Origin of the sequence: Pseudomonas khavaziana (assembly GCF_019145205.1) — a bacterium.
GTDB classification, from domain to species: domain Bacteria; phylum Pseudomonadota; class Gammaproteobacteria; order Pseudomonadales; family Pseudomonadaceae; genus Aquipseudomonas; species Aquipseudomonas khavaziana.
Map to the genome: position 1 here is coordinate 56,769 of NZ_JAHSTT010000004.1, position 52,988 is coordinate 109,756.

At 56.9% G+C, this 52,988-nt stretch carries 60 protein-coding genes, 1 tRNA gene and 2 pseudogenes (2 of these 63 cut by a window edge); 9 read left to right on the forward strand and 54 right to left on the reverse strand.

The annotated features are described in order from the left end of the window. Positions 1-624, forward strand: the 3' portion of a protein-coding gene (locus KVH01_RS11140; RefSeq protein WP_217881477.1) for an amino acid permease. 807 nt of this gene lie to the left of the window's left edge; the window shows 624 of its 1,431 coding nt (coding positions 808-1,431); its start codon lies off the left edge, out of view; the stop codon is at positions 622-624. Between the two features lie 67 nt (positions 625-691). On the opposite strand, the gene KVH01_RS11145 is transcribed toward KVH01_RS11140, so the two are convergent. The 4 genes from KVH01_RS11145 to KVH01_RS11160 all read right to left on the reverse strand — a co-directional run bounded on the left by KVH01_RS11145 (position 692) and on the right by KVH01_RS11160 (position 3,838). Further along, the gene (locus tag KVH01_RS11145; protein WP_217881478.1) at positions 692-1,018 is read right to left on the reverse strand and encodes a DUF2388 domain-containing protein; all 327 of its coding nucleotides are present in this window, start codon (positions 1,016-1,018) and stop codon (positions 692-694) included. Positions 1,019-1,514: 496 nt separating this feature from the next. Further along, positions 1,515-1,778 carry a hypothetical protein gene (locus KVH01_RS11150; protein WP_217881479.1) on the reverse strand — a complete coding sequence of 88 codons (264 nt, stop codon included), beginning with the start codon at positions 1,776-1,778 and terminating at the stop codon, positions 1,515-1,517. Positions 1,779-1,987: 209 nt separating this feature from the next. Further along, a complete protein-coding gene (locus tag KVH01_RS11155; RefSeq protein ID WP_043049592.1) occupies positions 1,988-2,185 on the reverse strand; it encodes a hypothetical protein in 198 nt (65 codons plus the stop codon). Between the two features lie 1,173 nt (positions 2,186-3,358). Then, positions 3,359-3,838, reverse strand: a complete 480-nt coding sequence (locus KVH01_RS11160) for a hypothetical protein (RefSeq protein WP_217881481.1) — start codon at positions 3,836-3,838, stop codon at positions 3,359-3,361. Between the two features lie 875 nt (positions 3,839-4,713). On the opposite strand from KVH01_RS11160, the gene yecR reads away from it, so the two are divergent. Continuing rightward, complete coding sequence (gene yecR, locus KVH01_RS11165) at positions 4,714-5,022, forward strand: YecR family lipoprotein (protein ID WP_043049590.1); 309 nt, start codon at positions 4,714-4,716, stop codon at positions 5,020-5,022. Between the two features lie 39 nt (positions 5,023-5,061). Then, complete coding sequence (locus KVH01_RS11170) at positions 5,062-6,240, forward strand: tyrosine-type recombinase/integrase (protein ID WP_225924152.1); 1,179 nt, start codon at positions 5,062-5,064, stop codon at positions 6,238-6,240. 207 nt (positions 6,241-6,447) lie between these two features. Here KVH01_RS11170 and KVH01_RS11175 read toward each other — a convergent pair. From KVH01_RS11175 to KVH01_RS11190, 4 genes and pseudogenes are all read right to left on the reverse strand, one after another. Beyond that, positions 6,448-6,996 (reverse strand): annotated as a pseudogene (locus KVH01_RS11175) (arsinothricin resistance N-acetyltransferase ArsN1 family B). Between the two features lie 145 nt (positions 6,997-7,141). Beyond that, complete coding sequence (locus tag KVH01_RS11180; RefSeq protein WP_217881483.1) at positions 7,142-7,675, reverse strand: NUDIX domain-containing protein; 534 nt, start codon at positions 7,673-7,675, stop codon at positions 7,142-7,144. Between the two features lie 92 nt (positions 7,676-7,767). Further along, positions 7,768-8,619, reverse strand: coding sequence for a universal stress protein (locus KVH01_RS11185; protein ID WP_217881485.1), 852 nt, complete (start codon positions 8,617-8,619; stop codon positions 7,768-7,770). Positions 8,620-8,630: 11 nt separating this feature from the next. Then, positions 8,631-10,118, reverse strand: a complete 1,488-nt coding sequence (locus KVH01_RS11190; protein WP_217881487.1) for a SulP family inorganic anion transporter — start codon at positions 10,116-10,118, stop codon at positions 8,631-8,633. A gap of 507 nt (positions 10,119-10,625) precedes the next feature. Here KVH01_RS11190 and KVH01_RS11195 point away from each other — a divergent pair. Continuing rightward, positions 10,626-11,702, forward strand: a complete 1,077-nt coding sequence (locus tag KVH01_RS11195; protein ID WP_217881488.1) for an ArsO family NAD(P)H-dependent flavin-containing monooxygenase — start codon at positions 10,626-10,628, stop codon at positions 11,700-11,702. Here KVH01_RS11195 and KVH01_RS11200 read toward each other — a convergent pair. The 4 genes from KVH01_RS11200 to KVH01_RS11215 all read right to left on the reverse strand — a co-directional run bounded on the left by KVH01_RS11200 (position 11,690) and on the right by KVH01_RS11215 (position 15,013). Continuing rightward, entirely contained in the window at positions 11,690-12,151 is a 462-nt protein-coding gene (locus tag KVH01_RS11200; RefSeq protein ID WP_217881489.1) for a hypothetical protein, read from the reverse strand. The genes KVH01_RS11195 and KVH01_RS11200 overlap by 13 nt on opposite strands. A 91-nt stretch (positions 12,152-12,242) precedes the next feature. After that, the gene (gene arsJ / locus KVH01_RS11205; protein ID WP_217881490.1) at positions 12,243-13,463 is read right to left on the reverse strand and encodes an organoarsenical effux MFS transporter ArsJ; all 1,221 of its coding nucleotides are present in this window, start codon (positions 13,461-13,463) and stop codon (positions 12,243-12,245) included. A 9-nt stretch (positions 13,464-13,472) separates the two neighbouring features. Next, positions 13,473-14,477 (reverse strand): ArsJ-associated glyceraldehyde-3-phosphate dehydrogenase, encoded by a 1,005-nt coding sequence (locus KVH01_RS11210; protein ID WP_217881491.1) that lies wholly within the window; start codon positions 14,475-14,477, stop codon positions 13,473-13,475. A gap of 23 nt (positions 14,478-14,500) precedes the next feature. After that, positions 14,501-15,013: a cyclin-dependent kinase inhibitor 3 family protein gene (locus KVH01_RS11215; protein WP_217881492.1), complete on the reverse strand. Its 513-nt coding sequence runs from the start codon at positions 15,011-15,013 to the stop codon at positions 14,501-14,503. A gap of 491 nt (positions 15,014-15,504) precedes the next feature. Here KVH01_RS11215 and KVH01_RS11220 point away from each other — a divergent pair, with 491 nt between their 5' ends. After that, on the forward strand, positions 15,505-15,705 hold the full coding sequence (locus tag KVH01_RS11220; protein WP_217881767.1) for a FecR/PupR family sigma factor regulator: 201 nt from the start codon (positions 15,505-15,507) through the stop codon (positions 15,703-15,705). A gap of 24 nt (positions 15,706-15,729) precedes the next feature. On the opposite strand, the gene arsH is transcribed toward KVH01_RS11220, so the two are convergent. Genes arsH through KVH01_RS11245 form a run of 5 tightly spaced genes read right to left on the reverse strand, consistent with a single transcriptional unit; the run spans position 15,730 to position 18,820 of the window. Further along, on the reverse strand, positions 15,730-16,446 hold the full coding sequence (gene arsH / locus KVH01_RS11225) for an arsenical resistance protein ArsH (protein ID WP_217881494.1): 717 nt from the start codon (positions 16,444-16,446) through the stop codon (positions 15,730-15,732). Beyond that, complete coding sequence (arsB, locus tag KVH01_RS11230) at positions 16,439-17,512, reverse strand: ACR3 family arsenite efflux transporter (protein WP_217881496.1); 1,074 nt, start codon at positions 17,510-17,512, stop codon at positions 16,439-16,441. Before arsB ends, arsH begins: the two co-directional genes overlap by 8 nt. Before the next feature lie 16 nt (positions 17,513-17,528). After that, entirely contained in the window at positions 17,529-17,999 is a 471-nt protein-coding gene (locus KVH01_RS11235) for an arsenate reductase ArsC (protein WP_217881498.1), read from the reverse strand. A 27-nt stretch (positions 18,000-18,026) separates the two neighbouring features. Continuing rightward, positions 18,027-18,398, reverse strand: a complete 372-nt coding sequence (locus KVH01_RS11240) for a metalloregulator ArsR/SmtB family transcription factor (protein ID WP_082112043.1) — start codon at positions 18,396-18,398, stop codon at positions 18,027-18,029. Between the two features lie 8 nt (positions 18,399-18,406). Further along, positions 18,407-18,820, reverse strand: a complete 414-nt coding sequence (locus tag KVH01_RS11245) for an arsenate reductase ArsC (protein WP_217881499.1) — start codon at positions 18,818-18,820, stop codon at positions 18,407-18,409. A gap of 265 nt (positions 18,821-19,085) precedes the next feature. Here KVH01_RS11245 and KVH01_RS11250 point away from each other — a divergent pair, with 265 nt between their 5' ends. Next, positions 19,086-19,358 (forward strand): hypothetical protein, encoded by a 273-nt coding sequence (locus KVH01_RS11250; RefSeq protein ID WP_053183713.1) that lies wholly within the window; start codon positions 19,086-19,088, stop codon positions 19,356-19,358. A gap of 52 nt (positions 19,359-19,410) precedes the next feature. On the opposite strand, the gene KVH01_RS11255 is transcribed toward KVH01_RS11250, so the two are convergent. The 3 genes from KVH01_RS11255 to KVH01_RS11265 all read right to left on the reverse strand — a co-directional run bounded on the left by KVH01_RS11255 (position 19,411) and on the right by KVH01_RS11265 (position 21,842). Beyond that, the gene (locus KVH01_RS11255) at positions 19,411-20,766 is read right to left on the reverse strand and encodes an FAD-dependent oxidoreductase (RefSeq protein WP_217881500.1); all 1,356 of its coding nucleotides are present in this window, start codon (positions 20,764-20,766) and stop codon (positions 19,411-19,413) included. Between the two features lie 14 nt (positions 20,767-20,780). Beyond that, positions 20,781-21,284, reverse strand: coding sequence for an arsinothricin resistance N-acetyltransferase ArsN1 family A (locus KVH01_RS11260; RefSeq protein ID WP_217881501.1), 504 nt, complete (start codon positions 21,282-21,284; stop codon positions 20,781-20,783). A 63-nt stretch (positions 21,285-21,347) separates the two neighbouring features. Continuing rightward, on the reverse strand, positions 21,348-21,842 hold the full coding sequence (locus tag KVH01_RS11265) for a MarR family winged helix-turn-helix transcriptional regulator (protein ID WP_217881502.1): 495 nt from the start codon (positions 21,840-21,842) through the stop codon (positions 21,348-21,350). Positions 21,843-21,964: 122 nt separating this feature from the next. Between KVH01_RS11265 and KVH01_RS11270 the strand changes: the two genes are divergently transcribed. Beyond that, positions 21,965-23,182, forward strand: a complete 1,218-nt coding sequence (locus KVH01_RS11270) for an MFS transporter (RefSeq protein ID WP_225924154.1) — start codon at positions 21,965-21,967, stop codon at positions 23,180-23,182. A 34-nt stretch (positions 23,183-23,216) separates the two neighbouring features. On the opposite strand, the gene KVH01_RS11275 is transcribed toward KVH01_RS11270, so the two are convergent. The 3 genes from KVH01_RS11275 to KVH01_RS11285 all read right to left on the reverse strand — a co-directional run bounded on the left by KVH01_RS11275 (position 23,217) and on the right by KVH01_RS11285 (position 24,982). Then, positions 23,217-24,287 carry a flavin-containing monooxygenase gene (locus KVH01_RS11275; protein ID WP_217881503.1) on the reverse strand — a complete coding sequence of 357 codons (1,071 nt, stop codon included), beginning with the start codon at positions 24,285-24,287 and terminating at the stop codon, positions 23,217-23,219. 37 nt (positions 24,288-24,324) lie between these two features. Then, positions 24,325-24,675, reverse strand: a complete 351-nt coding sequence (locus tag KVH01_RS11280; protein ID WP_053183710.1) for an ArsR/SmtB family transcription factor — start codon at positions 24,673-24,675, stop codon at positions 24,325-24,327. A 238-nt stretch (positions 24,676-24,913) separates the two neighbouring features. Beyond that, a tRNA-Pro gene (locus tag KVH01_RS11285) sits at positions 24,914-24,982 on the reverse strand. Positions 24,983-25,173: 191 nt separating this feature from the next. Here KVH01_RS11285 and KVH01_RS11290 point away from each other — a divergent pair. Further along, positions 25,174-25,575 (forward strand): hypothetical protein, encoded by a 402-nt coding sequence (locus tag KVH01_RS11290; protein WP_217881504.1) that lies wholly within the window; start codon positions 25,174-25,176, stop codon positions 25,573-25,575. A 347-nt stretch (positions 25,576-25,922) separates the two neighbouring features. Here KVH01_RS11290 and KVH01_RS29815 read toward each other — a convergent pair. Further along, positions 25,923-26,021: pseudogene (locus tag KVH01_RS29815) on the reverse strand (lysis protein); the annotation flags it as partial. 415 nt (positions 26,022-26,436) lie between these two features. Between KVH01_RS29815 and KVH01_RS11295 the strand changes: the two are divergent. Further along, the gene (locus KVH01_RS11295) at positions 26,437-26,640 is read left to right on the forward strand and encodes a hypothetical protein (RefSeq protein WP_217881505.1); all 204 of its coding nucleotides are present in this window, start codon (positions 26,437-26,439) and stop codon (positions 26,638-26,640) included. 32 nt (positions 26,641-26,672) lie between these two features. Here the strand turns inward: KVH01_RS11295 and KVH01_RS11300 are convergent, their stop codons facing one another. The 30 genes from KVH01_RS11300 to KVH01_RS11445 form a co-directional block, all read right to left on the reverse strand. After that, positions 26,673-28,634, reverse strand: a complete 1,962-nt coding sequence (locus KVH01_RS11300; RefSeq protein ID WP_217881506.1) for a hypothetical protein — start codon at positions 28,632-28,634, stop codon at positions 26,673-26,675. A 69-nt stretch (positions 28,635-28,703) separates the two neighbouring features. Next, entirely contained in the window at positions 28,704-31,253 is a 2,550-nt protein-coding gene (locus KVH01_RS11305) for a hypothetical protein (RefSeq protein WP_217881508.1), read from the reverse strand. After that, positions 31,250-33,007 (reverse strand): hypothetical protein, encoded by a 1,758-nt coding sequence (locus tag KVH01_RS11310; RefSeq protein WP_225924155.1) that lies wholly within the window; start codon positions 33,005-33,007, stop codon positions 31,250-31,252. Before KVH01_RS11310 ends, KVH01_RS11305 begins: the two co-directional genes overlap by 4 nt. Beyond that, positions 33,004-35,097, reverse strand: coding sequence for a hypothetical protein (locus KVH01_RS11315; RefSeq protein ID WP_225924156.1), 2,094 nt, complete (start codon positions 35,095-35,097; stop codon positions 33,004-33,006). The genes KVH01_RS11310 and KVH01_RS11315 overlap by 4 nt, the downstream gene beginning before the upstream one ends. Further along, positions 35,097-35,558, reverse strand: a complete 462-nt coding sequence (locus KVH01_RS11320) for a hypothetical protein (protein ID WP_143192531.1) — start codon at positions 35,556-35,558, stop codon at positions 35,097-35,099. Before KVH01_RS11320 ends, KVH01_RS11315 begins: the two co-directional genes overlap by 1 nt. An 11-nt stretch (positions 35,559-35,569) precedes the next feature. Continuing rightward, the gene (locus tag KVH01_RS11325) at positions 35,570-36,034 is read right to left on the reverse strand and encodes a phage protein Gp13 family protein (RefSeq protein WP_217881509.1); all 465 of its coding nucleotides are present in this window, start codon (positions 36,032-36,034) and stop codon (positions 35,570-35,572) included. Then, a complete protein-coding gene (locus KVH01_RS11330; protein ID WP_217881511.1) occupies positions 36,024-38,366 on the reverse strand; it encodes a hypothetical protein in 2,343 nt (780 codons plus the stop codon). Before KVH01_RS11330 ends, KVH01_RS11325 begins: the two co-directional genes overlap by 11 nt. Beyond that, on the reverse strand, positions 38,363-38,962 hold the full coding sequence (locus KVH01_RS11335) for a hypothetical protein (protein WP_217881513.1): 600 nt from the start codon (positions 38,960-38,962) through the stop codon (positions 38,363-38,365). The genes KVH01_RS11330 and KVH01_RS11335 overlap by 4 nt, the downstream gene beginning before the upstream one ends. A gap of 59 nt (positions 38,963-39,021) precedes the next feature. After that, positions 39,022-39,408, reverse strand: coding sequence for a hypothetical protein (locus KVH01_RS11340; protein ID WP_217881514.1), 387 nt, complete (start codon positions 39,406-39,408; stop codon positions 39,022-39,024). Continuing rightward, positions 39,401-39,793, reverse strand: a complete 393-nt coding sequence (locus tag KVH01_RS11345; RefSeq protein ID WP_057700677.1) for a Bbp16 family capsid cement protein — start codon at positions 39,791-39,793, stop codon at positions 39,401-39,403. The genes KVH01_RS11340 and KVH01_RS11345 overlap by 8 nt, the downstream gene beginning before the upstream one ends. A gap of 37 nt (positions 39,794-39,830) precedes the next feature. Then, on the reverse strand, positions 39,831-40,826 hold the full coding sequence (locus KVH01_RS11350; protein ID WP_217881515.1) for a major capsid protein: 996 nt from the start codon (positions 40,824-40,826) through the stop codon (positions 39,831-39,833). 29 nt (positions 40,827-40,855) lie between these two features. Next, complete coding sequence (locus KVH01_RS11355; protein WP_217881516.1) at positions 40,856-41,569, reverse strand: hypothetical protein; 714 nt, start codon at positions 41,567-41,569, stop codon at positions 40,856-40,858. After that, on the reverse strand, positions 41,566-41,862 hold the full coding sequence (locus KVH01_RS11360; RefSeq protein ID WP_217881518.1) for a Bbp19 family protein: 297 nt from the start codon (positions 41,860-41,862) through the stop codon (positions 41,566-41,568). The genes KVH01_RS11355 and KVH01_RS11360 overlap by 4 nt, the downstream gene beginning before the upstream one ends. Further along, a complete protein-coding gene (locus KVH01_RS11365) occupies positions 41,862-43,556 on the reverse strand; it encodes a portal protein (protein ID WP_217881519.1) in 1,695 nt (564 codons plus the stop codon). Before KVH01_RS11365 ends, KVH01_RS11360 begins: the two co-directional genes overlap by 1 nt. A gap of 1 nt (position 43,557) precedes the next feature. Continuing rightward, a complete protein-coding gene (locus KVH01_RS11370) occupies positions 43,558-43,884 on the reverse strand; it encodes a hypothetical protein (protein WP_157717971.1) in 327 nt (108 codons plus the stop codon). 29 nt (positions 43,885-43,913) lie between these two features. After that, positions 43,914-45,425, reverse strand: a complete 1,512-nt coding sequence (locus KVH01_RS11375; protein ID WP_217881520.1) for a terminase — start codon at positions 45,423-45,425, stop codon at positions 43,914-43,916. Then, positions 45,403-45,936 carry a terminase small subunit gene (locus KVH01_RS11380; RefSeq protein ID WP_217881521.1) on the reverse strand — a complete coding sequence of 178 codons (534 nt, stop codon included), beginning with the start codon at positions 45,934-45,936 and terminating at the stop codon, positions 45,403-45,405. Before KVH01_RS11380 ends, KVH01_RS11375 begins: the two co-directional genes overlap by 23 nt. 9 nt (positions 45,937-45,945) lie before the next feature. Further along, positions 45,946-46,158 carry a hypothetical protein gene (locus tag KVH01_RS11385; RefSeq protein WP_217881522.1) on the reverse strand — a complete coding sequence of 71 codons (213 nt, stop codon included), beginning with the start codon at positions 46,156-46,158 and terminating at the stop codon, positions 45,946-45,948. After that, entirely contained in the window at positions 46,155-46,631 is a 477-nt protein-coding gene (locus tag KVH01_RS11390) for a DUF2514 family protein (protein WP_217881523.1), read from the reverse strand. The genes KVH01_RS11385 and KVH01_RS11390 overlap by 4 nt, the downstream gene beginning before the upstream one ends. Next, positions 46,628-47,143 carry a glycoside hydrolase family protein gene (locus KVH01_RS11395; RefSeq protein WP_217881524.1) on the reverse strand — a complete coding sequence of 172 codons (516 nt, stop codon included), beginning with the start codon at positions 47,141-47,143 and terminating at the stop codon, positions 46,628-46,630. Before KVH01_RS11395 ends, KVH01_RS11390 begins: the two co-directional genes overlap by 4 nt. Continuing rightward, positions 47,140-47,391 (reverse strand): holin, encoded by a 252-nt coding sequence (locus KVH01_RS11400; RefSeq protein WP_217881525.1) that lies wholly within the window; start codon positions 47,389-47,391, stop codon positions 47,140-47,142. The genes KVH01_RS11395 and KVH01_RS11400 overlap by 4 nt, the downstream gene beginning before the upstream one ends. Positions 47,392-47,540: 149 nt before the next feature. Then, positions 47,541-48,029: a hypothetical protein gene (locus tag KVH01_RS11405; RefSeq protein ID WP_217881527.1), complete on the reverse strand. Its 489-nt coding sequence runs from the start codon at positions 48,027-48,029 to the stop codon at positions 47,541-47,543. 169 nt (positions 48,030-48,198) lie between these two features. Further along, entirely contained in the window at positions 48,199-48,585 is a 387-nt protein-coding gene (locus KVH01_RS11410) for an antiterminator Q family protein (protein ID WP_057700690.1), read from the reverse strand. Then, on the reverse strand, positions 48,582-48,866 hold the full coding sequence (locus tag KVH01_RS11415) for a hypothetical protein (protein ID WP_217881528.1): 285 nt from the start codon (positions 48,864-48,866) through the stop codon (positions 48,582-48,584). The genes KVH01_RS11410 and KVH01_RS11415 overlap by 4 nt, the downstream gene beginning before the upstream one ends. Then, on the reverse strand, positions 48,859-50,229 hold the full coding sequence (locus KVH01_RS11420; protein ID WP_217881529.1) for a replicative DNA helicase: 1,371 nt from the start codon (positions 50,227-50,229) through the stop codon (positions 48,859-48,861). Before KVH01_RS11420 ends, KVH01_RS11415 begins: the two co-directional genes overlap by 8 nt. Next, positions 50,226-51,005, reverse strand: coding sequence for an ATP-binding protein (locus tag KVH01_RS11425; RefSeq protein WP_217881530.1), 780 nt, complete (start codon positions 51,003-51,005; stop codon positions 50,226-50,228). Before KVH01_RS11425 ends, KVH01_RS11420 begins: the two co-directional genes overlap by 4 nt. Next, positions 51,002-52,003 (reverse strand): hypothetical protein, encoded by a 1,002-nt coding sequence (locus tag KVH01_RS11430; protein ID WP_217881531.1) that lies wholly within the window; start codon positions 52,001-52,003, stop codon positions 51,002-51,004. The genes KVH01_RS11425 and KVH01_RS11430 overlap by 4 nt, the downstream gene beginning before the upstream one ends. Further along, on the reverse strand, positions 52,003-52,239 hold the full coding sequence (locus KVH01_RS11435; RefSeq protein WP_225924157.1) for a hypothetical protein: 237 nt from the start codon (positions 52,237-52,239) through the stop codon (positions 52,003-52,005). Before KVH01_RS11435 ends, KVH01_RS11430 begins: the two co-directional genes overlap by 1 nt. Further along, complete coding sequence (locus KVH01_RS11440; RefSeq protein ID WP_217881532.1) at positions 52,236-52,817, reverse strand: hypothetical protein; 582 nt, start codon at positions 52,815-52,817, stop codon at positions 52,236-52,238. The genes KVH01_RS11435 and KVH01_RS11440 overlap by 4 nt, the downstream gene beginning before the upstream one ends. Next, positions 52,814-52,988, reverse strand: the final stretch of a protein-coding gene (locus KVH01_RS11445) for a hypothetical protein (RefSeq protein ID WP_217881533.1). 278 nt of this gene lie beyond the right edge of the window; only the last 175 of its 453 coding nucleotides appear in the window; its start codon lies beyond the right edge, outside the window — the gene reads right to left on this strand; the stop codon is at positions 52,814-52,816. Before KVH01_RS11445 ends, KVH01_RS11440 begins: the two co-directional genes overlap by 4 nt.

The following is a 52,988-nucleotide window of genomic DNA, read 5'->3' on the forward strand; positions in this document are numbered from 1 at the left end:
CAGGTGTCACCTGTAAAAAGTCCTTTTGTCGAACTTTTCCTCGTCGCCGGCTTTCCCGCAGCTGCCGGCATCGTTAACTTCGTGGTGCTGACATCCGCCGCTTCATCGGCCAACAGTGGCGTATTCTCCTCCAGCCGTATGCTGTTCGGGCTGGCGAATCAGGACAACGCTCCGGGTATTTTTCGGCGACTGTCGAGCAACAGCGTGCCTCTGCTGAGCCTGGCCTTCACCACGCTGTTGATGCTGCTGGGTGTACTCGTGCTGTTCATCGTTCCGGAAGTCATGACGGCCTTCACCATCGTTTCCACTGTGTCAGCGATTCTGGTGATCTTCACGTGGTCGACCATCCTCGTGTCCTACATCGCCTATCGCAAAAAGCGTCCTGAGCTTCACGCAAAATCTGCTTACAAGATGCCAGGCGGCGTGCCAATGGCATGGCTTTCACTGGCTTTTATGGGTTTCGTTCTGTGCCTGCTGGCATTGAGACCTGACACCCGCGTTGCCTTGATGGTCATGCCAGGATGGTTTATATGGCTGGCCGTTGCTTATCAGCTAACGCGCAGCAGGAAGCCACAGCCCCTGAAATCGCAGACAAAGAAAAGCCCGCGATGGGGCACGGGCTAAGAGGTTTTCACCAGGAGCTGGAGTCACGATAAACACATGAATGTGAAGAGGGCGTGAAAGGTTGTACTCAGTACGCCACGACGATCGCTCGCGCCAACTGCATGTCAGACATTAGCGGCGAGTTGTAGGTCGAGCGATAGTAGCGAGAAGCCTGCTCAAACTGCGCGCCGCGGATCTCACCATCAGAGCCTATGAAGGCGAGCGCATCGTTCTTGGCTTTTTTCATCAACGAGGGACCATACATTGTAAATGCCGTTGTTCCACCGAGGATCATGGTCGGAAACAGCGTCGTGACGGTCAGCGCCCGCTCTACTGGATTTTCGACATACCACGCCATTACGTCAGCACTGATCGACACCGTGATGAGGGCTGCCAACGTCTTCCATAAATCCATGCTTCGATGCTTCCACTGCGATACGAGCGGGCAAGATAGCAAAATAGAGGGCTAGCGCAAGCGATGGGAGTGGGAAATGCGGGTGCCGCGCTCTACTCCCAATCATTGGTGATCGCCACGATTACACCAGCTCCGGATAGAGCTGCAAGAAGTGTTTGAGAATGCCGTTCACGGCACAACGGAGAGTGTCGCCTGGAAAACCAGCACAACGGTTTCAGCCAGCATTACTACTACAGCGTGAACGCGGCGGTCAGCACTACCTGTGGCGATATTGACGATGATCGCTACACCCTGGCCATGGCCGGCATTTTCATTGACATGACAGAGTTGCCGATCACGCTATGCAGCCATGCACGCAACAACGCTGGGCAACCGTCGGCCATTCGCACAGATGTGATCAGAGGAGCAACGGTTCGCTCGCAGCGTCATGCCAGGTGATGCGGCACTCTCTGATCTTGCTAACCAGGGTGACTACCATCCGGATTCGACCATGCACTCACTGTGCCACGCCCGCCCTGGCGATCAACTCACGCAATCGGGAATCTTTAGGCTCAAACACATCAAGGAGACCGATCGCCTTTAGAGCGGGTAAAGATTGAATAATCTCGCGCTCAGCCAGCAGTTGATCATCCATGCTCGCGTCCGAATCACTCCAAACCCGTACGTTTGCCAAAAAGGCACCCACCGTCCCCTTACGTACGGTCACGCCTTCAAATGTTGCCTCGTTTGTGTCGTCGGCGAGAATGTCTTCGGCACGCATATCAGTCTCCGCAGTTGGGTTGCTTTAACTTATCGGCCTTTTCGATAAGCCTCATGCCGACAATAGCGTAATTATTTTGCGCTGGCATTTAAATGCAAACCGAGCCCCGGCATCGACTTGTACGTTGATCTATCCAGCTTCTAACGCAGAAAAGCCAATGGCCTATTAAGGCAAACCCGGCGCTTGGCCGGGTCCGTTGATCTGAATGCTCAGTTGTCAGGATGCTCACTGGCTACTGAATCGGCAGCGTCCACGTCCGACATATCCTCCTCGAGGGGTGCCTCGTCATCCGGTGGCAGCGGGATATGATCCTCATCGCGCTTTGGATCATGACCGGTCTCATTGTCCGTGCCGCGCGTTACTGCCTGCTGTGAAATATTGCCTGGGGCGTTCTCGTTGATTTCCATGCTGTCTCTCCGCTGTAAAAGCACGACAAATACGCACTTAAACCATTGGAGCAGGTTTGTAGCAGTGAGTGCCGGGCACTGGACGAACGGAGGATCGGAAGGCTGTGATGGGCGTAAGGTTGGTAGCTGCTTTGCTTAAGCACTCCTACGATCCATCCAGCGGTCATCTCCTAAGGAATTTGAAGTGCACCAATGATAGCGAGCGATTTTGACCTCGAGTCATGGCCACGTACAAATCCTTTGCGTCCAGTGCATCGGCATTGAGAATGACCGCATGATCGTACTCAAGGCCCTTGGCCAACAGCGTTGTTCCTATGACCTTTTGGTGGCTGATAGGCCGCCCCGTATGCCTCATCTCGCGCTGGCACCTAACCGCCGAAGCGCCGCCCCCTTACCGTCAACATGCATCTTGAGAACGCATAGAAAGCGATACAGCAGATCACGACGATAGGCAGAAGTCTCTGGGCTGGTTTTCAGAACCAAGAAGGACACTTTGAGATGTCCAGTGGTTGGATTGGTTAGATAGTCATTCGCTGCCTGCAGAACCAGCGGGTACTTTGTGCCTTTGCGGAAATTTGCCGCCTATAATGGCTGTCCGGCAACGGTTCGCTCGCGGCGTCATGCCAGGTGAGGCAGCAAGCTATTTTAAACAACTCTTCATGACTCAAATCAGGTGCGATCGTGGGCAACCCCCGAGAGGCACGACTTGAGCGGCATCACTGGGGGCTCTCCCCCGCCGAACCGCAGCGGGGGCGACCCGGTTACCATTGGCCAGAGAGCCAACAGGTTGCCGCTTCAATCATGCTGAAGTGGTACCACGGCTGAGAATCCTGGCAACTGGTGGCGAACGACGCATGCGCGCTTGAAGTTGCTAACAGGCAGGCTGCAGCCGTCATATAGACGTATTTTTTTATCGTCATCTTCACTCCCTTCCCATCGTTAATACATTGGCTTGCGCTTCCAACTTTAATAGTGGGCTTGAGCAAGGATCAATTAGGGCAGGTGTGCTAATGGCATATTGACTAGACTGCACCTGCAAGCTTGCAGGCAAATACTGGGTTTAAGCAGACTTTCTACTCTATGGCGCGCGCCCAAGTCCAACATGGGAGAACGACATTGCCGTGCCGCGAAGCAACAGCGTATCGCCATAAGCGATCAGCACCTCCGCTGGCTTTACTTCTTATCGTTGCAGTTCACCACGCTCACATCGGTGATCACATCCTTGCCATCTGTCAATAAGGTGATGCTGCAGAAATAATCGATCACGATCCTGTTCTCCTCATAGCCGACCTTGCGATAGATAGGTTCACTACTGACGGGCATGATGCCATTGAGTCCACGACCTCCAATTCCGACCCACCTCTCTTGCTGACCCACATACTCAACCCCCGTCTGGATGAACACCTTTTCAGGAGTGACGTGTGTTTGGATCCGATTCCAGGCGTAGAAGCCGCCACTACCATATGATGAAGGCCCCATGCCCTGGTCAGGCGCTCCGAATACTTCAAAAGCCCTTTCGGCGGGCTGCCCTACGAGCCTCTGCGCTGCCACCTGGATATCATTGGCGCCACTATTTTTAGTCGAGGGCGAAGTCGAACAGGCAGTAATGGCAAAAAACGCCAAGCCAGCACATAGGCTTTGCATTACGGACATGGTAGTTACTCCTTCGTTCTCGGCATTTTCTGCACCCAATAACGGCGTCTTTCAAGGTAGTTTTCGCGTCAACCGTTCTGCTATGCCGCTTTTTGTTCGGTCTGCTGTTCCCGATCCGGATTCAGCTGCAGCGTTTCTACCGGTCCCGGTTACGTGTTTGCCCCGCCCACCGTTTAGGTCTCTTCCGACGCTCGCCAATAGCTCAAGTCTTAAGTGCTCTTGCTTCGATCACTCGGAGAATAGATGCGTACGGCAATCTCAGATCTCAAACGATAAATCATCTGAGACGGACAGCAATTCCCAGGATGCAATCAGGAGCTGTCCTACAGGGCCCCCTCTCTAATTCTGACCCGCTGCAGCTCAATCGGCTGACACTCCGGTCTTGCCCATCAGACGTCATAGCTCAAAGCACCACTGGGACTACAAGCACGCTGAACCCGCGAACGCAGATAAATCCGCCGGACCACTTTTTGATGATGACTTGCATTTAATCGCCATCGCCAAACGTGGATGATGACCGGCTAGCGTCAGTGTGGTTTTACGGCAACTTCTTCATGCGCTGCGAAATAGAGGGCCTGTATATGAGACTTCTCCTCGACTCCGCCCTCGGACGACAGCATTGCACGCGCTATTCGCCCGATGTCGGCCATCCGGTGCTAAGAGACCAGCCGAGCAAGATATTTCCTACAGCTAGCGCTACCCTTCAAGCAGGACGCGTCTTGATTACATCGGCTGAATTGAAGTCGCTCACTCGCACTGACTAGGATGCCCACTTCGCGTCGAGGCCAGGCATCTTCTGCACCTACAGCCGCCTTGCAAGCCACCCGACCGTGCTCGTACCAGTCATCAATCGACTTAACAAGGAAGCTCTTCAAATGAAGCCGATCACCCTCGCCCTTCCCTTCGCCGTGCTGCTTCTAGCAGGCTGCGCGACACCAAAACAATGGGAGCCCACGGGCGGAAGCAAATCCGATGGCATCGTTCAATTGTCCTATGAACAGGGACAATTCGAGAACGGACAAAGTAACGCAGCCCAAGGCTTAACTGCCGCTACCGGGCGCTGCCAGTTCTGGGGTTACAAGGGCGCTGAGCGTTCCGGCGCAGAAAAATCGGTTTGCCGAACCATGGGCAAATTCAACTGCCTGGAAACTACCGTCACTCAAGATTACCTTTGCAAGAAATAATGCTACTCCGGTGATTCATCCAAACTAAGTGAACCGCCTATGCGGACGGAACTCGACTACCGTAACCTAGAGGCCGAACAAGTAAAAACGGCGAAGGTGAAAACGCTGACCGTCCAAGATCTGGCCCAAGCCTGGCTGTTGGATGGCGTCGCGCGCAAAGACGGCAATGCCGAGTTGCAACGACGCTTTAACAAGGACCTTTTGCCAGCACTCGGCAAGACCGCAGTGAGCAGCGTCTCCGAACACGATGTTCGGGCGCTGATCCGGGCCGTGATCAACCGCGGCGCTCACCGGCAAGCCATCAGTTTCTTCGCCGACCTCACTCAGATGTTCGGTTGGGCGAGAAAGCGCCAACCTTGGCGGGCCTTATTGATCGAGGGTGATCCAACTGAGCTGGTCGACATCTCCCCCTTGATCCCGGCCGACTACGAAGCCGAAAGAAGCCGCATCCTTTCACCGGCTGAGCTGTTGGAACTGCACAACCGTTTCCAGCAAATGACCGCCGATTACGACGCCCTCCCCGCCGGTCAAAAATATGACGGCATTCGACCGCTGAAGAAGGAAACCCAACTTGCGCTGTGGATTAGCCTGGGCACGCTGTGCCGGATTGGCGAGTTGCTGCAGGCCGAATGGAAAAATGTCGATCTGGACCGGCAGACCTGGTTCCTCCCCAGTGAAAACGTCAAAGGCACCCGGGGCAAGAAGCAGGACCACCATGTCTTCCTCTCGCCCTTTGCCCTGCATTTCTTTCAGGAACTCAAGACCCTGACGGGGCATTCCCAGTGGTGCTTCCCCAACAAGCAGGATGATGGGCATGTGGACGTGAAAGTGGTGAGCAAACAGGTAGGCGATCGCCAGGCCCGATTCAAAAACCGCAAGGCCCTCTCACGACGGCGTCACGACGATACCCTGGTGCTCGCCGACGGCCAGAACGGCGACTGGACGCCACATGACCTGCGCCGTACCGGGGCGACCATGATGCAAGCCTTAGGCGTTAGTCTGGATGTCATCGATCGCTGCCAAAATCATGTCCTGGCCGGCTCTCGGGTGAGACGTCATTACTTGCATCACGACTATGCCGAAGAGAAGAAAAACGCCTGGAACCTGTTGGGCGATCGGCTCAGTGCGGTGTTGTCCTCGAACTACGAGCACACTCCAAACGAGTCGATGTTGTCTTTTCCAGTGTACGCGGCGCCAGAGACGCGAGCACCGTCATAGGCGGTTGCACCCTGTGTTCTCCGGAACTTAACATCCGCGACACCCCGTGTTATGACCTTAAATCCGCGACGAGCAAAGGTGACAGACTGTATGTACACAAAGGCGATGTCCGATTCCAAGTGCTCGACCGTGACAACTCGCTCGTCACGGCTGGCACTGATTTGAAGTCACCTATAGTCCGGCGAACGATTGAAGCCCCCCTATCAATTAACCGAGCCTCACTATCTTACTGAACGGGACGATCTCTATAGGCGGCGTCACAGCACAAAGTGGTTTGCGCCAGTAGCCCACGCTATGCCATTGGCCGTGCTTGAACCCAACCTCAGGGTAAGTGCCAATGTGGGTAAACCCGAGTGCCTCATGGAGGCCGATGCTTCCCGCGTGGGGTAAGGCGATACCGGCATAGGCTGCATGAAACCCCTGTTTCTCTAGAACTTGTAGAAGCTGCTTATAAAGCGCACGACCAACCCCTTTTCAGTGCACAGCCGGGTTGACATACACGGTGACATCCACCGACCAACGATAGGCTTCTCTCGCTCGATGCTGGCTTGCGTAAGCGCAGCCAACGACGTTGCCTTCCACCTCGGCTACCAGATAAGGATACGTAGACAGTGTTGCGGAAATTCGTGCTGCCATCTCTTCGACAGTCGGTGGCGTCAGCTCAAACGAAATGAAGGTTTCCAAAACCATTGGTGCATAGATAGCCTGGATGGCAGAGGCATCAGCGGGTGTAGCAGCCCTAACTTTATAATTCATGTCTTTCCTTGCTGCCCCTAAAAGAACCGCGTTTGAAGGGCTAATGCGGCTGCCGACACAGCGGGCGAGCGAAATAACGCAATTACTCCCGCAGCATTGGATGCTTGCCTGAGACAGGCTAAGTGGACTTCGCCAAATAGTGAGCTCAAAGGCTGATTGGCATCAACAATTCGGAAGCCACTTTTCTCAGCATGTAGGTTTCGCGCAGAATTGATTGCCCCATCGAAGACTCGTGACGCTGCATAACGGCTTCATTGTGCGTGATGGCTTCATGCAGATTGATCCAGACAGGCCGCATGCCATTAGCGATTTCATGGCTTTCCATTCTCACGGGCTCTAGCTGGAGCGCTACTTCGCATAGATAAAAATGCGAGGTCATGTGCATCAGATCGTACTTTGGCTTCCTGTAGGGACGGTACTCCTCGATGTAACCGTAGTGCTGGAGCACCTGTATTTCACGAGCACCCGTCTCTTCCTCAAGCTCACGCTTCAAGCCTGTCACGATGTCCTCGTCACCATCAAGTCCGCCGCCAGGGAAGCTGAAGTCGTTATAGCGCTCGGTGAACAGCAACAGGATCTGTTCATCCCGCATCACGATGCCGCGTGCTGCATGTCGACGGAATACTCTGCCCTGTTTCGATTTCAGCTCGGGGTGAACAATTTCGGTTATGAGTTGCATGGTGTCTCGTTACGGCAAGATCAGTTAGTCATCGTCCAGGGTGGCCACAGCATTTCCGCAGTTCTGGAAATACTGTGGCCAGTGGAATTGGCTCAGCGAAGCAGCAATACGGGTAAAGTGGATGTTCGCAGCATCGTCGTGGTCGTGCTGCCTACCAGAAACTGCCTGATGCGTGAGTGCCCGTACGCCCCCATGACCAAGAGGTCAATGCCGTGCTCTGCCTGATACGCATGCAGTACCGACTCTACTTCGCCTGGGCGGATCTCGGCATGCACTAGCGGGCCAGAAGAGGCAAGTGTGGTTCGTGCTTTCTCCAGTTCGTTCTGGTTCTCTTCAGAGTCCGTACCAACCATGACGATATGAATTGGCAGGCCTTCGCACAGCGGGCTTGAAGCAAGCATCTGTACGGTCTTGTGGCCTGTAGCGCTGCCGTCAAATGCCACCATGACCGTTTCAGGTTTCCTGAAATGGCTGGTTGTAATCAGGATGGGGCGGTGGATAGTTCGGACAACCGCTTCAATCTGGCTGCCAAGACTTTGGGCACTGCGCGTGCTGTCCTCACCGACTCTTCCAATCACCAGTAATCGAATATCGTCTTGGAGATCGCTCAGGCTCTCGACGAGATGGCCATGGCGCTGCTTCAGATCAGGTGACATGGCGCCAGAGATGACTGTTCGCTCGCGAGCTTTTTCAAGCATGTGCTGCCCATGCTCCAAGGCCAGTTTTGCCCGCTGCGCATCCAGCGTGGCCAACTCTTCCAGTAGATGTTCTCTGCTACCGAGACCGATATTGCCGCTGAGGTCAGCGGATGCAGGATATTTTTCCCTATCCAGCACATGGAGCAAGGTCAGGGGAGCGCTGAGTCGTTGCGAGGCCCATGCTGCGTAATCGCAGACCGCCAATGAGGATTGTGAGTTATCAATGCATGCCATTACGTGGGTCATTGTCGTTCTCCTTAGTGGCTCATGAGCTTGTCGATGGCACCGGGTTTGTCATGCACGCCGAAGCGGTCAACGATTGTTGTGCTGGCTTCATTGAGACCGAGCACTTCAACCTCAGCGCCTTCACGGCGGAACTTGATCACGACCTTATCCAGCGCTGCGACGGCGGTGATATCCCAGAAATGCGCTTGTGTGAGATCGATGGTGACTTTGTTGAGCGCTTCCTTGAAGTCAAAAACTTCAGTGAACTTGTCCGCAGAGCTAAAGAACACCTGGCCCACGACGCGGTAAGTCCGATGCGATTCCGTCTCTTCCAGAGTGCTCTTGATATCCAGGTAGTGCCCAACCTTATTGGCAAAGAACAGCGAAGCCAGCAGCACACCTACCAGTACGCCGTAGGCTAGGTTGTGAGTGGCCACGACGACCACGACGGTCGCCACCATGACGAGGTTGGTCGACAGCGGATGCTCTTTCAGATTGCGCAAGGAATCCCAGCTAAAGGTGCCGATGGACACCATAACCATCACAGCCACGAGTGCCGCCATAGGGATTTTGGAGAGCCATTCGCCAAGAAATACCACCATCAGCAGCAGGAAAACGCCGGCACACAATGTCGAGAGACGGGTGCGGCCACCAGATTTCACGTTGATGATCGACTGGCCGATCATGGCGCAACCTGCCATGCCGCCAAGCATGCCGGCAGCGATGTTGGCCACACCCTGGCCTTTGCACTCGCGGTTTTTGTTGCTGGTGGTATCGGTCAGGTCGTCGACGATGGTCGCGGTCATCATCGACTCCAGTAGGCCTACAACTGCCAGCGCAGCGGAGTAAGGAAAGATGATGCGCAGAGTTTCAAAATTCAGCGGCACCTCAGGCCAGAGGAATATCGGGAGCGTATCCGGAAGTTGGCCCATGTCACCGACGGTGCGGATATCCAACCCCAGATAAATCGCGATGGCAGTCAGGGTCAGGATGCATACCAACGGTGACGGAATCAGCTTGCCGATCTTAGGTACGTATGGGAATAGGTAGATGATCCCGAGGCCCGCGGCCGTCATGGCGTAGACGTGCCAGGTGACATTGGTCAGCTCAGGCAATTGCGCCATAAAAATCAGGATCGCCAATGCGTTTACGAAACCGGTGACTACCGAGCGTGAAACAAAGCGCATCAATGAGCCAAGCTTCAGGTAGCCGGCAAGGATTTGAAGTACGCCACATAGTAGAGTCGCGGCCAGCAGGTACTGGAGTCCATGCTCTTTTACCAGCGTAACCATCAGCAGTGCCATGGCGCCTGTCGCCGCCGAGATCATCCCGGGGCGCCCGCCGACAAAGGCGATGACAGCACAGATACAGAAGGAGGCGTAGAGACCGACTTTGGGATCTACCCCGGCGATGATGGAAAAGGCGATGGCTTCAGGGATCAGCGCAAGTGCGACTACGAGCCCCGCAAGCACGTCGCCACGGACGTTGGAAAACCACGCTTGTCTAAGTTTTTGCAGCATAGAAAATATCCAAGGCAAAGCATCGCGCACGCCAAGGGAAAGGCGAGCGAATCGATACAAGTTCAAATTTTGAGGATTTTTGCTGTGTGCTTAAGGTGTAAACCAGGCGTACAGCAGTGCGCACCCGCGAGCGAGGCTAGCGGAAGCAGGTTGTTGCGAGGGGGCGTAGCGCTAAGGCGGCGTAGGCTGCCAGTAGATCGTTTGGAGTACAGTCATGCTGATGTTCCTGTAGCTCAAGGGGTATGCGAAGCAGAAGTATACAATGAAGCCATCGTCGATTGCGACCCGCTGCCAAGCTCCGCATGAGCTACGTCAGATACAGGCATATTCAATGGGGATACCTGCGGGCAGGGCTTTGTTTTCCACCCGCTCTTGTCTGAGCTGGTCTGTATGCTGAGAGGTGAGTTGGCCAGACGATTACGCATCTCTTCCATTTGAGCCCGATCAGTTGGAGTCAAAATTGAATCGCTATACTCGACCGTCTTGCATCGATCCAAGGTTCGTCCGATGACTGATTCGCTGAGCGCTCAATTAGACGTAGTAATTATTGGTGGGGGGCAATCAGCCTTGGCTGTAGCGTATTTCCTGCGCCGCACACCTCTTTCGTTCGTCATCCTCGACGCAGAGCAAGAACCCGGTGGTGCCTGGCTAAATGGCTGGAACTCGTTACGTCTATTCTCACCTGCCACTTGGAGTTCGATCCCTGGCTGGATGATGCCCCCTACGCAAGATGGCTACCCTTCACGGAATCATGTGATTGAGTACCTCAACCAGTACGAACAACGTTACCAATTCCCGATTGAGCGCCCGGTACGGGTCACTTCTGTTGAGCGTACGGAATCTGGTCTAAGAGTACGTTCTGCTGACAAGCATTGGGATACCAAGGCTGTTGTCAGCGCTACAGGCACCTGGAGCAATCCATACGTACCTCACTACCCCAATGCAGAGCTATTCAAAGGTCAGCAGTTGCACTCCGCGAACTATGTCGAAGCGCAGCCGTTCGTGGGCAAAAAGGTGTTGGTGGTGGGTGGAGGTAACTCAGGGGCACAAATTCTTGCCGAAATTTCAAAGGTCGCTGAGACCACGTGGGTAACTCCAGTAGAACCGATGCTCTTGCCTGACGATGTGGATGGGCGGGTATTGTTCGAGCGTGCAACTGAGCGCTGGAAAGCCCAACTGGAGGGGCGCGTCATTGAGCAGCCGATTGGTGGGCTGGGCGATATCGTCGTGGTTCCGCCGGTTGCCGAAGCCCGAGAGCGCAATGTACTTAAGTCTGTACGACCTTTTGAGAGTTTTACTCCTAATGGGGTTATTTGGGTCGATGGTTCCGATTCTGCGGTGGACGCGGTGATTTGGTGCACCGGATTTCGCCCAGCTCTTCAGCATCTGGACTCACTGGGGGTGGTCAACACCGAGGGCCGCGTTGAGGTCGAAGGCACCCACTCGATCAAAGAACCGGGGCTGTGGCTGGTCGGTTACGGCGAGTGGACAGGTTCGGCATCCGCCACACTGATCGGTGTGACACGAACAGCACGGAGCACAGTCAATGAGATCGTGGCTTTTCTCGACGATCAGTCCACCTGAAGTGGCCGGCAGCCGACCTTGAAGTACACCGCTGATTGTTGAGGGGTGCCTTGCCTGACATCTTCCGCAGAAGCGTAAAGCTCTACACTGGCCAAGCACTCGTTTATGCGCTGAAGGAGGATATCCTTCAGCCGTCCTCGGCTGCTTGTTGGACAGTCGCTATTCTCTTTCACTACCAGGGATGCTCGCTTCTCGTCGCGGCTAATCAAGCTGCCAAACTCCGCCGTACAATCACCCCATTGTAGCCTGTCGGCGGAAAGCCGAAATGACGGTAGAGCCAAAGCATCCCCCTGGTTGTTACGCCACTCGCCTATAAACCATGTTCCTTCAATCGACTTGTCCACATCGGACGGACGCTTGGCGGATGTCTCGCCTTGATCACAAGCGGTCAATGCAACCGCAGTAATCACCACAAAAGACAGTGTGGGGATGGTGATTGATTTGCTCATGGCGTGCCTCCGAAATGTGCTGATTCAGGCTCTGCCGATTCCTCCACACGCACGTAGCGCAAAGAGGTTCACTCCGTCCTGTCTGACGGTTTCATATCGCCTCGGCATGCCTGGGTAAGGCGATAGAAATTAGGGCGGCGAGCAATACGAATGCGCTCGATATCCACAAGCACGCTTCAAGCCCATACACCTGATAAACCCAACCGGAAAGCACCGTGCCGATCAGCCGGCCCATCGCGTTCGACATGTAATAAAAACCCACATCCAGCGACACCCCGTCTTCCTTGGCGTAGGACACGATCAGATAGCTGTGCAACGACGAATTCACCGCGAATAGCGCGCCAAAGACCATCAGTCCGCCGAGCAACACCACCTGTTGCGATAGCCCGGTGTTCAGCCCGAGAGCAATGGCCGCAGGCAGACCGGCCAGTGCCAGCGCCCACAGAAATGCCGCACGACCATCCGGTACGTGCCCACGTTTCTTTCCAGTGATGTTGGGCGCGAAGGACTGCACGATGCCGTAGCCAATCACCCAGGCCGCGAGGAAGCCGCCAACCTTCCAGAAGTCCCAGCCGAAGGCGCTGCTCAGGTACACCGGCAACGCCACCACAAACCAGACATCGCGGGCGCCGAACAGGAACATCCGCGCCGCCGAGAGGATGTTGATCGCCCGGCTCTTGGACAGGATGTCGCGAAATTTTGGCTTGGCTTTGGCCTTGCCCAGATCCTTTTTCAACAGGATCAAACTGCTGATCCAGATCAACGCCAGAACACCCGCCATGGCCAGCAAGGCGCCTTTGAAGCCGATCAATGCCAGCAAGGCTCCGCCCAGAAAGAAGCCGACACCCTTGAGTGCGTTTTTCGAGCCAGTGAGGATTGCGACCCACTTGTACAACTGCCCCTGCTGCCCATCCGGAACCAGCAGCTTGATGGAGCTTTTGGCACTCATCTTGTTCAGGTCTTTGGCGATCCCGGACAGTGCTTGAGCGCCCATCACCCACGGGATGGTCAGCCAGGCTACCGGAACTGTCAGCATCAGCAGCGCCACAACCTGCATCCCCAGCCCGATGTTCATGGTTCGGTTCAGGCCCAGCCGGGCGCCGAGGTAGCCACCCACCAGGTTGGTGATCACGCCAAAGATTTCATAGAACAGAAACAACGCCGCGATTTGCAGTGGGCTGTAGCCCAGCGCGTGAAAGTGCAGCACCACCAACATGCGCAAGGCGCCGTCGGTGAGGGTGAAGGCCCAGTAGTTGCCCGTCACGAGCAGGTACTGCCGCACTTCCGGAGCGAGGGCTGACAACGCTTTCATGACCGCTCCTCAGACTGCCAGACCAACCATTTTGGCCAGTTCGACGGTACGGTTGGCATAGCCCCATTCATTGTCGTACCAGGCATAGAGTTTGACCTGGGTGCCATTGATAACCATCGTCGACAGCGCATCGATGATCGATGAGCGTGGATCGGTACGGTAATCGATGGACACCAGGGGGCGCTCTTCGAAACCGAGGATGTCTTTCAATTCATTCTCGGACGCGTCCTTGAGGAGCTGATTGACCTCTTCGACAGTAGTAGCCCGTTCGACTTCAAAGACGCAGTCGGTCAACGAAGCGTTGGCCAACGGCACGCGTACAGCGTGACCATTCAGGCATCCACGCAGCTCCGGAAAGATCTCGGCGATGGCGGTGGCCGAGCCGGTGCTGGTTGGAATCAGACTCATACCCGAAGCACGTGCACGACGCAGATCCTTGTGCGGCTGATCGAGGATGCTCTGGGTGTTGGTCAGGTCATGGATGGTGGTGATCGAGCCATGACGAATGCCCAGTTTTTCGTGAATGACCTTCACGACAGGGGCCAAACAGTTGGTGGTGCACGAAGCTGCGGTGACGATGCGGTGCAGCGCAGGATCGAACAGGTGCTGGTTGACGCCCATGACGACGTTCAAAGCGCCCTGCTCTTTCACTGGAGCGCAGACCACTACACGCTTGACGCCCTGATCCAGGTAGGCCTGCAACACGGCCACGGTTTTCATCTTGCCGCTGGCCTCGATCACCAGATCGCAGCCCGACCAATCTGTCTCGGCAATCGATTTGTTGGCCGTTACTTTGATCCGTTTTCCGTCGATGACGACGTTGTCGCCGTCGGCGGTGGCCTCATTGCTCCAACGGCCATGCACCGAGTCGAAGTTGATCAGGTGCGCATGGGTTACTGCATCCCCCGCTGGATCGTTGATCTGCACGAACTCGAACTCAGGCCAGTTCCAGGCTGCTCGTAGAGCAAGGCGACCGATCCGGCCAAAACCATTGATGCCAATTTTAATAGTCATGTTGTCGTGCTCTGTCTCTGGTGTCAGTGGGCGTTCGTCTGGGTGTCGAACTGGCCGATGTATTCAATATGGGCGGGATGCTGGATGGCCCGCGGACGCAACGACTGGACATCACGAATGGCATCGCTGAAGGGCACGCCGGTTTCGATCAACAGTTGAGCGGCGACCAAACCGGTACGGCCCGAACCGCCCTTGCAATGGATGGCAATGGTCTTCCCTTCGGTCAATAGTTGCTTGAGTCGCGGGACGTGCTCCATCCATGCGGCTTTAAAAGCCTCACCTGGCGCCTGATCGTCTTCTACTGGCAGGTGAAACCACTCGATGTCGAGCATCTGGCACTCTTCCGGCAGCAGGTCGATCTCGTTCTGAAGCAACTCCTCGGTTGGCATCAGCGTCAGCAATGCCGAGGCACCAGCGTCTTTAAGCGTTTGCAGCGCCTCGAAAGGCCGGGTGCCCTTTGTGCCAGGGCAAGGGGTGAAGATCAGTTGGCCTTTGAACTGCACCAAGGGCAAGACGGAGTATGGATGCTGTTGCATGATGAAGAATCCTCAAAAAGTGCACCGAACTGAACGGTGCCGTGAGCTGCGCAGCCCAACTGAACACAACGTAGATGCCGAGAAACCAAGGATGGAAGCAGCCATTCATTCGGCTTCAACACATACGATAAAACAAATATAAGAACATTTGACGTCAGGGCTCATCATCATCCTGACGGAGCGACGGTCAGGAGATATTTCAGAGTGTTGATGTGAAACCGTCGGCACTATGGCTTCCAATCCCAAAAGTGATGAGTATGCCATCCGGCAAACGCATTCGATGCATTTGAAAATACATATATGCATATTTTGTAATATGTCTGTCATTACGCAGGCGCTAATCTCACTCTGACGGTCACTCAAGCAGGAGGCTGAAATGAAGGTGCCAGTTGTGAACGGCTTGCCGGCACCAGGCGTTCGCCGTTGCTGCCGGATGCTTCGGAATCGTCGCCTTGAATAACACTCCAGACCATGAGACTTCCAAGAACGAAGTGGCTCCGGTTCCATGCGCTGAGCAACTGAAGAGCGAAGCCCAAGACTGGATCGTGCGCCTCACTTCAGGACGCGCGACCACAACTGATGCCAATACTCTCGATGCTTGGTGCCAACGTAGCCCTGCGCATGCCCAAGCGTTTGCAGAGGCAAAAGCTCTTTGGCATGCCTTGAAAAATGCGGCGCAAAGCTCGTTCTAGCCGAAAACGATGACACCCCCCCTTTCAAATCGACCGCTGGTTAACACGCTTCATCAGTTCCTCTGCGGACTCCTTGCGCTCAGAATAACGATCCACCAGATAGTCCTGACGGTCGCGAAGCAGCAGCGTGAATTTCACCAACTCTTCCATCACGTCCACGACACGGTCATAGAACGCGGAAGGTTTCATCCGACCGTTATCGTCGAATTCCATATAGGCCTTCGGCACGGACGATTGGTTGGGGATGGTGAACATGCGCATCCAACGCCCCAACACTCGCAACTGATTGACCACATTGAACGATTGCGAGCCACCGCACACCTGCATGACCGCCAGGGTTTTACCTTGGGTCGGGCGTACCGCGCCCATGGCCAGTGGCACCCAATCGATCTGCGCCTTAAACACTGCGCTCATGTTTCCGTGACGCTCTGGAGAGCACCAGACCTGCCCCTCGGACCACAGCATCAGCTCGCGCAGTTCCTTCACGCGTGGATGGTCGTCGGGGGCGTCATCTGGCAGCGGTAAACCAGACGGATTGAAAATCCGCGTCTCGGCGCCGAAGTGTTCCAGCAGTCGAACGGCCTCCTCCACCAACAGACGACTGAAGGAGCGCTCACGAGTGGACCCGTACAGCAGCAAAATGCGCGGCTTGTGGATGGAGGTCTTTTCTATACCGAGCTTGTCTGCTGAGGGAAGATCAGCCAGTTCGCTATCGAGCTGAGGAATAGCGTCATCAAACATAGTCTTTGTCCTGCACAACGGCGCTTTTGGATTCATCGAACCAGCGGCGTTTAAGCCAGAGGGCCACACCGACCAGGGAAATCAATACCGGCACCTCTACTAACGGTCCAATCACCGTGGCGAAAGCGATCGGGGAAGCCAGGCCGAAGGTGGCAATGGCCACGGCAATCGCCAGTTCGAAGTTATTGCTGGCGGCTGTAAAAGCCAGTGCGGTGGTACGTGGGTAGTCAGCTTCGAGTAATTTGCCCATCCAGAAGCTGATGAAAAACATCACCACGAAGTAGATCGTCAGTGGAATGGCGATGCGCAACACATCCAGGGGCAACTGCAGCACCACGTCGCCCTTGAGGCTGAACATGGCCACGATAGTCAAGAGCAGCGCCACCAGCGTCAGCGGGCTAATCTTTGGAATGAAGCGCTCCTGAAACCAGGCTTCGCCTTTACGAGCGATGAGGATCTTGCGGGTCAGGAATCCTGCCAGGAATGGCACACCCAGGTAGATCAGCACCGACTCGGCAATGCTGACAAAGCTGGTCTCAATCACACTGCCTTCCAGTCCGAACAGCGGCGGCAACAGCCCCAAGAAGACCCAGGCATACAGACTGAAAAACAGGATTTGAAAGATGCTGTTGAACGCCACCAGTCCGGCGACGTACTGATTGTTGCCACCCGCGATCTGGTTCCAGACCAGCACCATCGCGATGCAGCGAGCCAAACCGATAAGGATCAGACCGGTCATGTATTCCGGCTGGTCCCGCAAGAAGATAATCGCCAAGGCGAACATCAACACTGGGCCGATGATCCAGTTCTGGACCAAAGACAAAACGAGGATGCGCTTGTCCCTGAAGACCTCCGGCAGTTCCTCATAACGAACCTTGGCCAGAGGCGGATACATCATCACGATCAAGCCGATAGCGATGGGGATATTGGTAGTACCCACAGAAAGACTGTTGAGCCACTGCGGCCAGCCTTCGAACAGACTCCCCAGACCAATGCCCAAAGCCATGGCGAGAAAAATCCACAGCGTCAGGTAACGGTCCAGAAATGAAAGGCGGCTTTTACTCATGATCATTGCTCCTGTGTTACAGCGTGCCAATGAGAGCCAGCTCTGCCTTGAGCTGCTCGGCATTCAGTTGAGAAAGCGGTAAAGCCAGGAAGGCTTGGATACGGGTTTTGATCTGCTCCAGGGTGGCTTCAAAAGCCGCCTCTATCTCTTCTTGAGTTCCGTGGTATTCCGAAGGATCAGCCAATCCCCAATAGGCCTTGGTGGCCGGTCCGAAAAATACCGGACATGCCTCCCCGGCAGCCTTGTCGCACACCGTGACGACGTAATCAGGTGCCAAGTTCATATGGGCATCACTGGACTTGCTGGACAGCCCGAGCGTCGAGATACCGGCCTTTTCCAACGTTTTGAGACTCAGCGGGTGCACTTCGCCTATGGGTTGACTACCCGCGCTGTAGGCTTTCATGCCGTCAGGCGCCAAATGATTGAAGACCGCTTCACAAAGGATGCTGCGGCAGCTGTTGGCAGTGCAGAGAAAAAGGATTTTCATCGAGCGGTCTCATAGTCGAGGGCGGAATCAAGCGACCTTGTTTTCACAGCACACGGCTGCACGTTCAGGACGGTCACCCATTTCATCAAGGCGCTTGGCATCAGGGCTTAACCAATGCTTGTTGCTTTCGAACGTAATCGTCAGCACTTGATGAACCCAATCGGGGAGATTTGGGTGCAGCCGGTAATAAACCCATTGGCCTTGCCGACGGTCCGAAAGCAGACCACACGTGCGCAACTGCGCCAGATGCCTGGATATTTTTGGCTGACTCTCGTTCAACGCGCAGGTCAGTTCGCAGACACAAAGCTCCCCTTCCCGCGTGATGAGCAGCATGGTGCGGACACGGGTTTCATCAGCCAGGCATTTAAAAACAGTGGTGGGTGTCAGATGGTCAGCCATATGGATTCTCAGCGTTTGGTTTTCACCAAGACAAACATCTTGATGCGCTCATGAATTTCATGAAGCGTGTGGCGAAATGCCTCGGGCTTGGTGCTGGCGACCGGATCCTCGAAACTCCAAGCCAACACTTCGCCAGCACCCGGTAAGGATTGGCACTCCGCTGCTGCTTTATCGCACAACGTGATGACGAAATCGAAACGCTCACCTCGAAACTCGTCGATCGACTTACTACGCAGCCCTTCGGTACTCACCCCAAGGTGGGAGAGCGCGTCAAAGGTACGTGGATCGACCTGGGTGGGAACGGTGCCGGCGCTGAACGCCTCGAAATGCTCCGAATCGGTATGGCGCAGCAGCGCTTGCGCCAACTGCGAGCGGGCAGCGTTGGCGGTACAAATGAACAGAACACGGGTTTTGCTGGTCATCGTGGAGATCTCAGCTAACATACGGTTTTTCGAATATACGTTTCCATGCATGAGCAGTAAAGCCGTAGGCCGAAGAAAACTCTGAAAAAGTCATATTCTCCGTTCACTCCACTGCCAAGCCTCACATTTACTGGGATAGCACAAAATTACCCAGCAGAACTTCAGCGTGTGTATCTGGAAAATCGGATATATGAATTTTGTAATAAGCCTGTCATGCACTTGGGGGTAGCCTCGGCTCCGATCCAACCAACCTGGAGCCTGAGAGATGAAAAAACTGACAATCACCATCGCCTTGTTGACCACCCTGTTTACGGGCATTAGCTTCGCGAGCCAGTACGACAAGCCCGGATTCTTTACTAAAGTGGAAGACGGCCGCCTTTGGGTCTTCTATTCCGGCTCAGAACAGTTGAAGGAATTCAAGGCGCACGGCGAGCCGGCGAAGCAGTACACGGCAGTCGGGGCAGGCCCAGAGGGGATGACCGTTAAGTCCGGTGACGAGAAAGCGCTCAAAGACTATTTGAGTAGGGTCAAGAAATAAAACAGCTACCCGGATCCACCCTGAAACAAGGGGTGGATCCGGTAGATGGATGCTAGCCTTTGCAACAACCAGGCGAGGCCCGAGACGCGACTTCAACAGCGTCGCCTCCAGCCCCACAATAAGAGCGCTGAACTGTCGAAACCTCCGATCGATCATCAGCCTCATCGAAGTTCGAGTTGCAAATGCCAGTCTCCGGAAGGACCAGCTCAACCCTTTTCGCCGCATCCCAATCGCCGGCCAATGCCGCGACAACAGACCGTATCTGCTCATAGCCCGTCATCAACAAAAACGTCGCCGCTCGGCTATAGCTTTTCATTCCCACAATGAACAAGTTTTCCTCGGGATGCGACAGCTCTACCGCGCCATGGGGCCTGACCGTACCGCAGCTGTGCTCGTTGGGATCAATCATTGGTGCGAGCACCACTGGGCTTTGGGTCGCAGGATCGAGTGCGATACGTAGCTCGCTGAGCAGGCTCATGTCAGGGCGGAATCCAGTCGCCACAATCAGCTCGTCCGCGGGTGGAAGTAACTGCCCTCCCGCCTTCACGACCACTCCCTGGCCATCGCCGGCAATCTGATCGATAGCGACGCTCCTGAACAGCTCGATCACGCCGTCATCCAACAACCGGCGAATCTTCAGGCCGAGCTTTCCGCGCTCTTCCAATTGGTCATGTGCACCGCCACCCAGAATGCGCTCAAGAGAGTTACCCCGGATCGCCCAGAGCACTTTGGTTTGCGGCGCCTCCTCAGTCAGTCGCACCAGATCCTGAAGGGCGTTGAACGCGGAGTGACCACAACCTACCACCAGCACTCTTTTGTTGGCATAACGATTCCTGGCGCGCCCCAACACCTCCGGAATGCCGTACGTAATGTGCGCTGCATGCTCAATCTCGCCTAAAGCAGGGATGCCATGGGCGCCCATCCAGTTGGGTGTCAGGTAGGTGCCCGAGGCATCAATGACAGCGCAGGCCAGCACATCTTGTTCACCCGCTGCTCCTGCGACACGCAGTAAAAAAGGCGCTGCCGATCTGCCCTGGGTCTTCATCACATCCTGACCGAGGCGCGTGACCGCCAGAACACGGGTCTTGAGCTGCAAGTGACGCTTGATCTGGTCCAGGTCCGCGAGCGGTCGAACAAATCGGTCCAACAGTTCACGGCCCGTTGGATACTCGTTTTCCGGTGGTGGAATCCAACCATTGGCGAGCAAAAGCTTGGCCGCCTCCTTGTCCACGTTAAACTGCCATGGAGAAAACATCTTCACGTGCGCCCATTCTTCAATACTGGACCCGGCTTTCGGACCAGCTTCCAGAATCAGCGGTGTGTGACCTCTGGCCAGCAGGTGAGCGGCGGCGGCAAGGCCCACTGGACCCGCGCCAATGATGGCGACCGGAAGTTGATTGTTTTCCATGTTCGAGTCCTTCTTCAGGCTGGCTGATTGATCGGAAACAGGCGCTCGACAATCGCACAGTCGAGCCAGCGACCTTCGAGGCAGGCGTGTTTTTCATACACCCCCACCTGGCGGAAACCGCAGGCTTCGCACAAAGCGAGGCTGGCGTGATTGAAGGTAAAAATGCGTGAAAGGACTTTCCAAAATCCGTGCGTTTCGGCTTCTTTCAACAATGACTGAAGTAACTGCTTGCCGAGTCCCTGACCGCGAATACTGCTATCCAGGTAGATGGAAAAGTCCGCAATGCCGTCGTAACAGGCGCGAGCGCGGTAACTACTGAGCCCAGCCCACCCAACAACCTGATCCGCCTCATCGACCATGACCAACACCGGATAACGCTCAATAGAGTTGATGCGTTCAAGCATGTCTGCCGGGCTTCGAGGTGTCGTTTCGAACGTAGAGCTGCGTTCTTCGATTCCCTGGTTGTAGATGGCCGCAATTGAAACTGTGTCGTTGGGTTCAGCTGAACGAACTCGCATTTGGGAGCCCCATTGAGTTGGTAGTAACAACATTATTGGCAAAAAAAGGGAAGCGCTCCCCTTTCAATCCTTCTTCACGGCTGGGCAGCAGTCACTCGCGAGCCCGCAGCGAATCTCCGTGGCCCGTGTAATCTGCCTGAGCAAACTCAGCGCTCCTTGCCTGGCTTCAGCCGAGAGGTTCTCGATCATCCCTCGCTCCTCAGCAATCAGGTCAGCTCTGATTTTCTCGTATAGCTCACGTCCAGCACCCGTTACCTGGATCCGCACTGCACGCCGATCCTCATCATCCTCAACGCGGGACACATACCCTTTGCGTTCCAGGGTATCTACCACACGGCTTGCCGTGCTTTTGTCCAAGAACATTTCTTCTGCCAACACCTGAAGGCGCAGAGCGCCCTTCTTGACCAGCGTCTCGACGGCATAACATTGGGTTACTGATACGTCATAGCAGCAGATCCGATCCCGATCCCGAAACTGATAGACGCGTACCAACTGGTTCAACGCCTCATACAGGTCCTCGGCATCCTGGGCCAGTTGATCGTTTTTACGCTTCGTCATAATCGTCACAAATTAGTTGTTAGGTGCAACAATAAGCCTGATCTGTCGAAATCGTCAACACTGACTCTCGGTTGACGTTAGTCAATGGAAGGCGCTAGCTTGTTGTTACTGACAACAAACGTATGGACGTACCGGTTGTGACACTTCCAGAGCAGATTCATCCTCCGATCAATCGCTCCAGGCTCGTATGGGCCATGGGGTTCACCCAGATTCTCGCCTGGGGTTCGACCTACTACTTGCCGGCGGTGCTTGCGTCTCCGATAGCCAAAGAGACGGGATGGTCCATGACCAGTGTGGTGGGCGGCCTGTCCTGGGGGCTACTGGTAGCGGGTGCGTCCTCGCCGGCCGTTGGTCGTCAGATTGACCGCCGTGGTGGGCGTTCTGTCCTGGCCGCCAGTTCGCTGCTGCTGGCTCTCGGCATGCTATTGATGGGACTCGCGGACAACATTGCCACCTACTATGTCGCCTGGACCTTGATCGGCGTTGCCATGGCGGCAGGCCTATACGACGCCGCCTTCTCAACCTTGGGCCGACTTTTTGGGGAGGAGGCTCGAACGTCAATCACCGGGCTGACCTTGTTGGGTGGCTTCGCCAGCACCATAGGTTGGCCGGTGATTGCGGGACTGGAGAGTTGGATCGGCTGGCGAAACGCCTGCCTTACCCTCGCCGCAGCTCATCTGCTGATCGGATTGCCCATCCATGCGTTGTTGATTCCTGGAAGCACAAAGCAACCGCCCCACCCCGTAGCAGTAGAATCACCCAATGTATCCGAGCTTCGCCCTAGGGCCACCCACCAATTGTTTTTGCTGATTGCCGCCATGCTGACGGTTCTGGCGCTGGTCGTATCAGGTATCTCAGTACACCTGCTCAATGTCCTCAAGCAATTGGGCATCGCGACTGCCGTGGCCTTAGCCATCGGCATGGTGATTGGTCCTGCGCAAGTTTTGGCACGGGTGGCGGAGTTTTCCGTAGGCAGGCGCCTCCATCCAACCTGGTCCGCACGGGCCGGTGTGTTGCTGTGTTTGATTGGGCTTGGGCTGCTGATTGCAGGCCTGCCCTGGCTGGCCTTTGTGGCGATAGCATTTTACGGCGCCGGTAACGGCATCCTCACCATCGCTCGCGGTACCCTCCCCTTGGCGCTGTTCGGGCCTCAAGGATATGGCGTACGAATGGGACTGCTCGCAAGACCCGTCCTGGTCGCCCAAGCCTGCGGCCCCATCGCCGCCGCTTACGTTCTGGACAGCTTCGGAGCATCAGTTCTGCTAAGCGTGATGTGCGGGCTTCTGTTGCTGTGCTTCATCGCCACTTGGCGCCTGCCAACTACACAAAAAGACATGTAGACGCAGTGCTGAGCGGGAAAACTGATTCCTGGCATCAAGCGAACACGGGGTGCGATGCATTGTCGATGTAGCGCATCAAACTGGGGATGATGTGAGAAGCATCTGGCCCAACGCCTCTGAGGGTGGCCGAGGCAAAATTGCGCTGCTTCGGTAATCCCACGAAATACAATCCCGGCACATGCTCCGCCTCTCCGTTGCGTTGAGTCAGACTTTCGTTTCCCGCCACGTGCAGACCTGCCAAAAAACCAAGATTCGGACGAAACCCTGTCGCAAAAATCAGACTGTCCACCTCAGCATGCTGCCCATCAGCCCAGATAACGCCCATTGGCGTTACCTGCGTGAACATTGGTTTGCGTTCAAAAACTCCCCGCTTCATGGCTCGACGATAGGTGCCGTCATCCAGCACAGGGGTACTTTGATCATTCAACCAACGAGTCTTCTCCAGTCCTGTCCACTTGAGCCAAGCATGGAAATCCACACCGAGGACCTTTTGCGGAAAAAACCGAATCGATTCCCTCGTTGCCAATACGACTCGGCTGACTTGAGCCAACTCATGGGCAATTTGTACAGCCGAGTTGGCCGCACCGATGACCACGACGCGTTGATCACCGAAGCCGTCGACATTTCGGTAATCCGCACTGTGTAAACGTTGCCCGCGAAAACTTCCCAGCCCTGGAATGTCAGGAGTGAAAGGCTGATTGAATCCACCTGTGCAAACGATCAATGCTTTTGAGCGGAAACACCGGCCATCAGATGTGTGAAGCAAAAATAGTCCATCCTCCCTACGCACTTTCTGGACGCGTGTGTTCTGCCGAATGGGTAGCTGGAAAACGTCCGCGTACTGCTCCAGATAACGTACGACTTCATCGCGTAGCGGGTAATGCTTGGCTTGCGCCGGAAAAGGCAATCCAGGTAACGATGAATAAGCAGCAGGGGAAAAAAGTCTCAGATTGTCGTAATAATTGCGCCAATTTCCACCTGGCTGGCTCTCGGCATCCAGGATAAGAAACCTGAGGTTCTGCTGCTGCAGATGCCAACCGCACGCGAGCCCAGCTTGGCCCGCACCAACAACGATGACATCCGTGGACTCGTTAACTACGTTCATATGTGCACATCCATGCATATATACAGATAAATAAAAACTACTTTGGTGCACCAGGGCAGCAAAACGGGGCCAGACTCTTCATGTGCTGGAGAATGGCTTCGAGCCGTGTCACCACCGCCGGTCCATCCACCTCATAGAACATCTGCCGACTGACCTTGGTAGCACGGACGATGCCCGCCTCTAACAGCACTTGCAGATGTCGGGATACCACTGAACGCTCTTGAGGCAGCCCTTCGGCAATCTCGGCGATATCCGCTCGCCCCAGTTGCATGACTCGCTTGAGCACAGCTACCCGCGACGGCTCGCACAGAGCTTTGAAGAAAGCGCCATCGAGAGACTCGATTGCGGCGTCAATTGCGAGGGTTCGGTTAAGCATTCGATTAGTCATGCGATTGACTATATGTGCATTGATATGCACACGTCAAAACTCTGCAATTGCACCTCTCCTAAAGCTAAAAGCTGCGCTGTGAAGGAAACCAACTCCCCCGCGAAAACTTACAATTTAAGGTGTAACCCCATGTGGCGTTGGTAAAGATTCCACCGAGAGCCAGCAATTTTGTAGGGGTAAAAAAGCTATAAAATAAAAAGGGGTCGCGAGATAAAATCTCGCAACCCCTTGAATTATATGGTCGGGACGGAGTGATTCGAACACTCGACCCCTAGCACCCCATGCAAGCGGACACCTCTACAGCCCGCTAAACACAAGGCTTCGCGCCTGGCGCTCGCTGCAACGATGCCTAACAGTGCGGAACCGTAATTTACGAAGTCACTCGTAAAGTCACTGCGCCATTTTAGGCTATCCCCGGCGTCCTGCCGACGAACACCACTCCCCAAACCTGCAACACCTCATTTACTGTGCGCACATACAGTATTTGAGTTTTACGCTATGAACGTAGACATGGACACCGATGATTGGCTCGGCTGCCCCACTCCGCTGGAGATGTACCAGCACCAATGCTCAATTCTCGTAGATGAGCTGGTCGAGACCGAGCGCATGCTGCGTCGAGCACGGTCGAATATCGCCGGGCTGGTGCAGATGAATGATTTGCTGACCAGCTTGAAAGCCAAAGCCGAGACGGAGCTCAAATTGGCGCTGGCAGACCTGAGCCGCGCTCACGTTGATGGCTCGGAAATGAGCAAAGAGATCACGAGCCTGAAGATGATCTCCAGCCAGAACGAGCACCTGCGCATTGAGAGCCAGCGACTTCTGCTCGAACTGGGCGCACTCAGGGGCCACTGCCCTGAATCGCTGGACATGACTCAAGGGGAAGCGGATGGATCAATCTAAACACGCGTGATGCATAAGCATATGTCAACCTGATATCATCAGCTCATTGTCTGCTTGATGGTCTAACAGAAGAAAAAAGCAAAAGGATCAGCGCATGTATGCATTAGGGGTTGTAATTTCATTCAAAATAGCTCTTTTGATATCGGCTTTCTTAGTAATCTCTGAATTAAGAAGAGAGGCTAATTCCTTAAAGAACCTTGGAATGGATGCCTATGAAATCAATAGGTATTATAGGGAGCATTTAACTTCCTCATCTGCAGCTGTGATGCAATGTACTATTGTTGCAGGGTCAATTTTTTCGCTGCTTTCTCTATCGATGATTTGGGTTATTAGCTGAGCTATGGAAGCTACCGAGCGACTGATTTCGCGCATGCCTGACAAGCCCGCAGCGCGATCACTCCTTGGTCGCCGGCGTCGGTGATGGCGATAATTTTTTGAGCATGCGCTGCCGCTTGCAAGGCTGCCGGCAGACGCTCAATACCTTTCGTTAATTAGATTGTGTCGTTACCCATGAAGCCTCCGTCAGCAAAGTGCGCTTTGAAATTTTCTTTGTTACATCCTGTCATTTTCCCGCATTTCGGGCACTGCTGTGTGTTATTGAATAACGTAGCAGTCTCAAAAGTGAAACGGCTCCCTAGCCAAATCCCAGATTTGAACCACGCCCTGCAATGAAGGCATCGCACCTGAATATCTGTTGTTTCTGAATCAGGCATGAATGGCATATTGCTCTCCTCGGATTGGTTGAACTGAAAGCAAAGCATATTGCCAGCAATTAGCAAATTTCGCCTATTCCAGAACGGCCGGTTGGGAATATGGTGCGCTATCGTCAACCACAAAAATCGCAAATTAAGGAATAACGCCATGCTCGAGAAAATTAAGGAACGCATCCAGCAATGGTTCAGGACTGGAGAAGAGGTCTTCCGCTCAAAGTTCGAAAGCGAGCATGAGACAGCCCGCATTACTAGATCCGAAGACGGCACCTATGTCGATCCGGCCATTGAAGCCGAATGGCAGAAAGAACTCGCCATATTCAAAGAGGAAGTAGACATCTCAATGCTTAGATAAGTATTGGTGAGCATCCTTGCTCAGTCGGGCGGCTAGAAGTCCAAAGCCGCCTGGCGAGCAATCTTGTTGTGCCCTTGGTCGTTCGGATGCAGCGTATCGGCAAGATCTGTCGAGGGCTCGATAACCGCGTTTGTATTTGAGATAGCTATATCCAGTCCATCCCCCTTCAAAATTGCCACGTTGGTCGCTATGAGAGCGTTATAGGCGGCAACTCGAGCGTCCGTAGACGAATCACTGCTCCGGATGATCGTCATCGCATTTACGCGTGGTAACACGCCAGACGTCGGCGGGACGCTGATACCTAGAAATGTCGCAGAGCCTCCAGAACCGACGGTGATAATCTTCAATTCTAGGCTGTGCGGCCCATCAGACAATCCACCGATACGCAACGCAGAAGGTCCGACAGCGCCGGCGGCGGCTGGCGATGGGCTTAGAAGCGTCCCGGTGCCAGGGCCGGCAAAGTTAACCGTAGAGCGCAAAACTCCATCAACCCTGACTTCTCCAGTCGCAACATTACCATCCGTTCGCAGGATATTGAGATACACCACTGGCCCGCTAAAAGGGACGGTTACAGTTGCTCCAACGGTTGTTGTGAATCTTGTGAAGATCTTCCCGTAGGAAGAGGTTCCCCAGGATCCGGTGTAGGTGCATGCCGCATTGTTTGGGAACACCTTCAATGTATCAGGCACGGCCAGCCACGATAGGCAGGCTAAGTGACCTGTCGCAAAGCAGTCTTTGCGATCCGCATCATCTAGGTAGACACGGTTATCGTTGGTGCCAATCATCAATGAGGTGGTGAAAGTTGAATCTATGGTGAATGCGAACATCACCGCTGCCTGGTCATAGACCATAGAGGCGGCAACCGCACTGATAGTAACTATGCGTCCTTGATACGTCGCAAGGTTACGCACGTAGCCGTTTGCATAAATGCCACCAACCGGCGTCGAGCCAATGCCGAAAGTAATAGAGTCACCAAATGCAAAATTCGCTCCGTACTGCTTTCCACTGTCAAGGTCGCCTGTGATATGCCAACGATTTGCCGTGATGCGACGGATATTAGCCCGGCCACGAGCTGTGACCTTCGCCACTTTCCCAACTGGCGTGATGATCGATACACCGGCTATTGGCGCAATACGCAACACAGCATCACTATCATTGAAGAAGCCAACCTCAGTATTAGCCTTCCAGGGCACGCTTGCTTCCAACGGAATGCTTCGGATCTTCCCGGCAGCAGCCGCACAGAAATTCAACGAATTGTAATCGGTGGAATCAAGCACCCGATCAAGGGGCAAGTCTGCACGACCCACTTCAAATGTTGATTCCAGTTCAGACTTGAGCGCCAGGGTCAGCAGGAAGTCTTCCAGGGTGCCAGAGCCTCGCCCTACTAGAGTCGTGCCGTCAGCGACCGCAATATCCTGCACTACGCGCGACGTGCCATTGGGCGCGCGGTAGAAAATGTTTAGCGCATTGTTAATTGGTCCAGTGATAGCTCCCACCACCCCAGCGACAAACCGGCTGACCCAAATTGAAGTCGCCGTGTCCTGAGGATCAATAGGATCGAGGACGTTTTTGATTCGGCGATTCTCAGCAAAAAAGTAATCTCTTCCGTACGGCCGCTTCAATGCCCGAGAAAACAGAGAAAAGCCCTGCTGAATAAGCATCGTCAGCCGATCAAACACATCCTCATGCGTTTCAGCCAGGAACTTGCCTTGGTTGCGCAGGCTTGTCTGCTGGAAGGCTTCCATCTCCCTGGCGACCACCAGTTGGCCAGGTCCTGCCAGGGCGGTGGTGGTGACGATGCTCCCGCCAAGATCATTACCCGCACCATTTACGGTGTAATGCGTGCCCAGTGTCAGAACTGTGCTAGCCCCGGCCGGATCTATATAGGTAACAATCAGGTCCTCGCTGGCCAGGAACTTAAAATAGAACGGGTAATTGGTCGTTACCCCGTTGGTCACGAACTCTGCGATGCTGCCGATTGTGCTGACGGTCACGGTTGTGACTCCTTTCCTGGGGGCAAAAAAAATCCCGCTCAATGGCGGGATTCGATGGGGTTGGATTTTCTATCGGGCAATGCCCAGCGGGTCGAGGTAGCTTTGTGATGGTCTGACCAGGAACTTCTGACCGTTCTCTTTTTGAATGTTCTGCTCTGTGCGGCGCAGCGATCCTGGGTTCATCGCCTCTTGCACCGACCACAGAAACAGGTGGTCCATGGCGATGCGGCTATAGAACAGGTTCAGGAAAGGGGTGTTGTTCTGGGCAAGTCGCAGCGCAGAGGACGCGGCGTCATCGCCTGAACGGACTTTGGCCCACAGGTCCACCATATTGGCGGCGGTGCCAAGGGTCGGCCCTGCCAGGCTTTCCAGCGGCTTGTTGCCGAAGCGGCTGACCTCGCCAAACATGAAGTCGCCCATGATCCCGAAGCCACCACCCTGGGTCATCGCGGCCACCCAAGTCTTGGGGTCATCCGCGGGCCGTGGCTGGCGACCTTTTACGGCATCCTTGGCAGACATCGACAGATAGCCGAAAGCCGTGGTCCACAGCATCAGCTGAGCCATAGCAAGGCGCTCTCCATTACCGTTACGCAGAGCGGCGATCAGATCCTTGCTGCCCCTGTACCCCTCGCCAAGTGGTGTCGGCGCATAACCACGGCCAAACAACTCTCGGCCCATGGTCTTTTGCATGTAGGCGGCGGGGAAGCTCTTAAACTGGGTCATGAACCGATTGAGGTCACCCATGATCGTGCCGGGGCGGGTGCCTTGGTTCATGATCGATCGTGTACGTGCATCAGGCTCCAGCACTGCATAGCTGACGCGGTCGTTGACGTAGGCGCGCAGGCTGCGGTCCAGACCCTCACGGGTTTCACGGATTGCCGAGTCTGAGACCTTGCGGCCCTGGTCGGCCAGGTATGCGCTGATGCGCTCATCTGGAATTCCGGGGATACCATCGGTGGTCATGTAATCACGACCGTCGGCCATCCGTGTATCCATCCCGCGCAACAGATCCCACTTGCCCGCGTCGAGGTCATACAAGCCCAGCGTGCGGCGCAAGCCAGCATCCATCGTGCCCCAGGCCCTGCCTTTGTTCTGCGCTAGGTTGTGGGCCATCATCAGGCCCGCACTGGCCTTGTTGGCGTCAGTCCACCAGGACAGGCCGTTCAGCTTGAAGAACAGCGACATGCCCCGCGACATCTTCCCGCCCATCGAATCATCGGCGGAAAAGCGCCGCATGATTTCCCCACGCATCGAGTCGGCATACACGCCGAAGCTGGACAGGATTTCCCTCTGCTCCAGGCTTCCGCGCCCCTTGGCCAGGCCGGCGGTCATCTCCCCCAACGAACCCAAGAAACTCTTGCCCTGATACCGCATTTCACTGGCAGCAACTGGAAGGTCGGTGAAGCTCGAAAGCAGCGCGCCGCCCAGCTTTGACAGCGACTGCCAAGCCCGAACGTTTGCTGCAACCCTGGCCTGCGTGGCATTGCCTGGAATGCGTGTAGCACCGCTGACCTCGGCGAAACGGTTGGCGAGCATCCCGCGCCGCGCGTCATTGAAGTTAGTCAGCGCTTTGGGGTCGCCCGACTTGCGCACGTCCTCGGCCAGGATATCCATGGCCATGTTGAGGTTCGACTCTGGATTGGTGCCCAGGCGCCGCATGATTGCGGTGTTCTGGCCGGCCATGTCCAGGCCGCGCAGCACGGATTCTCGCAGGTTCCCGGTGCCGAACATGGTGTTGTATTCGTGCCAGGCCACCCCATCCTTGAAGTGCAGGACGCGTTCCTGGCTGACCTTTTTGGCGATGTTGGCCGGGCCTTTGAATCCATTTGACGGCGCATCGCTTGGCGCCTTGAGGTGATCGCCAGACACCAAGCCGTCATAAACGCCGCGCAGGAACTGAGCAGGGTTCACGACATCGTCAAAGGTGCGCGGATCCAGTCGAGGCTGAATTTCCTCAATCCACTTATCAAATCCTGCAGAACCAATCTTCTCGCCGTCGTGGCTCTGGCGGGCAATGTAACCGGGCAAGTTGCCGATATTCGCGCCCGCACGGTTCGCATCGATGCGCGCCGCCTCCTGGTATTTCTGGATGGTGCGGGCAATGCTGACCACTTGGTCGTTGAGCTTTGAGGTGTCCTGCTTGGTGCCGATCTTCCACAAGGCGTCGGCGATATCGACGTCGGAGTCGCCCTTGGCCAGGATGCCGGTAAGGTCTTGGCGCTCCAGGTCGTGAATAAATCCACCGATATAGGCATCGCCCAGGGCTTTCTGCTCTGCGGCCACGGACATACGCGAGCCCTGGCGTGCCAGGTTGGTACCGACAAGCAAGGATTCAATGCCAAGGTCTGGTCGGTCTGCAAAGCTGCCACGTACGAACGAAACAATCTCCCCCCGTCGGCGCAGGTTGAGTAAGGCGTTGCGCTTCTCGACAAGCGCCGCGTGCTGAGCCTGCTTGCCCAGCTCGTCTGCTGCTCGCAGCGTGGCCTGCTCCATGCCCAAGGCTCCCTCCCTTGCCATCAACTCCTTGGCTCGCCCACGCAGCAACTCGAAAATCTCGGCAATTTCTCTGTCTTCCAGGTTGCCGGCGGCAGCTCGTACAGCGTCGATGCAAGGCGTCATTGTCCGTTCCTTATGTCGCATACGGCGGCGGCGCGGTATGCCATTGAGTATTGTTCGGCGCGGTCGGCCTGCGCCTGGGCGGCGTCGGCTTCGTCACGGCTGGCGGCGAGAACGTCGGCCCGATCCTTCTCCGGGAGCTGGTCGAGCATTTCCTTAACCAGGGCTTCGTCCTCGTCGAACTGCTGGCGGGTGGCTTCGAATTCGTCCTGGGGCTGGGCCTTGGGCGCGCTGTCCATGCGCAGGCTTTCGGCCTGGCCCTCTGGATCGAGACGGCGAGTAAGTGGGCGCTTTGCGTACTCCAGCGCGCCGGCTGCCTTGCCAGGGGCTTCCAGATCGAACAACGCCTGAACGTCGATATCTCGACCGCTGACGGCCTGGGCCACTGCGGTACGCAATGCGCTATCGCGTACGGTCCAGTCTGCGTCTTGGGCGGTTTCCCTGGCGGTACGGATGGCAGGACCAAGCGGGCGTTGCTGATATCCCTGCATGATCTGCTTGGCGCGGGCTTCAATCTGGGGGCGCAAACGCTCTGGCACCTCGCCACGCTCGATCAGTCCGAGGTCGCGCCGATCAAACTCACCGGCACGGTTGCGCTCCAGCGTGGTGTTGATTTCCGCCTGGCGGGCACCGATCTGTTCACGCTGGGCAGCGATGGTGTCACGGGCTGCGCGCTCGGCCTGCTTGCGGGTCATGCGCTGGCCCTGGAACTCTTTGGCCAAGTCCCTGAAGGTTGCATCAAGGCCCATGGCCTGCTGTGTCAGCGCCAGGCGTTCAACGCGCAGGTCGCCCACATTGCCTATGCGCTCGCCGGTGAGTGTTGAGCGAATTTCTTCTACCGCCTGCCGCTCTGCATTGCGGTACAGGGTTGCACCGTCGGCGTCCAAGTCGCGGGCAAGTGCACCACGCAGCGCCGTTTCGGGGTCCTGATCAAACATACGATCGAAGTCGGCAGCGCGTAGGGATTGCGGGGCCTGGCGCTCCGTACCATTCAGCACGCTTTCAACTTGCGGCGGGGCTTCCGTGGCAATTCGGCGGCGTAGCGCATCCGATACAGCGCCGCCAACGGTATGTAGCCCCCCACCGAGCAAGCCACCCATGGCGATGTTGGCCAGGGAGTCGGACAGGCCGTATTCGGTCTGGTCTTGCTGAGCAGCCAGAAGGGGTAGCGGTTCAATAATCGCGGCACCTACGGCGCCCTCAACTGCGCCTACACCGGCGCGAATGCCGGCTTGCCCCAATGGTGAGGCTGCGCGCCCCAGCATTGCTGCATAGCGCGCCTCACCCACCACCGGCACGAACGCCGATGCAATATTGAGAGGATCCAGCAGCGATGCGGAGATGCCGGCCGCTAACTGGGTTCCGAAGGATCCACCATTTGCCCGCGCCATAACCTGCTGGCGTGCGGCCTGCTCCCGGTGGCGATCGATAAGGATGTCCAGGGCGCCCTGGCGGATTCCCTGTTCGGGGATTTTGATATCCAGGCCCATGCCTGAAACCTTGTCGCGAGCGGCCTGCGCGTCGAGCAATGGCGTATCCGGGGCCAATCGCTGCGAGGGAAGCCGGCCCAGGCCTGCGCCAACTTGCGGGGCGCCTATTTCCTCATCCTCCAGCGCCTGCATGCGGGTAATTGAAGACGTCGGGTTGGTTGCGTATGCACCACTAAAGGATGCATCCCACACTTCGCCGGAGTCGGCCGGGATATCGAGCATGGTCCGCCGATCAAGAACCGGCGCATCACCTGCATAAATGGTCATGGCATGAGCCCCATTGGTGCAACGCGGTACTGGTCAGGCTCGCGCAACCCTTTCTGCTGCAGGTCGGCCCAGCTACGGGTGATAGGCAGGCCATCCGCGCCGCGCACCCGGTAACCGTTCAGGGTCAGCGACAAGCCGCTCTCGTCTTCATTCGGCACCCATTGCCCACTGCTCTGGAGTGCATCGTGCAACTGCTGGCGGTTCTGTTCCTCGGTAACACCAGCGAAGCCTGGCAGCGGCATCAGTTCTTCGGGCTTTATCTGGCGCATCGCCTGGGTTGCCCCACGGTTAACGGCCTGAGTGTCCTGGTTTTTGGGCACGCGGTAGGTGCCGAAGAAGTCATACTTGTCGTTGACCATTCCGCCAACCACACGCTTGGCGGCGTCCTTCGGGTTTTCACCTTGAAGCACGTAGGACGTGGCTGTGCGCAATGCTGCCTTGTACATAGTGCTGTAGGTGTTGATTCCGCTCGACTGGCCTTGCAGTGATTCGGCAAACGGCACCATAGCCTCTTGCACGGACTGGGTGATTTCATCCTTCTGGCCTTTCTGCAAGCCCGCATTCAGCTCGCTATCCTTGATGGCTGCCACCGACGCCATGCGCTCTGCCACATCCTTGGGCAGGCCGGTGGCAATAACCTGGGCCTCGGCTGGCAGCTTGCTGCCCATCTGCTGTAACACGGTGGGGAAGTCTTTACCCCACAGCTCTTGCTGCTGCTCAATCATCGTTGCAGCATTCTCGCCACCATTGATCTGTGCGTTGAAGTTCGCGGCCATCTGATCGGCAGCGGAATCCGGCAACAGCTTGGGCTGAGCAACACCCAGGCGCTGCTGCTCGGCCAGCGTCGTGCGTGCATACGCCTGGTACGCCTCGGGGGTTCCAGCTTCCTGGGCAGTGGCGAATGCGCGCTGCACCGTCGGGCTGTACTTGGCGACATAGGCGGCGGGGTCGGTCTGCTGTTGTTTCATCAGGCCCACGCCAACATTGGTCAGGTGCTGATAGAGCTGGTTATCTTCTTTGAATCCGTCGCCTGCTTTGCCGTCTTGGGCTGGCTGAAACTTGCCCAGGATCTGCTGGCGCTCCTGCGGATCGGCGGTGGCGAACTCTCGAATGGCCGGGGCCAGGGCTTGCACCTTGGCGAATTTTTCGTATTGCTTGGCGCCCTGCTCCGGCCCGTACGCTGCGGCAAAATCCACCCTCGACGGCGGGTTATCGAAGTCAAGGCCCTGCGAATAGGCAGCGCTGGCATCCTGCACGCGGCTCCCCAGCTCCATACGGTTGATGGCCTGCATCTGGCGGGCCTCTACCTGGCGCTGGCGCGCTTCAGCCTCAAGCCTGCGAAAACCCTGGTCGATACCGTTGCTTGCGCGGATCTGATCTTCAGCCGTCATCGTGTCCTTATAGGACTCGTAGTAGCTCTTGGCCTTTTGCGGCGAGTCGATCAGCATCCGCTGGATAACGGCGGTGGACATGCCACTATTAGTTTCCAGGCGCTCAGCCTGTGCCGCCTCTGGCGACAACCCCAGGCGTTCTGCACGACTGGACAGGACCGCATCGACCTTCTGCCTGTACTGCGCAACCTTGGTCGGGTCTTGGTATTCCAGTGCGGCACCCTGCATGGACGTTTCAAGCTGGGCCTTTTCGACTTGGCCGTAATAATTCTGGCGCTCTCCGTACTCGTAGCGGTTCAGGTCGCTCGACAGCGAGTTGCGCCGGCTGTTGACGATCTGCGCATACCTGGCCTTCTGCTGATCGTTGGTCAGGGTTTTGGCAATCTCTGCCTGGGCCTTTTCGAACTGGTCCAGGGTCTGGTTGGTAACATCCAGCGCGTTTTGGCCTTTGCGTGTGTAGGCGCCGCTCTCGCCGTACATGGTCTGCTGCTGCCACTTGGTGAGCTGGTTATCGGCATCCATCAATAGCGCGGTGTCGGCCTTCTCGCGCTCTTTATCCATGAGCATCTGCGGGCCGCGCCCAACCGACTGCAGGCCCTGGGCAATCGAGGTGGTATCAGGCGCAACGCCCTGCAACTGGACGGGCCGGGTTGGCTGCTGCTGGACCTGTGCCGTGTCATATGTCGGTACCCGTGGCATTAGCGAGCCCCCGCGAACGAACCAAATGCACCACCAATGCCGCCCAGGATCGATCCCATGGCGGCGGTCTTGCCGTTCTGCACGGTCTGGTTGGCATTGAGCAAGTCTTGCTTGGCCTGCACGCGGTAGCCGTATGCTTCGCGGGCGGCGTTGTTCTGGATCGTCAGCGCGTCCAGCTCGCCGAGCATGGCGGTGTCGTCTTGCAACTGGGCAGAACTGCCACTGTTCACGTCGATCCCGTTGGCGGCCTGCACGCTGCGCTGGGTGCCGACTGCCTGGCCAGTGCGCACGCGCTGCCAATCTGCCGAGGTGTTGCCGGCGTTGATCGTTTCGTCAGCAGTTTGTCGCTTGAACGCGGCGTTCTGCTCCATCATTCCAGACTGGAACTGTGCGTTTTGCTTCTGGCCCTGGGCCTGCATCATGCTGCCGGCCAAGCCAATGGCTACGGGTATCAATGCCATCCAGCACATGGTTATTCCTCTCGGTTCAGGGTGAAGGGATAGAACGGTAGGCGCTTGGGCCCATACGGGACGGCCTCGCCGAAGTCGAAGCCCAGCCATTTCAGCCAGCGAATGGCCGAGGTGTTGCGGGCGTCGACGTAGTTGATGAGGTGGCGGTGCCGGGTCAGCATCCCTTGCACCTCGGGCTTGCAGACCTTTAGGAAGGCGCGGGCATGACGTTCAACATGGGTGGTGCTGATCAGCCAGGGCACGCCAACCGATCCAAGAAGGCTGTGCACCGCATCCCCAAACACGGCGACGATGTGGCCGTTAACCACGATCTTGCGGGCGTTGAGGCTGTCATTGATGCCGGACAGCAGCTCACGCTCCAGGGATACGCCGAGACCTTCGACAATCTCGTCGATATCGGCCTGGCGCACGTCGCGCAGGATCGCCGGGATATCCTCTGGCTCGATGGGCAAAACTTCAGCGACCACCAATGGTCACCTCCGGGATCACCGCCAGCACGGATAGCGGCAGCGGGTCGGCCTGCCGAATAAACACCCGGCCCTTGCCCAGCCAGTCGTTGGGGATAGAGATTTCCGCTTGTCCGGTCAACAACTCGATAGGCGACTCATAGTCATCACGACCGGTCTTGTGTGGGTACAGGCTGTTTTTATCCTTACCCGCAAAGATGCCCCGCGATTCCTCAACCAGAACGATCAAGCTGTTGACGGCGATCTTCTTGTCTAGCACCGTCTCATTGGCGTTCTTCAACTCAAGGTCGAGGGTTTCCATGTCGGATATGTATTGCAGCCCTACGTGGGCGATGCCCGCGGCTTCCTGCAATGCAACGGAGCCGCCCGTAACCACGCGCTGCGGGTGCACGCTGCCGTCGGCCAGGATTGAAACGGTCTTGCCTTCCAAGTGGCCCAGGCCGGACAGCGTTTTGACCTGGCGGGCCCAGGCAGATACGGCCACACCGCGCAGCGGCACTGGGCAGATGATCAGCAGCTTGACCGTGACCACGCCGGGGCTGGTGTAGCCGACCACCTCAACCCGCACAATTTCTGTAGCCGGGTCACCGTTCTCGTCGGTCACCTGGCGCTTCAACGAGTAATCGACACCCACGCTCCCCGCTGTGAACGGGGTGTGGCCGACCGCTGTCATGGTGACAACTTCGGGAAACTGCCAGGTTGTACCGCCGGACAAGGTGAAGGTCTTGGCGGCGTCGGTGTTGCGCCCATCGTAGGTCAGACCGCAATCAACAAAGAACGCGTCCTCAATACTGGTTATCTGGCGGCTTTCCATGCGCTCTATGTAGCGCTTCTGCACGCCATTGATGTTTCGGCGCACCACCATGTACAGCACGTCTTCCTGGCCTTCTGGAATGCAGGCGATCGACTCGACGAAGCCGTCAGTGTCGTGCCAGTGCCAGCCCACCAACTGCTGTTCCGGAACGTAGGTCAACCCCAGCAGCACGCCGTCATCACGCACATACCAGACAATCGAGTCGGGCACCTTCTGGTAGGCAACGTTCGTCAGCTCCTTGCCCTTGAACAGGTGAGCACTGAATAGCGTCAGGTCATCAGCGGCAAAGCCATCAGCATTCAGGGAGTAACCGAACGATGACACCCGGTTGCCACGCGCCTGGACGTACACGGCGCTGTTTCCCACCACCACGGGCGGCACGATAGCTGTGCCGTCGTAGCCCTCTGGAACGGCCTGCACGGTCTTTGCTGACAAACCTGTGTCACCGCCTGAAATGGTGAACTCTGCGCCCGTGGTGAGCGCCAGCAGCTTGCGCAACCCCAGCAGGTGGCGAACCCGGTTCACCTTGTTACTGCTCAAGGTGAAGGTGATCGCGTCATCGTCCTTGTTAGGGACGGAATAGCCGAAGTTCTTGAATAGGCCGGTCTTGCTCGTCCACACGGTTTGTGGCTGCAAATTGCTACCGGCAAATATCAGGCGCTGCTGGTAATACACCACGGCGCCCGGGAAGTTACCGGCGCCGACAAAGGGGTCATTGCCGTTCGGTGGCGTATCGGTCTTGACGGCTGTGATGTTCTGGTCCGTGAAGGTGGTGCCGGTGGCGCGACCGATGAATCCGTAGATCCCGGCGCCGGCGTTGTCCTTGTAGATGATGTAGTAAGTCGCACCGGTAACGGCAGGCCAGGTGATGGTTGCTGACGCAACGTCTGTGTGGGTCGTTACCGGGTTGGACGTGGCAGGCAGGGACTCATCCAGGGTGTTGCCGTCATCCAGCACGGCGGTGACCTGGTAGCGCCAGGTTTGGGCCGTGCCAGTGCCGCCACCGCTTACCGCCGTGGCAGATGCTGGCGCAGCAATGCGCGGGGCCAGGTTGATTTCGGCGGTGGTCCAGTTGTCGTGGGCCAGGCGGTTCAGTTCACGCGGCTTGTACCCTGGCTGCGCGAACGTCATCACGTCGGCGGACTGAGTGTAATTCAGCGACGCCAAGTCATTCTGCGTGTACGGCATGGCCAGTTCGAAGGGCGTGCCGATGTTGGGGCCGGCGCCGTACAGCACCTGGCCACCGTCCTTGATAACCCGCATGTTCAAGTCGCCAAACGCCAGGACGTAGGTCTGCACATCGTTGAACTGGAACGGGACCAGCCGGCAAAGCTTGGTCGAATCTTTGACCTCGGCCACCAGGCGCGTCCCCGCGCGGTTACGCACGCCGCCGTAGGGCATGACCATGAAGTTGCGACACAGCTTGAGGCCCGTGTAGTAGCGGGCAATGTCGGTACGCGCACTGGCAGACGGCGACAGTTCGCCCGCCGCGAAGGTCGGTTGGAGTATTCCGCTCATGCTCGCACCGTAATGAATTCAGATTCAGGCTCTGGATCGTCCTGGGATTCCTCCAAAGCGGAACCCTCAGCGATGGTCAGCGCCATTTGGTATTGCTGGGCAGCGAACTGCTGCAGGTCAGGCTTGGAGCTGAGCGGCAAAGCCAGGTCCATCGCCAGGCGCCAAGCCAGCGCGTCAGCAAACTGAGGGTCGAAGAACGTGGAGTCCTCGACCTTGAAGGTGAAGCGGCACGCAGCCTCGGGCTGGTCGGTGTGAATCACCCGGCCGCCGGCGTCGTACCCAATCTTGTATGGGATCTGCATATCGCTGGTGAGCGAGCGGCGAAACCCTGGCTGTACGATGTCACGCACTTGCAGGCAGTCGGCCGGGTACCGATAACGGTAAGCCCAGCCAGGAGCAGGGCTGCCCAGGCTTGCCAGTGCAACTACAGATTCCGCGAATGGCCAGGGAAACGCCTGCAACACCAGCTCACGCAGCGGGGCATAGAACACACGGCACAGTTCGGCCGCCTTGCTCTTTTCCGTGAACGAAACGATGGGCTGCGTGTGCGCAACCCGCGACAGCGCGATGTTGCAAATCTCTACGTCGCTGGACATTCGGGAACCTCAGAAAAAGAAAAGGGCCCCGAAGGGCCCTGTGGGTTTGTTGCTGGTGATCAGGCGTCTGGCAGTCCGTTGCCGTTGGTGTTGTCTTGGCCCGCACCGCCATCACCGCCAGCGTCCTGCTGGATGGTTGGCACAATAACTTCGCCACCAGCATTCAGCCGGGCGGCTTCCACTTCCGCTTCCGCCTTGCTGCCGATGAACTCGCCAACCCGCTGGTCCTTGTCGTCCTTGATCACGTACTTGCCCGCAGCACCACGCGCAGCAACGTAGCCCAGGCCCAAGCCACCAGCGTCCTGCTGGATGGTTGGAGCCTTCGCAGCCCCCAATTCCTTTAGATTGCTGCCCGGGCTATCAATCTCCAGCACGACAGTTTCTTTGGGCTCATAGAGTCGGCCATTGATAAACGACCGCTCAAGCACTTCATAGCGCTTAGGCATTGGTCTGCACTCCAGCAACGATGCCGGCGGTTACCTTGCCCAGTGTTGGGGCGGTGCCAGTCACGGTGTAATTGAGGCGCAGGAAGCGTTCTGTTTTCTGCGGCAGGGTAATGACCGGGGTCTGGTAACCCAGTTTCAGATCGGCCAGAGGGACCACTACCGAATACAGCGAGCGGGCCGAGGAAAACGCCGAGTTGTCATCGGTCTGTAGCTCGATAGTGAGGCTGGTCAGGGTGTTGAACGCTTCAACAACCTGAATGACCAGGGGAATGTCACCGGCGCGGCCTACGTCCTTGTTGTCGCCACGGTCGATAACGTCGGTCGAAGCTGCGGAGGCAGTGATTGCCTGGGCGTTCGACATGAGCAGCTTTGCGTCGAAAAGCATGATGGTCTCTCCTGAATAGGGGAAAGCCAGGCAGTCGTTAGACTACGCGGGCTTCGGTGTTGAGGATGGCGTCGATGCGCTTGATTGGGATGCCCAGGAACTCGGGGATCTTCTTGCCGCCGTACTCGCCCAAGGTAAGGTTGACGTTTTTGGAGTTCATCGCCTGTTTGTGCAACCACGACTGAATAGTGCGGTTGGCATAGATGATGGTCCGGCCCTCGCCCTGCTCCGGGTTGTCGATGCGGTACAGAGCATCAATCATCAGATCAATGATGTTCGCGCCGGTCGCGCCATCGCGGGCCAACTGGGTGACATCGATGTTCGCGATACGGCTGTTTGCGCGCCAGTCACGGACGGACATACCGATATCCCACTTGAAGTGATCGCGGTACGCCTCGAAGTCGCCGCCGTTTTCAGCGCGGGCGGTTTGCTGGCCCAGGAACTTGTGCTGAAAGCCCGCCACGCTGCCTTTCGGATACAGCAGGTGGGTAGACATCTCGCCCCAGGTCACAAACCAGATGGAGGTGTTGGTGGAGCCGGTGCCACCCGCATCGACGATGTTGGCGCCCGACTCTGCCGACTTATCGTTGTAGCGCGGCGCCAGGCCCAAGAACGCCTGAGGCTCTGCCTGAGTGTTGCCGTAGATCATGTAACGGGCGGCTTTGTTGTTGAAGCCCTGCAACTTGGCCATGTTTTCGGAGGTGCGGAAAGCATCGGCGTTACCGCTCAGGTCAGCCAACGCCTTATCGACCAAGCCGTAGTCTTCCATCATGCCGGTGGTATCCAACACGGGCACGGTGGTTGATTTGCTTGGCTGAATGCCTTGGTTGAACATCCGCCACGTTGGCTCAGGGATACCGGAGCGCATGGTGGTCTTATGCTTGGAGCCGTCGTTGCACTCCTGGTACTCGGCGTCTTGAAGAATGTCGTTACGCTTAGCCATCAGCTCAACGATCTTCATGACCTTTTTGGTGCTGTCTTCCCTGCTGAACTTATCGATCAGGGTCGGCATGGTGGAGGTAAGGATGCCCATCTGTGTATCTCCTACGGTTTATGAATGCCTTAGCTGAAGGCGTCAACAATGGTCATTTCTTTGGGTGCATTGGTCTGGCTGCCGGGCATGACGAACTTGTCTTCCGAGATAGCCGCGCTGATGCGGTGGCAGAACTTGAACAGCGACGGGTGGTTGCCCAGCCCGGAGGTATTCAGCAACTCGGTCAATGCCGGGTCACCGAAGGACTGAATAACCTTGATGGCGCTGGCTACGCTCTTCTCATAGTTCTCACCGCCAATTTCAGGGTCGTTCTTAATTTCTGCTGCCCAGTCCTGGGCCTGCTTGGTGACGGCGGCTTGGTATGCCTCGGCCTGCTTGTTCGCCAGTTGCGATTGGAAGTCGATAAGTTGCTGGGCCTTGGCCTGCGGGATGTTCAGTTCCTTGGCTAGGTTCTTGAACTCGCCCAGGATTTCCACATCCATCTCCATGCCTTCTGGCAGGGTGAAGTCCTCATAGGCTTCCGGGGCACCGACGGGCTTGTCCTTGCCATCAGCGTCCTTGCCTTCGTCCTTGGGCTTGCTCGCATCGTCCGGCTTGGCGTCATCAGGCTTCGGTGCTGGAGCATCTGTAGGAGCGGGCGGGGTCAGTACCGAGCTTTCAGCCGCTGGGGCCGGGGCTTCAGCTGTGGGAGCGGGAGCCGATACATCACCACCACCGCCACCGCCCGCATCAACCTCGCTCATGTACACGCGGCCAAGCAGCTTCATCATCAAAGGGCTCATTCATCTGTCTCCTGGGGTTGTTCAGCAATCGGCTTTGGCGCGTTCTCGGCAGCCATGACCGCGTACAGCGATGGCGTCAGGTCATTGACCTGGCTCAAAAGAAGAAGGCCAACATTGCGTTGGCCTTCGTTGAAGTTCGTGATTGCGTCGGTGGGGCCTATTGAGCCCTGGAAAATCTTGCAATGGCCCAGGGTTCGCCACATGAAGCGGCGCCCTCGACTGTCGTCCATCAGCCACTTGAAGTCAGCGATGTCCTGCAACTCCTGCTCGGTGGGTTCCTGTCGCTCGGTCATTACATCGCCCCTACAAGCGCGGTCAGGGCGTTATCCCCTCCCGTGTCGGTCTGGCTAAGCGCCTGGGCGCCCTGAATGACGCTGCCCAGCTCCTGCTGCATCTGCTGGTTTTGTTGCGCCTGGGCACGCTGCTCGCGGATCTGAGCAACTATGTCATCAGCCCGTACCAGCGTTGGGGGCACGCCGATCAGTTCAAAGTATTGGCGCATGGCTTCATCGGAATCGAGCAGGTCCAGCGCTTCGGTGCTTTGGGTGACGGTGGCCACGGTGCCGGCGAACCCGATAGCGCGCTCAATGCTCGATACACCGATGGCCTTCTGTGCCTGGGCCAGAATGCTGGTGAACTCAATGCGCAGATCCATGTTCGCCAGTTCTTTCGGCGGCGGCGGCAACAGTGGTGCACCCGGCAACATGCCGGTCCAGCGTGGGATCGACTGTTCCAGCATCTGGTTGAAGTACATATCGACCAGAGGGTCTAACAGGTCATCTGTCTGGCGCTCCAGCACTGGCCCGAGCATCAGTAGCTTCTCTTCCTTCCGGGTGGCAATTTCGTACGCGGTGCGCACGCTGTCCATTTGGCTGATCATCAGGAACAGATCGACGAAGAACGCGGTGTCAATGATCGAGCTGTCAGCGGCAATCTCGCCACGCAGTTGGCCGAGCCAGGCAGGTTGGACCTCATACAGCGGTGCGAACTTGGCCCCAACCTGCATATCGTTCAGGTAGGTAATGCTGCCCGGCAGGATGGAGGCGCGCTGATTCTTGAGGCTGGCCGGTGCACCCATCGGCGGGCGCACGCCCTTCTCCAACAGTTCAGCCTTACGGCGCTCCATCAGCTGGATGGCCTTGGTGGTTCCGATACACATAGAGCCGGGGCCGGAGCCGTACACATCCTCGCCCAGCACGTCCCAGCGCGGAGCCATTACCGGGAACACCTTGAAACCGGATTCACGCAGCATCGAATCCTTGTCGCCGCTCTTCTCCCAGTACACAGACCGGAACGGCATGTTGGTGTTGTCCTTGCGTCCCTTCTCGCGGGTGTCGTTGGGCTCGATCCCGTGGCAGATATCAACCCAGGCATCTGGCTTGCTGGTCAGCAGGTTGCGCGCCGTGGTGCTCATCTTGTCCTTGCCGAATTGCTGTTCCATCTGGCGGGCAGTCATGCGGAAGTCACGATAAAGCGTGTCCACCTGGTTGCGGCTGTTGTTGGCGAGCATGTAACTGCCGATAGCCAGGGGGTACGAGCGCAACAAATCGCTGTCGTCCGGCATCACCACCATAGGCGCGGTACCGAAAATGCCTTCTTCGCTGTAGCGGTTGGGCAGAACGCTGTACAGGTTCGACCTGGCCATAACCTCCCGCATGGCCGTCTCGGCGGCGTAAAGCCATTCTTTGACCGGTCCATAAGCCATCAGGCCAGGGTCAGGCGTGCCGAACTTCACCCATGGCGATGCAGGGTTGGTCATGCCCGTGTGCATACCGGCGCCCAGCGTGCGAGCCGCAAACGTCGCTTGCGGGTTGATGATCTTCTGATCACGGCGCTTGCCGTCGTTGGTGTCGGTGTTGTTCCAGCGGCCAGAGCGCGGGCTGATGAAGTCGCCCAGCTCTTTCCAGTCAGGCAGCCAGTTGCTGTCGCGCTCGCTCTTGAGAGCGGTGTAGCGCTTCTCGCAACGTTCGCGCAGGGAGTCAGCCAACTTACACCCCCAACAGCGTTTTCTGGCTGGTGTTGGCACCGCCAAGCACGCCAGACGAACCGGTCAAGATGGTGCCGTTCTGGCCGGATTGAGCCAGGCGGCGCTTGCGTTCAGCCTCTACAGCGGCCTGCACTGAGTCGCTGGAGGTGGTCGGTGCAGCGCCAGGGGACGTTGAGCCCGCCGCCTCGGCTGCTGCCTTTGCCGCTGCCTTCTCGCGCTCGGCCTTGTTGAACATGCCGGTGTTCTCGCCAAACATGTTCGGCAAGCCCATACCTTCAAGAAGGACGTCACCGCCGCGTAATGGGTCGAGTTTGACCACCTTGTTCACAAGTTTTTTGATTCCGCTTCCACACATGGTCAGGTACTCGCGTAAGGGTCGTATTCGGATTCAAGGCCGTTGTTGCTGGCCCCGGAACCGCCGTATTCGTTGTATTGGCTTTTCATCACCGGCATGGCGTAGGTCAGCGCCAGGGCGTCACCGTCGTCCGGGGAGATACCCAGGCGCTTCTTGATGTCGTCCTTCTTCTCCAGGGCGATCTGGTCGCTGGAGTTGTGCGTGTACATCGGGGAGGTCAGTTCGGCTTCAAGCTCTTCGTTGCTGTCAATGGCCAGGCCCGCACGCAGTGCTTCGCGCATCTGCCACCACATGTAGGTCCGCATGTTTGCGTAGTGCCGGTCTGGCGCCCTGCTGGCGAAGTTGACGTCAATGATGACGACGCCCGGCAACAGTCGGCGCAGTTGGTCGGCGACTGGGCCACCAACGCCGGTGGCATCAACGAACACCGCGTCCGGCCGATGCTCCATCACCACCGTGCACACCTTGGCGATGAACACCGTGGTGTTGCGGGTTTCGCTGCCGGGGATCTTGATTGGCTTGATGGACTTCGCGTCCAGTCCACGCCGGAACCTGATCACGTTGTTGTCAGCGCCGCCCCGGGCGATGTCGATACCGCAGACCAGGGCGTCATCCATGCCATAGACCGCCTCGCGCTTCATCGCGTCAGCAACCCAGTCAGTCGGGATCAGTTGCAATTCAGAAGCCCTCGGGAACATGCCGCGTACACGGATGCGGAAAAAGTCGCTGTCCTCGCCGTAGTCCTGCTGCCACTTGGCGATTTGCGTTTTGTTGGTGCCTTCAACCGTGCGGCTATCAACCTGGCGGTGTCCCCAGCGGTGTTTGTACCGTGTGAAGCAAGCCCGGAACCGGCCGGTGGTTTTGGTCGGGTTACCGAAGGCAGCCCAAATGATTTCGGTGTTCTCGTCGGTAAGTGCGCCTTCGGCCACCTCCCACACCAGGTCAGCAATGGCTGATGCCTCGTCGAACACCAGTAGAAGGCGCTTGCCCTCGTTGTGCAGGCCGGCGAATGCCTCGGTGTTGCTCTCCGACCAGGGGACCGCGTCCACACGCCAGTTCTTTTCATGCTCCGGGTCAGTGCTGATCAGCGCCGTAGCCGTGATACGGAACCAATGCGAGGTGATGGAAAGCCGGTTCCACTTCGCCACCTCGGGCCAGGTCTTGGTCCTGAGCTGGGTTTCAGTGTTGGCAGTGACAACGCCACGCGCATCGACGCAGGTATCCACGGTCCACTTGATCAGCCAGGACACCAGCGCCGACTTACCAATGCCGTGGCCGCTGGCCGTGGCTTCGTGGATTACCTCGCCCAAGTCCTTGGCGCCGGCGCGTAACTTCTTGCCGATGGAGTCGAGGACTTCAATCTGCCAATCACGCGGGCCGGTCTTGTTCGCCAGCTCGGTGCCAGGCTCACCCCAGGGGAAGGCGTACCAGACGTATCCAAGCGGGTCTTGAGCAAATGACAGGATGTCCTCGACCAGTTGCTGCTCAAGGTCAACCGTTGCTGGCTCGCTCACGTGCTTTAGCCATCCGCTCAGAAAGGGTGTGGGTTACGTTTACTTCCACCTGTTCACGGAAGGCGCTGACCGCTACGTGCTTGCCGAGCAGTTCCAGGTTCTTGACCTTGTCCGGCCACTTGATCTTTTTCATCAGGCCGACCATCGATCGATCTTCGCCTGTGCCTTCGAACATCTCGGCGATATCGAAGCCCACCAGATACTGGCGCCAGCCCTTCGGCCATTCCGAAAGAGGCTTGAAGCTCATGTCATCGCGCAGGATGTCCAGCACGTCGAGTTGATCAATCTCGACCAGGCGATTCAGCACGTAATCAGCATTGATCTGCACGCGCTTGCTGCGAGAATCCATCGCTTCCTTGATGGCTTGGGAAATTTGAGGTTTTTTCAGGTTCTCATCGCCGATCTGACCGGCCGTCCTTTTGCTGTACCCGGCCCTGATAGCGGCCTGTGTTGCGTTGAGGTCAATCAGATACTCATCAACGAACAGGCGCTGCTTTTGTGTCAGTGCCATGAGGAATCCTTACTCACCAGCCAGCGCAGGCTTATCGGTGGAGGGATCACCTTCCACGACTGGAGCAGTCACAACAGGGACAACCTTGAGCCATTCGAATGAACCGAAGATGGCTACAACTGCGCCACCCTCACCAATAAGGCGCAGATCGTCGCCCTGCACGAACGTCGAAGCCATTACTTCATGCACTTCGCCTGCGGACTTGACGTGGTACTTAATCATTTGGATGCCCTCATGGCGTCGTAGGAACGTTCACAGGCGAATCCGGCCCGGCGACTTGCGTCAAGCGCTGCTGCCAGTTCGCCCGCATGGTTGTCAGCTTCTGTGCGCAGCTCGGCGAGCAAATCGGTAAGGTCGTCGATTGTCTTGCCTCTTGCGGTAAGGCGGGCACGGAGGGTGGCGCGGTCGGCAAGCAGGCTGGCTTGTTGCTTGCGCAGGCTGACACCCACAGCAACAAGCTCAGCAGCGTGAGCGTCATCGCTGATCTTTTGATTGGCTGCATCGGTGCGTACCTGGTCAATGTCTCGTTGGTGTTGCTGTTCGGTCTGGCGTGCCTTCTCGCTGGCTTCATGGGCCTGGGTGGCGACGTTGGCCACGTATTGCGTGTGATCGGTCTGCGCATTGTCCAGGCGGTGCGTCTGGATGCCCGCCACGATCACCAGCAACGCAATGGCGGCGATCAGGTAGCGAGTCATTGCGCGGCCATGCACTTGGCGTGGCGCTCAAGCTGGCGAGTCCAGACGCCGGCACAGCGCTTGTTGCCCGGGGTGGAGCAGTCGAAGCCCGCGGCGAAACGGTACTTGAGCAGGTTATGGCAAGCCTGGGCGTAGTTGCCGGCCAGCAGGTCGCGGCGCGGCGAACCCTTGAGCCAGGTGCCAATGCCGTACTGGCCCACAAAGTCCATGTACACATCGAACTCGTCCTGGTACAGCTTCACACCCGGGAGCGATGCAGAGAATTGCTTTTCGGCCTGGCTGTTCAGGTTGCGGGCCAGAATCTCGGCGCGGGCCGGGGTGATGGTGTCGCCCATGCGGACTGGCTGGCCGTCTTCGTAGCGGGTGGAGCCGTGGCCGATGGTGGGAACGTCGCCCTTGGTGGGGATGACAGCGACAGGGGTGAACCCTTCGCTCGCCTGCCATGTGGCAAATCCGGCGGCGCTCAGGCTCAGCGCCGCGACGGCGATGCGCTGGCGAATGACGGGATTCATAACCGGCACTGATCACGCAGGGCCTGGAGCCTGGCTTGGCTCTCGGCGTGTTCGCGGCGGTCTTTGCGAACCTGAAAGTAAAAATTGATCATCAGGCCGAGTACCGCGACCGCCACACCGGCAATACCTATCCAGTTGACTTGCGACAGCCAGCCAACCATGCCAGCAGCACCGCCAACCAGCATGCCCTTATTGGCCACTGACGCACCCACCACCTCTACGATGCTCTCGGGCGTCGGGTTGGCCATGTTTCTACTCCTGTCCGGGGCTGCCATACGGGCCTCCAGAAACGAAAAAGCCCCGGCAAATGCCAGGGCTCAGGGGTTGTTTTTCGAATAAAAAGAAAACACCTTGATAGCTGTGCTCTCATGTCTCCGAATAATTTACCGACATAAAATCAGTTCTTTATCAGAATTCTGTCTGGATCCAGAACAGCTTTGAACTGAGCGACTATTAAGGCATATACCAAGTCAAAATTACCGGACTTCACATCATCTACACTCACGATCTGCTGACGGTCGCCCTCGATATCAAAAAGATAACCTTCGTCACAAAAACGAACGCTCATATTGAAGAAGTAAACCACCCTGGAATCTCGATCTTCCGAAACAATGGTCACAGCAAGGGTAAACGCAACTACTCCCCCTACGCTGCTAAGCGTCATCCAGGGCTTTTCCTCAAACTGGCTCTTTTGACCAACACCCAAACGAATATAAGCATCACCTGCTTTACCGTCTGGGTGGCTCCAAGTAGGAGAAGGCAATCCTAGATAGAATCTAAGCCCACTAGCCAGACCACCGGCCGCCTTTGCAAGCAGATTGAGCTGCAGGCTCAACGCCGCTTCGCGCTTCTCGAAAAGCTCTTGTATGTCTTCATAAATACTCATTGCCATCTCCTTTGTACAAGTAATGGCAAGATGACACAAAGACTACGTACCAGCTATAAAAAAGCCCAGCATATCCACTGGGCTTTCGCTGAATCTGTCTCGGTGTCGCGCTGGAACAGCCAAACACACTGCCATGAAAACAGGTCGGTATCCGGCATGAAAGGACTATTTACGCGGCTTCGCTCATCCCTTGCAATACCCCGTCAATCCACCCAACTCCGGCCTTGATTATTTCCCTTGCAGAGCGCTCTGACATCTTGCCCGACTCGCCTATCCGCACCATCGTCCACTTGGCTCCGAAATAGAGCCAGAGAAACAGCCCCATCTGCTCGTTACGGCGCGTCAGCTTGGCCATCGCGGAATCAACCGCGAGTGCCAGGTCATCAGTGATCACATAGCTGGCGGTACTCGGCATTTGGACGTTGTCCCGCATCAGCGCGAGCAGCGGCGAGACGTAGCGCGGCACGCCCATCCCGTCCATCCGCCACCAACCCCATTGTTCCAGCAGGTATTCAGTATCGCCCAGCGGCTTGTCGACGTAGGTGCGCTTTTTCATGCGGCTTTCCTCGGGGTTGGTTCATCCATTCCGAACAGTTCGCGGAGCAGCCTGTCAGCGATCTTATTCTTGGCGTTGCCTTCGGAGATCCAAAGACGAGCGAACGCCTCAAACCCCAGGGCTGACCGTGAGGTGTGCCAGTCAGCGATGATGTCCATGAACGCCGCAGATCCAATCCGGCCATTGGTCTTCTCCAGCAACAGACGATTACCGGCCTTCAAGAACTTGCACTCAACCGGGGTCAGGCTTTTGCGCGGCAACGCCGCGGTGACGTTACTCATGCTTGTTGCTCCCCTTGAATTTGCTGGCAAAGCTTCGGCCCATCTCCACCTCTTCGTTGCTCGGCGGCCGCCCCTCAAAGTCGACAAATCGAACATACTTCCCCTGCTGCTGGACCATGCAGGAGCCCACGCGCGCATGACGGACCTTGCCCACGATCAACTCGGTTACACCGTTCTGGCCCTCCTCGCTATCCATATCGCGATGAACCAAGATCACTACGTCAGCATCCTGCTCGATCTGACCGGAGTCGCGGATATCGCTGGGGCGTGGTCGTTTATCGGGGCGATTGGTTGAGCCACGGTTGAGCTGGGCCAACACAATCACAGGAATCTTAAGCTCCTTGGCCAGGTTCTTCAGTGCAGTGGAGATCTTCCCGACCTCAAGGGAACGGTTCGAGCTGCTCTCGGCGCTGATCAGTTGGATGTAATCGATCAGCAGGACACTCAACCCCTCCCGACGCTGGCACTGGCGGGCGATCGAGCGAATACGCGCTACGGTCATGCCGGCCTGGTCGTTGACGTACAGCTTGGCTCCCATCAGGACGTTGGCGGCGCTGGTGAGCTTCGGCCAATCATCGTCCTGAAGGTCGCCGCTATCCAGCGCGCTGAGATTGATGCCCCCAAGAGACGCCAGGCCACGCGTAACGAGTTCCTCCTTGGTCATCTCCATGGAGAACGCTAAACCGGCCCCAGCGAGCTTGCAGGTGACGTGCTGGGCGATTTGTAGGCCTAGGATGGTCTTGCCTGAACCGGTCAGCCCGCCAACAACGATCATGTTCCCAGGCCGTAACCCGCGCACCAACTCATCCAGCTTCTCAAGGCCTGTGGATAGGCCTGTAGGCATAGTCTTGTTAAATTTCGAGTCAATGGTGTCGATCACCGCGGGCAGAATTTCGCTGGCTTTGTAGTAATCCTGCTGCCCATCGTCGTCCAGGTCGCGCAGATCTGCCGTGGCCTGCTGGGCCATGGCGATAACCTCGGAGAGTGGGCGCTCCTCGTTGGCCGTGTCGTTGATCACATACGCGGCGTTCACAATCTGACGTAACACCGCCCGCTCCCGAACAATACGGGCGTAGGCCTTCCAGTTGGCGGGGCTGGGTACATTCATGGCGACCTCGCCCGCGTGGGCCAGGGTCGACTTGCCACTGGGCAGGCGCTGGCGGCAATCGCTCAAGGTGACAACGTCGATGGGAACACCGGCGGCGTGGCAATCAATCATCACCTGGTAAAGCGCAGCGCTCTCCAGATCATGGAAATCGGACACGTCCACCTTACTGCTGATCTCGTCGAACAACTCGGGCTTGAGCAACACCGCCCCAAGGATGCCGAACTCGGCCTCATCACTGAACAGTTCGCGGCTCATACGTCACCCCGGGCCGAAGGCCAGTTGAACAACACTGCAGGACCGCCGGCATCGCTGAGCCGATCAACTGCTCGATCTCCCAGGCATTTACGCAAACCGATAATGCCCAGGTTGGAAATCACGATGGTGGGCTGCAGTCGCTCGTAGCGGTTGTTAATTACCTCGAACAACACTTGCCGCTCGAAGTCGCTTCCGTGCTGAACGCCGATCTCATCGATCACCAGCAGGTCGGGAGCCTGCAGTGCGCTGAACACTTGGTGTTCGGTTGACTCTGCTGTCTTGCTGAACGTTGCCTTCACATCACGAATGATCGCCAGGGCGGATGTATACCGGGCGTGGGCGCCGTGGTGACGAATGACATGCTGCGCCACCGCACAACCCAGGTGTGTCTTGCCGGTACCGACCTCTCCCAGAAGCATCATCGAAAGCCCGGCCTGCCAGTGCAGGTCAAATCTTTCTGCGTATTCCCGGCATTGGCGAAGAGCAACGGCCTGAGGTTCTGGCTTGCTGTCCGTCCGGTAGTTCTCCAGCGTCGCCACCCGGAAACGTGGAGGGATACCTGATGCGATCAGATCCGCATTGAGCTGACGAGCAAACTGTACGTCCCGGGCAGCGGTGGCAATGGTTTCGTCAGTGGAATGCCGTGCATCGAAGTGACAGCGCGGGCAGCCGAGCCACTGCCCATCACCGATGAATGACTCAACGAGATCGTTTTCAAACGTGCCGTGCTCGTCGCAACGGCTGATAGCGGTATTGATGATTGCTGGTTTGATCATGGTCGGGCTACTCGATACGTACCATCGGGCTGACGTTCAAGCCCGAGGGTGTGGTCAATTTTGTCGAGGTCCACGTGATGGGACTGCTCGGTGTTTGCCGGGATTTCGTCTTCCCAACATCGGCCGTTGAGCCAGGTCGCGGGCAGCGGGATGTATTGCCCGCCGTCCTTGATCCAGTCAGGCCTAAGGCAGTGATTTGCTAGCGCAGAAAGCAGGGTTTCGCGCAATGCGGCGTCAGGTTTGAGTTTCTTCCAGGCCGATTCAGCGTTCGGCCGCTTTTGGCGGCGCGGGTACAACCGGTAGAACTGATCGAAGCCGTCCAGCAGATCCGTAGCGGCGGGTTTGATAATCCGCTTCGGCTTTGGATCTGCCAGAGCGGGTTGATCAGGTGCGCGCTGCTCCTGCCCATTTGCTCCAGCTTGAGATTCCAGCGGCGCGTCGTCCGGCGGAGCATCGCGACGATGGACATGCTCTTGATCTTGTTCTTCTCCTTTCCTATTACCCTTCCCTTCCCTTCCGGGGTCGAGGCCTAGTGGAGGATTCGACGAGGCCTCTACGAGCGGTGGTCGAATGGTCGTAGAGGACTCACCGACGGAATCACCTACAGGCCCCGGTTTCTGGTTGTCATCAGTGCCAGCCCCCAGCAGTGGCGGACTGGACACCACCAGGGGCTGAACAAACTCCGGGTACTTGAAGGTCGGCTTATCAATCCTTTGGTGCTCCCACCCGCAGACATGCAAATATCGCTTGCCAGAGTGCTCGTAGAAGGACAAAAGACCATTCGACGACAGCTCGTCGAGCATTCGACGAATACTCGACGAGCTGATTTCGTCACCGGGAAAAACCCGGGCCTTGATGGTTTTCTCCGAGTCAGGATGATTGCCGCCATCGTCACAAAAATTCCAAATGCCAATGAACAGCAGGCGTGTCAGAGGCTGACACTCCATCACCTGTTCACTGCTCCAGAACTCTGGCTTGATCGTCCTAATGCGCGCCATCAGATATCCAGCTCCTCTGTCACGCGACGGATGAAGGCATCGTAGGTTTCAGCCATCTCGAAACCCTGGCGCTCCAGCGACTCGCGGTAGGCCTTGGCGCTGCCGTAAAGCACCCAGCGCTCGCGCTCTGGAAGCGTTCGGAAGTTGCCGTAGGTTGGCCAGGGACCGGCGATGGTGCAGGCCGTTGCAGGTTTAATTACGGGGATTCCCGTAATTGATTCGACAGAGCCGATCATTGCAGCGTCTCCCCATGCTTGCGGCACATCCCGGCCCCCATGGTTTCCATTGAGCCGCCAGACAGGCGCAACACCAGCAGGCGCAGTGCTGTGGTGGAGTCAATGGAGAGCGTGCGAGCCTCGTCCAACGCCAAAGCCTGCGGTGAGTGGTCCATGATCAGAACCCGAACGCGATCGCTGTAGTTGAACGCCGCGCAAGCCAGCTGTTGGTCCGTCAGGCCAGCGAACGCCTCATCCGGTAGGCACTCACTAGGGAACACGACGACGGGAATGCTGTTTTCTGGTCGCGGCTTCCCCTCCAACAAGTGGCGGCTCATTGCCTCAAAGTGATCCTGGGCCACTTGCCTAGCGTCGTGCCCAGTCCTACGCCTGAACAACACCTTGAGCGCGTAGTAGGCTCGGTACAGATCAATGTGAGTGTCATCCTCTTTCTCAATGGAGTACTCCGGCTCGTCGATGACGTCTAGCGCGTCCTTGACGACCTCGAAACACTTCAGCAACAGCGCTGCATCGGGATATTTCTCGAAGTGCTCTTCGTCGATGACGGTGACAGGTACCTCTTGGGATATTTCGCTCATGGGTATGCCCTCCCGATTGCAGATTGGTGAAGTGGGATATAGGCAAACTCATCAAAGTCGGGCTCGTACTTGGCATGCTCAAGCATTGAAGCCATATGACTGAGGGGCATTGCAGCGCGATGCTGTTGCACAAAGGCAACCAAGAAGGCGCGGCCAGGCGAAGGCTCGTTC

Excerpts from the sequence above, each read along its gene's own strand:
- KVH01_RS11335 (WP_217881513.1), bottom strand. The coding sequence starts at position 38,962 with ATGTCCAGCGACGTAGAGATTTGCAACATCGCGCTGTCGCGGGTTGCG.
- KVH01_RS11360 (WP_217881518.1), bottom strand. The coding sequence starts at position 41,862 with ATGACCGAGCGACAGGAACCCACCGAGCAGGAGTTGCAGGACATCGCT.
- KVH01_RS11280 (WP_053183710.1), bottom strand. The coding sequence starts at position 24,675 with ATGACTAATCGAATGCTTAACCGAACCCTCGCAATTGACGCCGCAATC.
- KVH01_RS11195 (WP_217881488.1), top strand. The coding sequence starts at position 10,626 with ATGACTGATTCGCTGAGCGCTCAATTAGACGTAGTAATTATTGGTGGG.
- KVH01_RS11190 (WP_217881487.1), bottom strand. The coding sequence starts at position 10,118 with ATGCTGCAAAAACTTAGACAAGCGTGGTTTTCCAACGTCCGTGGCGAC.
- KVH01_RS11415 (WP_217881528.1), bottom strand. The coding sequence starts at position 48,866 with ATGAGTAACGTCACCGCGGCGTTGCCGCGCAAAAGCCTGACCCCGGTT.
- KVH01_RS11315 (WP_225924156.1), bottom strand. The coding sequence starts at position 35,097 with ATGCCACGGGTACCGACATATGACACGGCACAGGTCCAGCAGCAGCCA.
- KVH01_RS11260 (WP_217881501.1), bottom strand. The coding sequence starts at position 21,284 with ATGCGAGTTCGTTCAGCTGAACCCAACGACACAGTTTCAATTGCGGCC.
- KVH01_RS11355 (WP_217881516.1), bottom strand. The coding sequence starts at position 41,569 with ATGAGCCCTTTGATGATGAAGCTGCTTGGCCGCGTGTACATGAGCGAG.
- KVH01_RS11265 (WP_217881502.1), bottom strand. The coding sequence starts at position 21,842 with ATGACGAAGCGTAAAAACGATCAACTGGCCCAGGATGCCGAGGACCTG.
- KVH01_RS11290 (WP_217881504.1), top strand. The coding sequence starts at position 25,174 with ATGAACGTAGACATGGACACCGATGATTGGCTCGGCTGCCCCACTCCG.
- arsB (WP_217881496.1), bottom strand. The coding sequence starts at position 17,512 with ATGAGTAAAAGCCGCCTTTCATTTCTGGACCGTTACCTGACGCTGTGG.
- KVH01_RS11390 (WP_217881523.1), bottom strand. The coding sequence starts at position 46,631 with ATGACTCGCTACCTGATCGCCGCCATTGCGTTGCTGGTGATCGTGGCG.
- KVH01_RS11160 (WP_217881481.1), bottom strand. The coding sequence starts at position 3,838 with ATGTCCGTAATGCAAAGCCTATGTGCTGGCTTGGCGTTTTTTGCCATT.
- KVH01_RS11440 (WP_217881532.1), bottom strand. The coding sequence starts at position 52,817 with ATGAGCGAAATATCCCAAGAGGTACCTGTCACCGTCATCGACGAAGAG.
- KVH01_RS11250 (WP_053183713.1), top strand. The coding sequence starts at position 19,086 with ATGAAAAAACTGACAATCACCATCGCCTTGTTGACCACCCTGTTTACG.
- arsH (WP_217881494.1), bottom strand. The coding sequence starts at position 16,446 with ATGTTTGATGACGCTATTCCTCAGCTCGATAGCGAACTGGCTGATCTT.
- KVH01_RS11330 (WP_217881511.1), bottom strand. The coding sequence starts at position 38,366 with ATGAGCGGAATACTCCAACCGACCTTCGCGGCGGGCGAACTGTCGCCG.
- KVH01_RS11170 (WP_225924152.1), top strand. The coding sequence starts at position 5,062 with ATGCGGACGGAACTCGACTACCGTAACCTAGAGGCCGAACAAGTAAAA.
- KVH01_RS11180 (WP_217881483.1), bottom strand. The coding sequence starts at position 7,675 with ATGCAACTCATAACCGAAATTGTTCACCCCGAGCTGAAATCGAAACAG.
- KVH01_RS11255 (WP_217881500.1), bottom strand. The coding sequence starts at position 20,766 with ATGGAAAACAATCAACTTCCGGTCGCCATCATTGGCGCGGGTCCAGTG.
- KVH01_RS11245 (WP_217881499.1), bottom strand. The coding sequence starts at position 18,820 with ATGACCAGCAAAACCCGTGTTCTGTTCATTTGTACCGCCAACGCTGCC.
- KVH01_RS11350 (WP_217881515.1), bottom strand. The coding sequence starts at position 40,826 with ATGGGCATCCTTACCTCCACCATGCCGACCCTGATCGATAAGTTCAGC.
- yecR (WP_043049590.1), top strand. The coding sequence starts at position 4,714 with ATGAAGCCGATCACCCTCGCCCTTCCCTTCGCCGTGCTGCTTCTAGCA.
- KVH01_RS11150 (WP_217881479.1), bottom strand. The coding sequence starts at position 1,778 with ATGCGTGCCGAAGACATTCTCGCCGACGACACAAACGAGGCAACATTT.
- KVH01_RS11155 (WP_043049592.1), bottom strand. The coding sequence starts at position 2,185 with ATGGAAATCAACGAGAACGCCCCAGGCAATATTTCACAGCAGGCAGTA.
- KVH01_RS11240 (WP_082112043.1), bottom strand. The coding sequence starts at position 18,398 with ATGGCTGACCATCTGACACCCACCACTGTTTTTAAATGCCTGGCTGAT.
- KVH01_RS11410 (WP_057700690.1), bottom strand. The coding sequence starts at position 48,585 with ATGAAAAAGCGCACCTACGTCGACAAGCCGCTGGGCGATACTGAATAC.
- KVH01_RS11185 (WP_217881485.1), bottom strand. The coding sequence starts at position 8,619 with ATGACCCACGTAATGGCATGCATTGATAACTCACAATCCTCATTGGCG.
- KVH01_RS11145 (WP_217881478.1), bottom strand. The coding sequence starts at position 1,018 with ATGGATTTATGGAAGACGTTGGCAGCCCTCATCACGGTGTCGATCAGT.
- KVH01_RS11405 (WP_217881527.1), bottom strand. The coding sequence starts at position 48,029 with ATGAGTATTTATGAAGACATACAAGAGCTTTTCGAGAAGCGCGAAGCG.
- KVH01_RS11215 (WP_217881492.1), bottom strand. The coding sequence starts at position 15,013 with ATGCAACAGCATCCATACTCCGTCTTGCCCTTGGTGCAGTTCAAAGGC.
- KVH01_RS11295 (WP_217881505.1), top strand. The coding sequence starts at position 26,437 with ATGCTCGAGAAAATTAAGGAACGCATCCAGCAATGGTTCAGGACTGGA.
- KVH01_RS11385 (WP_217881522.1), bottom strand. The coding sequence starts at position 46,158 with ATGATTAAGTACCACGTCAAGTCCGCAGGCGAAGTGCATGAAGTAATG.
- KVH01_RS11270 (WP_225924154.1), top strand. The coding sequence starts at position 21,965 with ATGGACGTACCGGTTGTGACACTTCCAGAGCAGATTCATCCTCCGATC.
- KVH01_RS11340 (WP_217881514.1), bottom strand. The coding sequence starts at position 39,408 with ATGCCTAAGCGCTATGAAGTGCTTGAGCGGTCGTTTATCAATGGCCGA.
- KVH01_RS11345 (WP_057700677.1), bottom strand. The coding sequence starts at position 39,793 with ATGCTTTTCGACGCAAAGCTGCTCATGTCGAACGCCCAGGCAATCACT.
- KVH01_RS11420 (WP_217881529.1), bottom strand. The coding sequence starts at position 50,229 with ATGAGCCGCGAACTGTTCAGTGATGAGGCCGAGTTCGGCATCCTTGGG.
- KVH01_RS11430 (WP_217881531.1), bottom strand. The coding sequence starts at position 52,003 with ATGGCGCGCATTAGGACGATCAAGCCAGAGTTCTGGAGCAGTGAACAG.
- KVH01_RS11435 (WP_225924157.1), bottom strand. The coding sequence starts at position 52,239 with ATGATCGGCTCTGTCGAATCAATTACGGGAATCCCCGTAATTAAACCT.
- KVH01_RS11305 (WP_217881508.1), bottom strand. The coding sequence starts at position 31,253 with ATGACGCCTTGCATCGACGCTGTACGAGCTGCCGCCGGCAACCTGGAA.
- KVH01_RS11210 (WP_217881491.1), bottom strand. The coding sequence starts at position 14,477 with ATGACTATTAAAATTGGCATCAATGGTTTTGGCCGGATCGGTCGCCTT.
- KVH01_RS11310 (WP_225924155.1), bottom strand. The coding sequence starts at position 33,007 with ATGACCATTTATGCAGGTGATGCGCCGGTTCTTGATCGGCGGACCATG.
- KVH01_RS11275 (WP_217881503.1), bottom strand. The coding sequence starts at position 24,287 with ATGAACGTAGTTAACGAGTCCACGGATGTCATCGTTGTTGGTGCGGGC.
- KVH01_RS11200 (WP_217881489.1), bottom strand. The coding sequence starts at position 12,151 with ATGAGCAAATCAATCACCATCCCCACACTGTCTTTTGTGGTGATTACT.
- KVH01_RS11395 (WP_217881524.1), bottom strand. The coding sequence starts at position 47,143 with ATGAATCCCGTCATTCGCCAGCGCATCGCCGTCGCGGCGCTGAGCCTG.
- KVH01_RS11235 (WP_217881498.1), bottom strand. The coding sequence starts at position 17,999 with ATGAAAATCCTTTTTCTCTGCACTGCCAACAGCTGCCGCAGCATCCTT.
- KVH01_RS11425 (WP_217881530.1), bottom strand. The coding sequence starts at position 51,005 with ATGATCAAACCAGCAATCATCAATACCGCTATCAGCCGTTGCGACGAG.
- KVH01_RS11400 (WP_217881525.1), bottom strand. The coding sequence starts at position 47,391 with ATGGCCAACCCGACGCCCGAGAGCATCGTAGAGGTGGTGGGTGCGTCA.
- KVH01_RS11380 (WP_217881521.1), bottom strand. The coding sequence starts at position 45,936 with ATGGCACTGACACAAAAGCAGCGCCTGTTCGTTGATGAGTATCTGATT.
- arsJ (WP_217881490.1), bottom strand. The coding sequence starts at position 13,463 with ATGAAAGCGTTGTCAGCCCTCGCTCCGGAAGTGCGGCAGTACCTGCTC.
- KVH01_RS11320 (WP_143192531.1), bottom strand. The coding sequence starts at position 35,558 with ATGGCATTGATACCCGTAGCCATTGGCTTGGCCGGCAGCATGATGCAG.